Annotated in this window: 48 protein-coding genes and 2 tRNA genes (1 of these 50 running past the window's edge); 13 read left to right on the top strand and 37 right to left on the bottom strand. The window is 70.6% G+C overall.

The window, feature by feature from the left end; genetic code table 11:
- From HCJ94_RS22310 to HCJ94_RS22335, 6 genes are all read right to left on the bottom strand, one after another.
- On the bottom strand, positions 1–1,115 hold a 1,115-nt coding region (locus tag HCJ94_RS22310; protein ID WP_205801720.1), incomplete at its 3' end, for an ATP-binding protein.
- A 253-nt stretch (positions 1,116–1,368) separates the two neighbouring features.
- Positions 1,369–1,869, bottom strand: coding sequence for a hypothetical protein (locus HCJ94_RS22315; protein WP_168002996.1), 501 nt, complete (start codon positions 1,867–1,869; stop codon positions 1,369–1,371).
- A 451-nt stretch (positions 1,870–2,320) separates the two neighbouring features.
- Positions 2,321–2,557: a hypothetical protein gene (locus HCJ94_RS22320; protein ID WP_168002997.1), complete on the bottom strand. Its 237-nt coding sequence runs from the start codon at positions 2,555–2,557 to the stop codon at positions 2,321–2,323.
- Positions 2,558–2,830: 273 nt separating this feature from the next.
- A complete protein-coding gene (locus HCJ94_RS22325) occupies positions 2,831–3,163 on the bottom strand; it encodes a hypothetical protein (RefSeq protein WP_205801721.1) in 333 nt (110 codons plus the stop codon).
- Positions 3,160–3,441: a hypothetical protein gene (locus tag HCJ94_RS22330; RefSeq protein WP_309227383.1), complete on the bottom strand. Its 282-nt coding sequence runs from the start codon at positions 3,439–3,441 to the stop codon at positions 3,160–3,162. The genes HCJ94_RS22325 and HCJ94_RS22330 overlap by 4 nt, the downstream gene beginning before the upstream one ends.
- Position 3,442: 1 nt before the next feature.
- On the bottom strand, positions 3,443–3,694 hold the full coding sequence (locus HCJ94_RS22335; RefSeq protein WP_168002998.1) for a hypothetical protein: 252 nt from the start codon (positions 3,692–3,694) through the stop codon (positions 3,443–3,445).
- Between the two features lie 471 nt (positions 3,695–4,165).
- On the opposite strand from HCJ94_RS22335, the gene HCJ94_RS22340 reads away from it, so the two are divergent.
- Both HCJ94_RS22340 and HCJ94_RS22345 read left to right on the top strand, forming a co-directional pair.
- Positions 4,166–5,053 carry a helix-turn-helix domain-containing protein gene (locus HCJ94_RS22340; protein ID WP_168002999.1) on the top strand — a complete coding sequence of 296 codons (888 nt, stop codon included), beginning with the start codon at positions 4,166–4,168 and terminating at the stop codon, positions 5,051–5,053.
- On the top strand, positions 5,050–5,253 hold the full coding sequence (locus HCJ94_RS22345; protein ID WP_168003000.1) for a DUF397 domain-containing protein: 204 nt from the start codon (positions 5,050–5,052) through the stop codon (positions 5,251–5,253). The genes HCJ94_RS22340 and HCJ94_RS22345 overlap by 4 nt, the downstream gene beginning before the upstream one ends.
- Before the next feature lie 43 nt (positions 5,254–5,296).
- Here HCJ94_RS22345 and HCJ94_RS22350 read toward each other — a convergent pair whose 3' ends face one another.
- Entirely contained in the window at positions 5,297–6,868 is a 1,572-nt protein-coding gene (locus tag HCJ94_RS22350) for a hypothetical protein (protein WP_168003001.1), read from the bottom strand.
- A gap of 634 nt (positions 6,869–7,502) precedes the next feature.
- On the opposite strand from HCJ94_RS22350, the gene HCJ94_RS22355 reads away from it, so the two are divergent.
- Positions 7,503–8,378 carry a replication-relaxation family protein gene (locus HCJ94_RS22355; protein ID WP_168003002.1) on the top strand — a complete coding sequence of 292 codons (876 nt, stop codon included), beginning with the start codon at positions 7,503–7,505 and terminating at the stop codon, positions 8,376–8,378.
- An 849-nt stretch (positions 8,379–9,227) separates the two neighbouring features.
- Positions 9,228–10,784, top strand: a complete 1,557-nt coding sequence (locus HCJ94_RS22365) for a recombinase family protein (RefSeq protein ID WP_309227384.1) — start codon at positions 9,228–9,230, stop codon at positions 10,782–10,784.
- Positions 10,785–11,019: 235 nt separating this feature from the next.
- Here the strand turns inward: HCJ94_RS22365 and HCJ94_RS22370 are convergent, their stop codons facing one another.
- Genes HCJ94_RS22370 through HCJ94_RS22385 form a run of 4 tightly spaced genes read right to left on the bottom strand, consistent with a single transcriptional unit; the run spans position 11,020 to position 14,115 of the window.
- The gene (locus HCJ94_RS22370; RefSeq protein WP_168003005.1) at positions 11,020–11,508 is read right to left on the bottom strand and encodes a hypothetical protein; all 489 of its coding nucleotides are present in this window, start codon (positions 11,506–11,508) and stop codon (positions 11,020–11,022) included.
- A 58-nt stretch (positions 11,509–11,566) separates the two neighbouring features.
- Positions 11,567–12,226, bottom strand: a complete 660-nt coding sequence (locus HCJ94_RS22375) for a hypothetical protein (protein ID WP_168003006.1) — start codon at positions 12,224–12,226, stop codon at positions 11,567–11,569.
- Between the two features lie 13 nt (positions 12,227–12,239).
- On the bottom strand, positions 12,240–12,725 hold the full coding sequence (locus HCJ94_RS22380; RefSeq protein ID WP_168003007.1) for an SAM-dependent methyltransferase: 486 nt from the start codon (positions 12,723–12,725) through the stop codon (positions 12,240–12,242).
- A gap of 34 nt (positions 12,726–12,759) precedes the next feature.
- Complete coding sequence (locus HCJ94_RS22385) at positions 12,760–14,115, bottom strand: NsdA family TPR-like regulatory protein (protein WP_309227385.1); 1,356 nt, start codon at positions 14,113–14,115, stop codon at positions 12,760–12,762.
- 914 nt (positions 14,116–15,029) lie between these two features.
- Here HCJ94_RS22385 and murC point away from each other — a divergent pair.
- Positions 15,030–16,475, top strand: a complete 1,446-nt coding sequence (murC, locus tag HCJ94_RS22390) for a UDP-N-acetylmuramate--L-alanine ligase (protein ID WP_168003009.1) — start codon at positions 15,030–15,032, stop codon at positions 16,473–16,475.
- Positions 16,476–16,487: 12 nt separating this feature from the next.
- Here murC and HCJ94_RS22395 read toward each other — a convergent pair whose 3' ends face one another.
- Entirely contained in the window at positions 16,488–17,879 is a 1,392-nt protein-coding gene (locus HCJ94_RS22395) for a UDP-N-acetylmuramoyl-tripeptide--D-alanyl-D-alanine ligase (RefSeq protein ID WP_205801722.1), read from the bottom strand.
- Positions 17,880–18,125: 246 nt separating this feature from the next.
- On the opposite strand from HCJ94_RS22395, the gene HCJ94_RS30440 reads away from it, so the two are divergent.
- From HCJ94_RS30440 to HCJ94_RS22410, 3 genes are all read left to right on the top strand, one after another.
- The gene (locus HCJ94_RS30440; protein ID WP_240944431.1) at positions 18,126–18,776 is read left to right on the top strand and encodes a hypothetical protein; all 651 of its coding nucleotides are present in this window, start codon (positions 18,126–18,128) and stop codon (positions 18,774–18,776) included.
- Between the two features lie 101 nt (positions 18,777–18,877).
- Complete coding sequence (locus HCJ94_RS22405) at positions 18,878–19,396, top strand: hypothetical protein (protein WP_168003011.1); 519 nt, start codon at positions 18,878–18,880, stop codon at positions 19,394–19,396.
- A 315-nt stretch (positions 19,397–19,711) separates the two neighbouring features.
- Positions 19,712–20,062 carry a tyrosine-type recombinase/integrase gene (locus HCJ94_RS22410; RefSeq protein WP_373684409.1) on the top strand — a complete coding sequence of 117 codons (351 nt, stop codon included), beginning with the start codon at positions 19,712–19,714 and terminating at the stop codon, positions 20,060–20,062.
- Here the strand turns inward: HCJ94_RS22410 and HCJ94_RS22415 are convergent.
- The 4 genes from HCJ94_RS22415 to HCJ94_RS22430 all read right to left on the bottom strand — a co-directional run bounded on the left by HCJ94_RS22415 (position 20,063) and on the right by HCJ94_RS22430 (position 23,954).
- Positions 20,063–20,139, bottom strand: a tRNA-Ile gene (locus tag HCJ94_RS22415).
- A 142-nt stretch (positions 20,140–20,281) separates the two neighbouring features.
- A complete protein-coding gene (locus HCJ94_RS22420; RefSeq protein ID WP_168003012.1) occupies positions 20,282–21,523 on the bottom strand; it encodes an NAD(P)/FAD-dependent oxidoreductase in 1,242 nt (413 codons plus the stop codon).
- Entirely contained in the window at positions 21,513–23,624 is a 2,112-nt protein-coding gene (locus HCJ94_RS22425; protein WP_168003013.1) for an MMPL family transporter, read from the bottom strand. The genes HCJ94_RS22420 and HCJ94_RS22425 overlap by 11 nt, the downstream gene beginning before the upstream one ends.
- A gap of 257 nt (positions 23,625–23,881) precedes the next feature.
- Positions 23,882–23,954: transfer RNA gene (locus HCJ94_RS22430), tRNA-Asn, on the bottom strand.
- 271 nt (positions 23,955–24,225) lie between these two features.
- Between HCJ94_RS22430 and HCJ94_RS22435 the strand changes: the two genes are divergently transcribed.
- From HCJ94_RS22435 to HCJ94_RS22450, 4 genes are all read left to right on the top strand, one after another.
- Positions 24,226–24,615: a hypothetical protein gene (locus HCJ94_RS22435; protein WP_168003014.1), complete on the top strand. Its 390-nt coding sequence runs from the start codon at positions 24,226–24,228 to the stop codon at positions 24,613–24,615.
- A gap of 252 nt (positions 24,616–24,867) precedes the next feature.
- Positions 24,868–28,203: a ThuA domain-containing protein gene (locus HCJ94_RS22440; protein ID WP_168003015.1), complete on the top strand. Its 3,336-nt coding sequence runs from the start codon at positions 24,868–24,870 to the stop codon at positions 28,201–28,203.
- A gap of 141 nt (positions 28,204–28,344) precedes the next feature.
- Positions 28,345–29,400 (top strand): sugar phosphate isomerase/epimerase family protein, encoded by a 1,056-nt coding sequence (locus HCJ94_RS22445; RefSeq protein ID WP_168003016.1) that lies wholly within the window; start codon positions 28,345–28,347, stop codon positions 29,398–29,400.
- Positions 29,401–29,535: 135 nt separating this feature from the next.
- Positions 29,536–30,720 carry an ROK family transcriptional regulator gene (locus tag HCJ94_RS22450; protein ID WP_168003065.1) on the top strand — a complete coding sequence of 395 codons (1,185 nt, stop codon included), beginning with the start codon at positions 29,536–29,538 and terminating at the stop codon, positions 30,718–30,720.
- A 147-nt stretch (positions 30,721–30,867) separates the two neighbouring features.
- Here the strand turns inward: HCJ94_RS22450 and HCJ94_RS22455 are convergent, their stop codons facing one another.
- The 21 genes from HCJ94_RS22455 to HCJ94_RS22555 all read right to left on the bottom strand — a co-directional run bounded on the left by HCJ94_RS22455 (position 30,868) and on the right by HCJ94_RS22555 (position 57,366).
- On the bottom strand, positions 30,868–31,875 hold the full coding sequence (locus HCJ94_RS22455) for a sugar phosphate isomerase/epimerase family protein (RefSeq protein ID WP_168003017.1): 1,008 nt from the start codon (positions 31,873–31,875) through the stop codon (positions 30,868–30,870).
- Positions 31,876–32,187: 312 nt separating this feature from the next.
- On the bottom strand, positions 32,188–34,299 hold the full coding sequence (locus HCJ94_RS22460) for a ThuA domain-containing protein (protein ID WP_168003018.1): 2,112 nt from the start codon (positions 34,297–34,299) through the stop codon (positions 32,188–32,190).
- Positions 34,300–34,375: 76 nt separating this feature from the next.
- Positions 34,376–37,234, bottom strand: coding sequence for a PQQ-dependent sugar dehydrogenase (locus HCJ94_RS22465; RefSeq protein ID WP_168003019.1), 2,859 nt, complete (start codon positions 37,232–37,234; stop codon positions 34,376–34,378).
- 390 nt (positions 37,235–37,624) lie between these two features.
- A complete protein-coding gene (locus tag HCJ94_RS22470) occupies positions 37,625–38,692 on the bottom strand; it encodes a polyprenyl synthetase family protein (RefSeq protein WP_168003020.1) in 1,068 nt (355 codons plus the stop codon).
- Positions 38,689–40,152: an alkaline phosphatase family protein gene (locus tag HCJ94_RS22475; protein ID WP_240944432.1), complete on the bottom strand. Its 1,464-nt coding sequence runs from the start codon at positions 40,150–40,152 to the stop codon at positions 38,689–38,691. The genes HCJ94_RS22470 and HCJ94_RS22475 overlap by 4 nt, the downstream gene beginning before the upstream one ends.
- Entirely contained in the window at positions 40,149–41,468 is a 1,320-nt protein-coding gene (gene eboE / locus HCJ94_RS22480) for a metabolite traffic protein EboE (RefSeq protein ID WP_168003021.1), read from the bottom strand. Before eboE ends, HCJ94_RS22475 begins: the two co-directional genes overlap by 4 nt.
- On the bottom strand, positions 41,468–42,319 hold the full coding sequence (locus HCJ94_RS22485) for a TatD family hydrolase (RefSeq protein WP_168003022.1): 852 nt from the start codon (positions 42,317–42,319) through the stop codon (positions 41,468–41,470). Before HCJ94_RS22485 ends, eboE begins: the two co-directional genes overlap by 1 nt.
- Positions 42,319–42,936, bottom strand: coding sequence for an EboA domain-containing protein (locus HCJ94_RS22490; protein ID WP_168003023.1), 618 nt, complete (start codon positions 42,934–42,936; stop codon positions 42,319–42,321). The genes HCJ94_RS22485 and HCJ94_RS22490 overlap by 1 nt, the downstream gene beginning before the upstream one ends.
- 56 nt (positions 42,937–42,992) lie before the next feature.
- Positions 42,993–44,102, bottom strand: a complete 1,110-nt coding sequence (locus tag HCJ94_RS22495; RefSeq protein ID WP_240944433.1) for a sugar phosphate isomerase/epimerase family protein — start codon at positions 44,100–44,102, stop codon at positions 42,993–42,995.
- Positions 44,099–45,106, bottom strand: coding sequence for an SCO3242 family prenyltransferase (locus HCJ94_RS22500; RefSeq protein ID WP_168003024.1), 1,008 nt, complete (start codon positions 45,104–45,106; stop codon positions 44,099–44,101). The genes HCJ94_RS22495 and HCJ94_RS22500 overlap by 4 nt, the downstream gene beginning before the upstream one ends.
- On the bottom strand, positions 45,090–46,250 hold the full coding sequence (locus HCJ94_RS22505; RefSeq protein ID WP_168003025.1) for an inositol-3-phosphate synthase: 1,161 nt from the start codon (positions 46,248–46,250) through the stop codon (positions 45,090–45,092). The genes HCJ94_RS22500 and HCJ94_RS22505 overlap by 17 nt, the downstream gene beginning before the upstream one ends.
- 509 nt (positions 46,251–46,759) lie before the next feature.
- Positions 46,760–47,941: a Gfo/Idh/MocA family protein gene (locus tag HCJ94_RS22510; RefSeq protein WP_373684411.1), complete on the bottom strand. Its 1,182-nt coding sequence runs from the start codon at positions 47,939–47,941 to the stop codon at positions 46,760–46,762.
- Between the two features lie 53 nt (positions 47,942–47,994).
- Positions 47,995–49,047, bottom strand: a complete 1,053-nt coding sequence (locus HCJ94_RS22515; RefSeq protein ID WP_168003027.1) for a substrate-binding domain-containing protein — start codon at positions 49,045–49,047, stop codon at positions 47,995–47,997.
- Positions 49,048–49,141: 94 nt separating this feature from the next.
- Complete coding sequence (locus tag HCJ94_RS22520) at positions 49,142–50,266, bottom strand: ABC transporter permease (protein ID WP_168003028.1); 1,125 nt, start codon at positions 50,264–50,266, stop codon at positions 49,142–49,144.
- Positions 50,267–50,342: 76 nt separating this feature from the next.
- Positions 50,343–51,935 carry a sugar ABC transporter ATP-binding protein gene (locus HCJ94_RS22525; protein ID WP_168003029.1) on the bottom strand — a complete coding sequence of 531 codons (1,593 nt, stop codon included), beginning with the start codon at positions 51,933–51,935 and terminating at the stop codon, positions 50,343–50,345.
- Positions 51,932–53,110: an ROK family protein gene (locus HCJ94_RS22530; protein ID WP_168003030.1), complete on the bottom strand. Its 1,179-nt coding sequence runs from the start codon at positions 53,108–53,110 to the stop codon at positions 51,932–51,934. Before HCJ94_RS22530 ends, HCJ94_RS22525 begins: the two co-directional genes overlap by 4 nt.
- A gap of 322 nt (positions 53,111–53,432) precedes the next feature.
- Entirely contained in the window at positions 53,433–54,449 is a 1,017-nt protein-coding gene (locus HCJ94_RS22535; protein WP_168003031.1) for a YihY/virulence factor BrkB family protein, read from the bottom strand.
- 64 nt (positions 54,450–54,513) lie between these two features.
- On the bottom strand, positions 54,514–55,323 hold the full coding sequence (locus HCJ94_RS22540) for an ABC transporter permease (protein WP_168003032.1): 810 nt from the start codon (positions 55,321–55,323) through the stop codon (positions 54,514–54,516).
- Between the two features lie 11 nt (positions 55,324–55,334).
- Positions 55,335–56,135, bottom strand: a complete 801-nt coding sequence (locus HCJ94_RS22545) for an ABC transporter permease (protein WP_168003033.1) — start codon at positions 56,133–56,135, stop codon at positions 55,335–55,337.
- A gap of 260 nt (positions 56,136–56,395) precedes the next feature.
- Complete coding sequence (locus tag HCJ94_RS22550) at positions 56,396–56,587, bottom strand: DUF397 domain-containing protein (protein WP_168003034.1); 192 nt, start codon at positions 56,585–56,587, stop codon at positions 56,396–56,398.
- Positions 56,578–57,366 carry a helix-turn-helix domain-containing protein gene (locus tag HCJ94_RS22555; protein ID WP_168003066.1) on the bottom strand — a complete coding sequence of 263 codons (789 nt, stop codon included), beginning with the start codon at positions 57,364–57,366 and terminating at the stop codon, positions 56,578–56,580. The genes HCJ94_RS22550 and HCJ94_RS22555 overlap by 10 nt, the downstream gene beginning before the upstream one ends.
- Before the next feature lie 225 nt (positions 57,367–57,591).
- Between HCJ94_RS22555 and HCJ94_RS22560 the strand changes: the two genes are divergently transcribed.
- Positions 57,592–57,671, top strand: partial view of a hypothetical protein gene (locus HCJ94_RS22560; protein ID WP_168003035.1) — the 5' end (the start) only. Its footprint extends 148 nt past the window's final position; only the first 80 of its 228 coding nucleotides appear in the window; the start codon lies at positions 57,592–57,594; its stop codon lies beyond the right edge, outside the window.

Consider the following 57,671-nt stretch of genomic DNA (forward strand, 5'->3'; position numbering starts at 1 on the left):
TTAATAAGCGCGAGAGTGACCTTCTGCTGCCTCTTAGGACGAGGCATGTGGCGATGTACGGTGGTCGCGACGAGGTCGAAGGTTTCCCGCTCAAGTCGCTCGACGTCATCCTCCGGCTCATCCTTGTATGGGTATGAGCCGTCAGCCTTCCACTTTTCGATGACCTCACGTCGCCGCTCCGTCGAGCGCTCCCGGAAGTGTTCTCGGAGCTGCGAGCGAGCGGCCCCAATTAGCGCGAAGATCTCAGAGTCTTCGCTCTCCATCAGCAGGAATTGCCCCTGGTGTTCTCTCATCTCCTCCCAGAGCACGTAGGCTGTGAAGTCGAAATCAGGAGCTTGGATTCCCGCGTTGGTGATGTCTATCGTCATTCCGTCTGCATCACACAGGTGCAGCTCTCTAGGAGTCCGCATGGTCCACTCGACTACTCGGAGAACAGCGTGCATCTCCGGTCCGTCCGCGCTTGAGAACGTCAGCGGATAGCGCTCATCGCGATGGATCGAGGATTGGGGATCGATCTGTTGGCCGTTATAGATGATTTCAATGTCTGAGTAGACGGTTAGGTATGTGGCAAACTCGGCCGTGAGGCGAGCCACAGCAGCATCGCTCGCCAACTGGTCAAGCTTTTTGCTCTGCTTGCCCCAGGCTTCAAAGACACAGCCCGTATCTTCAGTGCTCTGCTCTGGCTCTGAGATATCGAAGTCGTTGGGGCTAGCCGCGCTAGCGCTGATGACGGTTCGCATTCGACCGTCGATTCCGTCCGCGACAGTAGACCACCTAATCCTTTCACCGAGAGCGAATCCCCGGAGCCGGCCCTGGCCCGCGTAGCCGTGAAGCAAGCGGCCAAGCTTGAGGGTGCGCTCGGTCCGCTTCTTCCAAGACCCTCCTACCCTGTCGAAGGCCCTATCCGCAGCCTCCGGCGTGATGCCAGTGCCGTTATCTCGGATCGTTATCTTCTCGACGGCGTCTAGAGGCGACAGGTCAAGCAAGACGTCAACCCGCGTCGCATCGGCATCGAGCGAGTTCCAAACCAGCTCTTTGATTGCACCTAGGGGATCGTGTTCCTTCGCCAGAGCTTGGACATGGTCCGGAGCTGCTTCTAGGTGAACACGCCTCATAGTTACACCCCGTCATGGCTAGCTTGCGGGCCGCAATCTTGACTTGGGTAAGAGGGTATGTCAGACACTCGACGTGTGCTGCCCCAAGGCGAGCCAGGCTGGATTCGTTTCGAGTGACTCAGCACTGTGACTCAGCACCAACTGCCGAATCTGCCTCTTAAGGATCAAGCGGCCCGCGAAGCGGGCCGCGCCACCCGGCCCCGGCCTGCTGGCGACCTCCGGCCGGCATCGGCCGGGCCGGCCGGCCTCTGGATCAGGCATAGGCCCGTAGCATCAGGTACACGACCACGCTCAGCGCCAAGAGCGCAACGACCTGGGCGACAAGCCCCAACGACAGGCACGTCGCCTTCCAGTTGTTGCCCTTACGAAGGCCGCCGATGGTCAGCACCTGCATCGTGCCGACAAAGTTGCGGGCAGCTATTTCGCTGTCGACTGCCCAGCGATCGTTAAGCAGCTTGGCAAGCGTGGCAGGCTTTGGGACCTCATAAAGCCTGTTCCAGCTAGCCAAGATGCCGGCCACGGCCGCCGCCGTGAGGGCGACGAGGGCGAACACTAAGGGGCCCGTCGCGCTCCTCGGAAACTCAAAGTCCGTACCGACGCGGAAGAACGCCACGACTGCTGTCAGGAGCGTAACGAGGCTACCTGAGGTAGTGACCAGAGCGACTCCACGGGCATCGAACGCCGTACGACGATCCCGTTCTGCCTTCAACTCGGCCTCAATGAAGGCCGCGTAGGTCTTCCCTTGGTCGCTCAACGAGTCTCTCGTTCAGGGTGTCGTTCAGGGTCGAACACCCGGTCCGGCCGGTTGTCGCCGCGAACGCCCTCCATCTCGATCCAAGACTTGTCCTCCGGCGGTGGCTCCGGCTGGCCGGCCTGGGTTGGCTGCGGCGTCTGCTCGCTCCCGCTGGCGCTAGAGTCACCGGCGTTGTCGCTGCTGGCCATACGTAAGCTCCTGACCTCGGCGTCGATGATGCAAATATCGATGGACGACCTCTGCGGAGTCAAGCGACGCGCCACCCCGCATGCCAGGACTGAGGCGGACCAAAGGTGACCGAGCCACCCCGGGTCAATACCTCGGGGCTCTGCCCCGAGGTATTGACCTCCTCGGGGATCAGCCGCCGATCTCCTCGCCGGGCACCCAGGGGCTACCAGCCTCCCCGGACGGGGAGGCTGGACGGTCTACGACTGCCCGACGGGAAGATCCTTCACCGCGCCCTACGCTTCGCCTTGTTTCTCTTCACCATCTCGCGCACCATCGCCAACGTCTCTTCTGGCAGCGCTTCACACTCGTCCGCCGTCTTGTGCTCCTCTGCCGTTTCGCGCGCCACAGCCAGCGCTCGCCGGTGCCTCAGCTGCTCCCGCGTGAGATAGATGGCCCGCCAGGTCGCTACCGCAAACAAGACCAGCAGGTACAGCAGGCAGGGCAAGAGCAGCAACTCCATAGCGTGGAGCGTAGGGCGTAGGTAGCCCGCCGCCGGTCCTACAAACAGTCTCCATGGACACCCGATGGATATCCGGACCCCCGCTGGTGGTTGCAGGCGCAGGTGCGTCTACGGCCAGGGAACACTCCGTGCGATCCCCGTGCGAAAGGGGCGAGTATCAGGGGGATTCCGAGGTCAACGAGGGTCAGACCGGACAGCCGGGATCCCAGGGCGGAAACAGAGCGCCGACCGAGCGTTTCCGCTGGTCGGCGCTGCTGTGGCCCCGGCGAAAGGCTATGTGGCCAGGGGCGGGGTCGAACCGCCGACCTTCCGCTTTTCCTCGGAGGGCTGCTGCGGTGGAAGGTCGATGCCGATTGCTCGGGCGTACTCGGCGAGGATGCCGCCGGCTTCGGCGAGCAGCCATGAGCCGTCTCGGAGCTTGACGATCCCTTGGGCGTAGTTGCCCAGTGCTCGGTTGACGAGTGGGTTGGTGGCTCCGGCGGTGACGGTACGGAACTCGGCTCGGGTGTTCTCGGCGTCCTGGATGACGACCTTGGTCAGGTCCTGCTGTTGGCTGATGGAGACGTGCAGGTCTCGTAGCGCGGCGGCGATGTCGGGCAGGGTCACGGTTGGTACCTCCGGTTGGGGTCGGCTGCGGGATCGGGGCTGACGGTGAGTCGGCGGGCGTTGATGAGCTGGGGTCGGGTGGCTCCGGGGGTTCTGCGGGGTAGGCGGCCGTAGCGGGTGAAGGTGTCGGCGGCCTGCTCGTTGGTGGGGCAGGGGCCGACGAGGTGGCAGCGCAGGCAGTAGCCGGTGGCGCTGGAGGTGACGTGCTCGTCGAGCGCTCGTTGGGCGGCGGTGAGTTGATCGGTGGCCGCTGCGGACAGGTAGACGGTGGCGGCCACGTCATGCCTCGGCCTGCGGGAGGGCGGCGACGCGGGCGAGTACTTGCCGGAAGCGGCCGGCTCGGCCGTCGGTGTTGATTTCGATGCCTTCGAGCCACACCCACTGGCCGTCGTACCAGGTGCTGAGGTCGAGGCGGACGTGGATGATCCGGAGCCGGAGCGGGCCGCAGCCGTGTTGGTAGTCGTGCTCGCGTAGGTGTATGACGTCGCCGGGTACGACGGCGACCTCGGGCGTGATCGGCAAGTAGGTCACAGCCCGCTCGTCCAGCGTGTTCGGCCCGGATGCGGGCGGGACCTGCGGCTGCCGCAGTCGGGGCAGTTCAGTGCCGACCCGCACCGTCGGCACCATCGGGACTTGACCTTGAAGAGGAACAGTCCGGCAGCGAAGCCGACCATCGCGACCGCCACCAGAACGAGGGATGGGACCACTGCGTTTGCCTCCCTGACTCGGCCCCTCGAGGGACGCAGCCCGTTTCGGGTGACGGGCTGCGTCCCGCCGAGAGGCGTCCGAGGCCGGACGGACGGCGGGCTCCTGGGAGCGCGAACCCGCCGTCAGATCGCGCGGCTTTCGCGGGCCGCACCGGCCTGAGATGCTCATGCATATAGTGCCGATGCACTAGTGATAATGCAAGGTTTGCATTCGCATATGGTTCACTTGCTCGGCCTGCCTGGAGGTTGCATCCGCATGGCGGGCACACTCTGACTACGACAGGAGCGAAGGGACATGGAGTTGTCAGCTCGGCGGCAGCCACCCACCGTGCGCCTCCGGCGGCTCGCGGCGGAGCTGCGTGGACTGCGTACCGCGGCCGGCCTCACCCGCGAAGAGGTCAGCGAGCAGACCGGCATCAACCCCGCCACGCTCTACCGGATCGAGACGGCAAGGGTTCGCCCGCAACGGCGCACGCTGATGGCGATGCTCGACAAGTACGGCGTCACCGACGAGGACAAGCGCAGTGAGCTGATTGCCCTGTCGCGCCAGGCCGCGCAGCTGGGCTGGCTACAGGCGTACGAGTCGGAGCTGCCCGAGCTGTACACCACGTACATCAGCTTCGAGGCCGAGGCCCGCTCGGTCCGCAACTACGAGTCCCTCTTCGTCCCGGGCCTCCTTCAGACCGAGAACTACGCCCACGCGGTGATCCGCGGCGTTCTGCCGTTGGCGACCGACCTTGACGTGCAGGCCCGGGTCGACGCGCGGATGCAGCGGCAGGAGTCGCTGCGCAAGACGGAGCCGCTGCGTGTCTGGGCAATCCTCGACGAGGCCGTCCTGCACCGGCAAACCGGTGGCGCGGAGGTCATGGCCGAGCAGCTGGAAGCCCTGGCGAGGGCAGCCGACCAGCCGCACGTGACCCTCCAGGTCATCCCATTCACCGCCGGGGCCCACGCCGGCATGCCGGGCTCGTTCGTTGTCATGGACTTCCCCGACCCGGCCGACCCCGCGCTGGTGTACGTCGACAGCATGGCTGGTGACCTGTTCCTCGAACGCGAGGCGGACGTGCGCCGCTACGCCACCACGTTCGAACACCTCCGCGCCACCGCGCTGGACCCCATCAACTCGATCAAGCTGATCAAGCAGCGAGCTGCCATGATCGGCCAAGAAGGAGGTACGGGATGAACCGAGTCGACCTGTCCCGCGCCCGCTGGAAGAAGAGCAGCCGATCGAGTGGGAACGGCCAGTGCGTCGAGGTCGCCGACCTCCACATAACCGTCGCGCTGCGGGACAGCAAGGACCCTTCGGGGCCGGTGCTCCTCTTCGAGCGGGACGCGTGGACGAGGTTCTTGGCGGGCGCGAAGAACGGCATCACGACGTCATAGCAAGGCATCCGGGTTGGCCGCCGGGGCAGTTGGGGACCTCTGGCTACTTGCGCCACCAGGTTGGTCGTCCGCGCATCCCATGGTGCCAGCCGTCGACCTGGAGCCGGGCCGCATCGACAGCCTGCTGGGTGCGCTCGGAGCGGTATTCGCGGTGGGGCTCGTGCGGGCTCCAGTCGCCGATGAAGGGGCGTAGGTCGTCCGGCTTGGGTTCGATGTCGAAGTCGACCTCGGGCAGGCTCTTGTCGCCTCGGGTGGGATCGAGGCGGTCCGCCGCGGCGCGGCCCCAAGCGATCCAGCGATTCCGGTTCTCCAGGTCGGTCCCGTCCTCAGCGGCGGCCTGTTCGAGGGCGTCGCAGAAGGCGCGGATCTCCGTCGCCGCGGCCCACGAGTCGTAGGCGCGGCGGAAGGCCTTCTTCCTGAGCAAGTCCACGGCCTGCGGCCGGGCCTCGTCGAGCGCGGCCCGCCAGCGACGTCGTTCCTCCTTACGCTGCCTCTCCTGCTCGGCTACGTACTCGTCGTGGGCGCGCTGGCGGGCCAGCTGAGCTTCTTGATCGGCGGCGATCCCGGCCTCGGCGTCCCGGATGATCCGGGGAAGGCGTTTTTCCAGGGTGGTGCGTTTGTCGTCAGTCCAGGTGTCGTGCTTGTCCCAGCCGTCGCGGGCGATCTCCAGGCGCAGGCGCCCGGAGGGCACCTTGTCGGTCTTCGGCAGCACCATCCACGGCTTGCGCCGCAGATCCCGCGCCTCTTGAGCGGTCGGCACGTGCGGCACCTCGTCGTACTCCTCGTACAGCTTGACCCGGCGGCGAGTCTTGTTGATCTGCAGGTAGACCGAGGGGTGCTTGGTCTTGGTGTTCACTCCGACGCGGTGGCCTCGGCGGCGAGCTTCGGCGGCCAAGGCCCGGACCAGGTCCAGGGCTCGCGGGATGGATGCCTGGGTGACCTCGAGACCGGCGGGTTCCTTCTCAAGGGCGGCGAAGACGAGGTCGGGGTCGGTGGTGACGCGACGGGTGTTGAGGCGGATCCGGTTCCAGTCCGTGTCGTTGGGCTTCTCATCGCTGGACAGGCGAATGACGAGGTCGCCGGCCGCGCGGCCGGTGTGCCTGAGGTGGAAACCGGCGGGAACGAGGTGGTGCTGCTTGGCGGCGTGGATGACTCTGCGGTAGAGGGCGCGTTCCTCGGGGTCGGGGCTCTCGATCGTCACCGTTCCGCCCTCGCGTTGCAGCCGCTCGATGAGCTGACGAGCGCTCTCCACCGTTGTCGCAGTTGGCGCCGAACCCGCGGCCGGTGTGTCGCGGGTTCGTGGCGCCGTTGCCGGCACGCGCGAGGGGGCGGCTTCGCTCGTAGCCCGCCGCTGGGGGCGCGGCCGGGGTACGCCGTCGCGGAGCCGGTCGGGATGGTCGGGGTGGACTCCGTGTTCGAGGTAGAACCGTCCGGCCTCGGTGATCTGGGCTCGCCACACTCCGCCGCGGCGGCTGACGTCGACGAGGCGACGAGTCTGCAGGGCCCGTGCCGACTGCCGCTGGTCCACTCCATCGGGCCCGCTCAGGTCGTCACCATCAGCGATTCGACGTAGGAGCAGCAGCTGATGTTCCTTGAGCGGATCCCACCTCTGCACCCCACCGACCTTCGACCTCTCCATCGCGGTTGGCAAGGAGAAACGCCTGCCAGTTCCGGTGGACGGAGCAGGAAGGACAGCGCACTCGCCGGCTCGGGACGAGACGGTGCTCGACTCCGCCCGCTCAGCCCCACCCGTCATCCGCGTTCCTTCCTTCCAAGTCCCGCCTGAACCTGCCATTACCCCTTGAGCTGCCCCCAATCGGCGGGCCGACCTTGCCCGTTGCTTCCGTCCACAGTGGGCTTCGATTCTCCGCCTCTCGCATGGATTCGCCTTGCCTGGCGTCGCCCGGCTCGGCACTGATCCACCGTCTGCCCATCACCGGGCCGCTGAATAAGTGGCCCCACCTCCAGTCTGATTTCACTCATGGAGTTCACCTTGACCACGCATCACGTCTCTTCCGTGCGAAGCGCATCGACCCTTGCGCTCGCGAACCCCGAACCTGACGGATTCGGCCTTGACCTCCAGGTAGGGGTCCCGGCGGGTCTCCCGCTTGGCGTCCCGCTTGAACAGGACCCCCAACCGGACCCTCTGATCCGGCTCACAGCCCAGGTCAGGGCCGCTGTCAGCGTCGTCTGTCGTGCTGCGACTGACCCTCCGACTGGGTCTCTCCCTATAGGGAAGGTGGTGGCTTATGCCTGATCCGTTGCTTCGGGTGCAGTCCCAGCTCACCGACCGCGATCTCGTGTTGCTCGGCTGGTTGGCCGACCACGGGGTGCTCACCTCTTTCCAGATCGCCCACGCCCTGTTCCCGTCGGTTGACTACGCGCAGGAGCGCCTGCGGGCCTTGACGCGGAAGTTGGGGGTGGTGGATCGGTTCCGGCCGCAGAAGCCCGACGGCGGTTCCTACCCCTACCACTACGTGCTGGCGCAGCTTGGCGTCGAGGTCGTCGCCGCGCAGCGGGGCGAGGACCTGCCGCGTAAGGACCAGGCCCGCCGCAGGCGTTGGCACCTGACGAGGCGGGCGAACCTGCCGCACCTGCTGGGGATCAACGGCTTCTTCACCGTCCTCGCCGGCCACGCCCGTACCCATCCGGGCAGCGAGTTGGTGCGCTGGTGGCCGCCGGCGCGCTGCCAGCAGGTGGGTGCCTTTGCCGAGCCCGACGATGACATCTCGGTCCGCGTGTATGCGCCGAGGTCGCGGCCGGACGGGCACGGCATCTGGGTCGAGGGTGACCGGAGGGTGCCGTTCTTCCTGGAGTACGACCTGGGCACCGAACGGCCGCTGTCCCGGCTGGTCGACAAGATCCACGGCTACCGGGAACTCGCCCACGTCACGGGCCGGATCTGGCCGGTGCTGTTCTGGCTGCCGTCCCCGGCGCGGGAGCGGCACCTGCACCAGGAACTCGCCGCTGCCGGGGTCCGCTACCCGGTGGCCACCGCCGTACACGCCGAGGTTACCGGCATCAATCCTGCCGAGGCGGTGTGGTGGCAGTACCGCTCCGATCGGGCGCCGGTGCGCCTGGCCGACCTCCCCGCCGCCGACAGCGGCACCCGACGGGCCGCCTGAGCGGGGTCAGTACCGACCGCCCCGGTTGCGCGGCTGTGTGCCCCACACGGGCGGGAACAGGGCCGGCTACCCATCGTGCGAGGCGGCCCGTGGTCGGGCCGGGCGGTGACGGCACCGCACCAGACGGAGCAGGTGAGGGCGCGGGCGATACCTCGCTGCCCGCCGTGACAGCAAGGCTCGGCGTCTGTCAGCCGCTCTCCGGCGCCCCTTGGTGAGTTCCCGTGAGTTGCTGACAGTTCGGATCCCTTCCTGGTGACAGCCCGCAGAGCTATCATCCGCGCCCCATCAGGTCAGGAGGCCAATGGCATTAAACAGCTTTTCCGCATTAATCGGATCGATCGCGCGATTGCGCGCAAGAGAGGAAACCGCATGAACGAAGGACTCCGACCCCAGCAGCTTCACACGCTTTTCGGAGGACCGTGGCCACCGCGCCCCATCACGACGAAAACATTGTCCGGAGCTATCCTGACGACCCGCATCCCGGTACCGCCCCAAATTGTGGCGGTGCGAAAACCACCTCGACCGGCGGAAAGGAAACGACGATCCCGATGCGTATCGCACGCGTCGACACCATTCCCATGACCGCCGAGGACCTCGACAACGCCGCCGAAGCCCTCGCCGTCCTGCTCAACCACTTCCGGCGCGAGCACCCCGACCTCGCAGCCTGAACCCCTCGCCCAACGCCGCGCGGCGGCCCACCCGCGTGGGCCGCCCCCGGCCAACCCACCCCGACCGTTATGGAGGATTCGCCTGATGACAGGCAAGCCCACCCCCACCAGCCCACCGAAGCGGCGCGGCCGGCGCGCCCCCACCCCCACCCAGCCGGACACGCCGGCCGGGCCGTGCCGGGTGTGCATCTACGTCCGCCGCTCCACCGACGACGAGCACCAACCCTTCTCCCTGCTCGCCCAACGCGCCGCCCTACAGAAGTACGTCAAGAACCACCCCGGGTGGGTCATCGTCTGCGAATTCGAAGACGACGCCTCCGGCGCCACCACCGACCGCCCCGGGCTGAAGAAAGCACTCGACGCGGCGAAAGCCGGAATGTACGACGTCCTGCTCGTCTACCGACTCGACCGATTCAGCCGCAGCGTCGCCGACCTCCTCGATCTCATCGGAACGCTCGAAGCCGCGGGCGTGCGATTCTCCTCCGCCACCGAACCCGTCGACACCGGCGGCCCCTTCGGCCGCATGATGCTGCAACTCCTCGCCGTGTTCGCCGAATTCGAACGCAACATCATCATCGACCGAGTAAAGAGTGGCATGACCGCGAAAGCCAGCAAAGGCCAATGGGCCGGCGGCACCCGCCCCTACGGCTACCTCGTCGACCCCGACACCCAGCGCCTCGTACCCCATCCCGACGAGGCGCCCGTCCTCCGCGACATCTTCCGCCTGTACACCCGCGACCGACACGGCACCCGCGCCATCGCCACCGAGTTGAACGCCCGCGGCGTGCCCAACCGCACCGGCAAGAAGTGGTCCGGACACACCATCAACCGGATCCTGGACAACCCCGCCTACGTCGGGGACATCGCCTACCGCGACATCCTCGTCCCCGACGCCCACCCGGCGCTCATCGACCGGGACACCTTCCGCCGCGCCCAGGACATCGCCAACGCCCGCGGTGACGTCCAAACCCAGCGGGCCATGTCCGACTCGGACTACTACCTCACCGGCCTCCTGACATGTCCGCAGTGCGGACAGCGCTACATCGGCACGTCCGCCAAAGGCCGCACCCGCCGCTACCGCTACTACACCTGCTTCACCCGCACCCGCTACGGCAAACACGCCACCTGCACCGCACCCAGACTCCCCGCGGACGACCTCGACCGCATGATCCTCAAGGCCCTCCACGACTTCTACACCACCGCCGAACCCGTCCTGGCCGCCATGATCGAACGCGCCCAAGCCCAACGCGACAGCACCAGCAATGACCGGCGCGCCGAACTCACCGCCATCGCCCACCAGATCACCAGCACCGAGAACGCGATCGACCGGTATCACACGGCGTTCGAAAACGGCACCATGGACGACGCCACCGCCGGCCCACGTATCCGGGAACTCCGCCAACGGCTGGCCCAACTCCAGGCCCGGCACACCGAACTCGAAACCGACCTGACCTCCCAGCCCACGCCCCCGCCGCCCGGCACCGTCGCCCGGATCCGCGACCACCTCAGCACCATCATGGCCAGCGGCAGCGCCACCGAACGCAAAGCCGCCATCGAAGCCCTCATCGCCGAAGTCCAACTCACCGACCAGGGACTCGTACCCGTGTTCAAGATCCCCAACGACACGACAATGCCCCCGCCCGAAACGGACGGGGGCAACCCGAAAGAGCCACCGGTTCGCACAATGGTGCGGTCGGTGGGGCGGGCGGGACTCGAACCCGCGACCGAGGGATTATGAGTTGAATCCCCGTCGTGATTCGGGGTTGCTGACAGCCCATAGGGGTGTCTATCTGTCCAGGCAGATGCCCCTACGGATGTCATCGGATGCCGGCCTATGATCTTCGGTCCTGGGGCATCCGGGCTCACAACGGGCCCACCAGCAACGGCAACCCTTTAGCTTGGACCGCGGCTGTCGACGGTCGGGGGCGTAGTAACCCTTACGCATCTTGTCTACGGCCATCGAAGGCTAAGCGCTAGCTCGTCACTGGTGGAAGAATGACGGTCGATGAGCCTTCGGCTCGTAGTGCAGCCGTACCGCCATACACCCTGTCCATCAATCTGATGAGGTGGCTCAGTGCCTGTTCGATTGTGGCCGGCTGCTCCCCCGGATAGTGACGGCTCATCCATGTGCTCAGAGCGACAGCCGCGAAGGTGGAGAGTTGTGCCAGGAAACCCAGCGGGTGATCTCCGATTTTGCCCGGCGCAGAACCCGCTGAAAATGATTCCGCTAGGCCTTGCATTACCGTAAATCGAGTCACGAAGCCTGGGTGCGTTCCGGCGGAATCGGATTCCACCCATTCGCCGGTGACGTGCGCTAAAGTTACGAGGGCAAGCGACGAGCCGGCGACAGCTCGGTATAGGTCAGCGAATGTTGGTTCCCGTTCTATTGCCTGCGCGACGATTAGGTACGCGAGTAGATCGGCCTGAAGCTCCTCGCGCTGAGAGTTGTTCAGTGCTGCCATAGCCGGGAATATTCCGAGCTTTTCGACTGTCTGGTCGACAATTAGTTTGGCCCGTCGCCTATCTCTTCTGCTGACTGTGTGGCCAAGGAGGTGATGCGAGGAGCTCGTGGGCTATCACGAAGGACTCCGCCGCGTCAACCATATCCTCTTGCAGGTTCTCACGCCCCACGGTTAGGCGACGCTGAACCGGGTTGCTGGTGGCTACAAGGTGTCGGTCTAGCCATGCATCACGTTCATTCTCTAACTGGTCCCAGGGCTCTAGGAAGCGCTTGTTGATTGAAGCACTCAATTCCTCCGACTTGATGGCGCCCTGCATTACGTGGAGGGAAAAATCCTTTAGGTGATGAAAGAACTCGTCATAGGCTGCGGCATAAGCGCTCAATGTGAACGAGTACTGTACGTTAATCTCTAGTATGCCCGCTTTGCGCTCGGTCCAAGCGGCTGCATTCACGTCTCCCTGAAGCACTCTGCCTGCGAACAGATTTGCAGCTAACGCGCGCCATTCGGCAGGAACGGCATCGATAAGGTCATCCAAGAGGAATGTCAAGCGGGGGCAGTTCGAGCGCTCGGGCTGCCAATCCTGGGCGCGCCGCACCAGTGCTGGATCTAGATCTGCCTCTCGTCCGGCGTGTCGAAAAAAGAACAGCCAGAAGCTTAGATCTGGGGGCATCCTGTGAACGTGGAAGAACTTTCCTCTGGAATTCTTAAGTGTGGCCATGCCGGCGTGTCTATTACTCGGCGCGCTTGGCGAAGTATGGCCTCAACATCTGGGTGGTCCATTCGGCTTGACGGACTTCGCCTCTCGGGCCGAACTCCGAGAACCATGGCTTGATGTCCAGAATGGGGGTGCCGTCCACCGCGTCTAATTCCTCGACGTAAAGGTCAAGCCCGTCAACTTTGGTCAGGCGGCATCGAGATACACCCAACCAGTTGATGCGCCGCATGTTTCGATGGCCAAAAATGCCTACCTCTGGCCACTGTGGGTTGTCTCTGGGGCGACGCGCGCCTAGGTTGAGATCAGTCGGATCGGTGAGGTGGAACCGAAAGATGACCTCAAGATGGGAGAACTCTTCTAGCCCCTTCGTGGCTTCCGGGGTGAAGCGTTCTCCATCAATTCGGATAATTGCCTGGCTTCCGCCCCAATAATCGTCGGTCGGCTCACTTCTTCCGCCTACCACGTGCGCGACGGGTTCTACTGTGAACTTGTCGGCTGCCACTCCGGCCTCCCGCTACTAGGATCAGCTGCTCATATTATGCGAAGGATGAGAGGTAATTCTTGGCCCGCGTGTCCACGTCTTGGACCGCTCGGATACTGCGGCGCTTGTAGGGGGCGAGGAGAGAGCGCATCTCGGCTGCTACCTGACGGGTGCGGCCTGACCGGACACCGTCCATCGCGTCGAGGGCGCGCGACCATGTAGCGCAAGCCTCCTCAATCTCGCCTTGCCTGGCTTGAATGGCTCCCATGTAGCCGAGGGTGACGGCATGGGTTCGAGTAAAGGATGATGCTTTGCGGGTCTTGACGCTCCGGCGGAATTGCTTCGCTGCGCCGGCCAGGTCGCCGGTGTCGCGCAGCGCACATGCTGTCTCGTGCGCCAGGCTGGCCTCTCCGAAGAAGAACACGCGACCGGGCTCATCGTCGCCATCGGAGGCGGCGGCAAGGTCGTCCTCGGCGTGCAGAAGCGCACGAGCGGCCTGTTGGGTCTCCCCGTTCACCGCGAGTGCGCGAGCGTAGACGACGCCGAGCAGTGCCCGCTCTCGTGGGGCTGCGGCCTTGTAACGCTGAGTGTCCATCGACGCTGATGCGAGATTCAAAGAGTGCTTGTGGTGTCCCAGGTCGATCGCCTGGTGAGCCATTGCGCGCAGTACGTGGCCTGCCATCGCCGGATTCTCGGCTTCGGCAGCCAACTTAACTGACACGTTGAAATAGTGCTGAGCAACGTTGTGCTCGCCGTTGTCGAAAGCCATCCAGCCGGCGAGGTAGGAAAGTTCGCTGGCGGCCGTAAACATGTCTCGCCTGAGTGCGTCGTCGGCGTAGCGTCCGCATAGGAAGCTCGCCACGTCAGAGGTGAGGTACTGCACCACCGCTAAACGAGCGTGGCCACCGCCCCGGCGTTGGTCGACTCGGGAGAACAACGACGCCATGTCGCGTACGGCGTCGACGTCGCCTCGGCCCACCATCTTGCCGCCTGCTGCGCCGCGTGCTTGGCCGCGCGCGGCCATCTGCTCCCACCAGCGTCCGCCGGGCAGAGTCAGCGCGGCGAGCGAATAGGCGGCCGTGCTGAGTACGCGTCTGCGTTCAGCGTCCACGTCGACTCTCCCGAGTTCGGTTAGCGCAGCCAGCGTATCGACCCGCCACCCGAGCATGTCTCTGGAGGACAGCGGCGGAGCTGGTAACCCGATCTCATCGAGCGTGACCACCCGGCCAAGCTTTCGTGACAGTGCCTCGCACAACAGGCCGGGTGCTCGTCCGGAGGGCTTGGAGCCGGCGACCCAGTGCGACACGTGGGAGCGGCCGACGCCGCTGAACTCCATTGCGTTCATCTCCTGCGCAACGCGGACGAACGCCCGTGCCACCTCGGCGTGTGACATGCCGGCCTCGGCTATCACGGCTGCGAGCTTGGCGTTGCCCGCTCCTATGTGCGGCACGGTTACCCCCGCCTGAAAGTCGATCTTTCACCACGTTCACCGCTTCGACGTGCGTCACAGCGTACATACCGCCCGTGGTTTGCGGTTCGCTACAGGTAGCCGGGCCGGCGACCGATGCGGCGGACGGAATCGCCTTATCTGACGCCGGTCTTGCGTACGGAGAACTGTTGACGGCTCCCCACTTCTACGAGCGGTGTGCGCCGTGGTGGTGGGTGACGGGCAGGGCCGCCGTGTGGAGGCCCACGATGCGTCCATGCGGCGTGCCCTGCCCCCTGTGGAGGTCGATCGCGTGGCGACTTATTCCGGCGGCGAACAGGTCGACGCCGCGCAGGTCGCGTTGGAGCGACATGCGGTGTCGAGTGCGGACGGCCGGTGCATCGGCTGCGGAACGCTGGGACCATGCGCCGAGCGGGAGCACGCCGTACGAGTGTTTCGCCGCTCGCTTCGTCTGCCTCGGCGCATTCCCGGGGCGACACGCCCTGAGCTAGTCAACGCGCGCCGCGTCGGTGGTCCGGGCTTCCTGGCTGCTCCGCGATCCGTTGCCGCTGACGAGGCATGCACGTTGCCTGACTCGGCCCCGGCGCGCGCCGCTGCGGAGCGCGCGCCGGGTCGGCCGCGGGCTCATCCCGGGCCATGGGTCGGTGCTGCGTCGTGAGTGCTGATGTCGTCGGGCGGCCCTGGATCGGATGTCAGGCGCGCTGCGGCGGTGCGGCCGGCGGATGGGCGACGCAGATCGATTGGACTCGCGCGGCCGAGCTGGTGACCCGAGGCCAGCTCGGCCGCGCAAGGAATCGCATCGATCGGAAGGAGTGGACTCCCTAGCACGTCAGCTCTTGAAACCACCCTGTCAGCTCTACCGAAGGAGACACGGCACCATGACCGACACGGTCACCGGTAACCCGACGATCGAGGCCTACACCGGCCCGATCAACCTGTCCCGTCCGCACTTCGTGGGCATCGGCGGTTGCGCGATGTCCGGCCTGGCGCGGCTGCTGGCCGAGCTGGGCCATCAGGTCAGCGGCAGCGACCTGCACGATTCGGCCACCCTGGCGGCGCTGCGTGCGGCCGGTGTGCAGGTGCAGGTGGGGCACGACCCGGCGCATATCGACGGGGCGAGCTGCGTCGTCTACACGACTGTGGCGCAGCACGCGCCGGAGGTCCGCGCGGCCCGCGTCGCCGGTATCCCGGTGGTGCACCGGGCACAGGTTCTCGACTCGCTGGCCGCTTCGCGCCGGCTGGTGGCGGTATCCGGCTCGCATGGCAAGTCCACCACGGCGGCGATGCTGGCCCACATCCTTTGCGCTCTCGGGGAGGACCCGACGCACCTGATCGGGGCCGACCTGACCGTCCCGGGGTCGGGCGCCCGTCTCGGGCGGTCCCGGCTGCTGGTCGCGGAGGCGGACGAGTCGGATCGCTCGTTTCACTTCCTCACCCCGTCGATCGCGGTCATGACGAACGTGACCGACGACCACCCGGAGAACTTCCTAAGCCACGCCGACGTGATGCGCGCCTATGTCGGGTTCGGCGGCCGGATCGCCCCGGACGGGTTCCTGATCGTCAACGCGGACTGTGTGGGTGCGACGGTGGCCGCTGACGTGATCACCGACGAGCGACCCGATCTGACGGTGCTGCGCTACGGCCGGGACCGCACGGCGGACGTTCGGCTCTTGGACGTGCACGCCGAGGGCTGGTCGGCGTCGGCCACGGTGCGGCTGCCCAACGGCACGCAGGTCCGGTTGACCCTGCCGACCCCGGCGGCGCACCATCTGGACGACATGGCGGCGGCGGTGGCGTGCGCGGTGGTGCTGGGTCTGGACCCGGCCGACGTGGCCGGCGGGGCGTGCACCTTCGCCGGGTTGCGCCGCCGGTTCGAGCACATCGACACCCGGGCCGGGGTGACGGTGATTGACTCCTACGCCGACCACCCCAACGAGATCGCCGCCGACCTGGACGCCGCGCGCACCCTGGCGCGGGGGCGAGTCATCGTGGTGTTCCAGCCGTCCGGACACGCCCGCGTCCTGGCCTTCGGGGACCGCATCGGCGGAGTCCTGGCGGAGAAGGCCGATCACGTCCTGCTCTTGGACGTGCACGGCACCGTGCCGGCTGGCCGTCCGGAGGCAGACACGACCGCGATCGTGGCGCGGCTACGCGACGGCCGGTACTGCCTGCCGCTCGGCCCGGACCACGCGGCGCGGGTCATTGCCCGGATGGCCGGCAGTGGTGATGTGGTACTGACGATGGGCACCGGCGACGTGACCGGCTACGGCCGGGCGATCTTGGACAGCCTGGGTAGCCGATCCGAGGTCGCTCTGTCCGCCTGATCCCTTCCCTCGTCAGGCGGTGACAGCGCCGGGTTCCTCGATCAGCTTGTCCGCAAGCGCGAGAAGCCCGGCGCTGTTGGCTGCCTTAACCAACACCACATCGCCCGCCCGTAGCCCGTCGCGCAGTAGCTCCCACGCCTCGGCCACGTTCGCCGCCCGATCCACCACCGTGCCGCTGCCGGCAGCCCCGTCCGCGTACTGTGCGGCGTCGGTGCCGCCGATGGCGACCAGCCAGCCCGCGCCGATCTCGGCTACCTGCTGCCCGATCTCGCGGTGTACCTGCCCGGCGTGGTCGCCCAGCTCGGCCATCTCACCCAACACCGCCACCGCCCGCCGGCCGTCGCCGGCCATGGCGTGTAGCGCCCGCAAAGCGGCGCGCATCGCGTCCGGGGCGGCGTTGTAGGCGTCGTTGATGACCGTCACCCCATCCGCGCGGGTGCTGACCTGCATCCGGCCCGGCGACACCGCCTTCGCGTGCGACACCGCCTCGGCTACCGCCTCGATCGGGTGCCCCAGACCGAGGGCGACGGTGGCGGCGGCAAGGGCGTTGGACGCCTGGTGCAACCCGTAGAGGCACAACCGCACTTCGGCGGCCTGGCCGTCGTGCACGAGCCGGAAGCAGGCACGGCCCAGCTCGTCCACCGTCACGCTCTCGGCGCGCACGTCGGCTGGCTGCTCGATGCCGTAGCGGAGCACCCGGGCGGCCGTGCGGGAAGCCATGGCGGTCACCAACGGGTCGTCGCCGTTGAGCACGGCTAGGCCACCGTCGCTCGCGTCGGGAAGGGCTTCCACGATCTCGCCTTTGGCCTGGGCGATGTTCTCCACCGACCCGAACTCGCCAAGGTGCGCGTGACCGACGCGCGTGACAACGCTGACGGTGGGCGGGGCGATCCGGGTCAGGTAGGCCACGTGCCCGATCCCGCGCGCGCCCATCTCCAACACGAGATAGCGGGTGTCCGCGGTGGCGCGGCTGACCGTGTACGGCAACCCAAGCTCGTTGTTGTTCGACGCCCGGTTAGCCACCGTCTCACCCCATGCCGGCAGCACCTGGGCGAGGATGTCCTTGGTCGATGTCTTGCCCACCGAGCCAGTCACGCCGATCACGGTGGTCTGCGGCAACCGGTCCACGACCGCGCGGGCGAGCCGCCCGTACGCGGTCGGCACGTCGTCGACGACCACCGCCGGCACCCCGACCGGCCGCGACGCGAGCACCGCCACTGCGCCGGCCTCCACGGCGTGGGCGGCGTAGTCGTGCCCGTCGACCCGCTCACCGGGCAGCGCCACGAACATCCCACCGGGCTCAACACGCCGGCTGTCGAACACCACCGGGGCGGTCACCGTCACCGTGTCGGCAGCGTCGTAGACGGTTCCACCGACAACGGCCGTGATCTCTCGCAGAGTCATCGGAAGCACGTGATGAACCTACCGTGTGCAGTGAGCGGGGTGGGCGGTCACCGATGGGTGTAGCCGGATCGTGGGGGCCTGCCCGTCGACTGCTGCTGGCACGTTGCCCACTGGCACGAGGTCAACTGTCGCGGTGCCAACTGGCACTGTGCCAAGCTGTTGTTTATGTACCGCATATCGCCTGCCCGTAGCCGGAGCGTGTGGGCTCGGCGGTCGGCGCGTCGGCGGTTGCGTTCGGATCGGTGGATGTTGCCGAAGCCGCGTACGCGGGTGGCGTGGGCGTCGTGGGCTGATGATCTGTACAACAGGCGGTCTGCGGTTGGTCACGAGGAGGTGTGGCGCGCTCAGGCGGCCGGTGCGGACACGCCGATGATGGTGCTGCCGGTGGGTGATCCGGCCGTGCCGTTCGGCAAGCGTGCTGTGGAGCCTCGGGGGTTGTCGGAGGCGGCGCGGCGGCGTCGGGCGCTGGCCGATCAGGTGGCTAACGCTCTTGCGAATCAGCCGACGATTGACCCGTGGCGCGGTGGGACGGATGTGATCGTGCAACAACTGATGCCGGCGCGGTTGGGCGATGATCCGGCAATGCGGCAACCTTTCGTGGAGGCTGCCGCTGTGGTGGAGCGGGGCGGGCCGGGTGTGCTGCGGGTCGTTCCCGGCGACGGCGGGGTGGCGCTGCGGGTGCACGGGCCGCCGTGGTCGCTGGTGTTCCGGGTCAGTCCCGTGGTGAACGCGATTGTGGTGTTTCTGGACGCGACGTCCCGCTACGGGTGGCGGGTTGAGGACGACACGGAGTCGCGGGCGCTGATCGAGGAAGCGGTGACGCGGGTGGTGGTGGAAGCGGCCCGGTACGGGTGGGGCGGGGACAAGCACCCCTCGACGGTTGCTCCGGTCGCCTGATGGCCGTCCGGCCGCCTCGTGGGTGCGGTGCGCGTTCACGGGGGCGGCCGGACTTCGGCGTCTAGCTGTCGTGTGGTCGCTGTTGGGGTATGCGGCGGGCGATGAGTCGTCGGAGTTGCCGGGCCGGCACTCGCTGGCGGCTGGACATCGACCGGCCCAACGTCTACTCCCGGCTACTCGGCGGCGCGTACGACCACGCCAGCGGACGCACCGAGCACCGCCGCAAACAGCTCACCCGCCGCCCCGACGAAACCGCCGCCGAGCACCAAGCCCGCATCAACCGCCTCCGCGAGGAAGAACCCCGAGAAGTGCCCGTGGGCGGCGACGACGAACTCAGCGCCCACCACGCCAAGCACCACAACGGACCCGACCCCCGAGGCGCGGACGCCGTCATCGCCCGCCTACAAGAATTCGTTGCCCAGTCCGCGCAGATGCCGCCCGGCGACCGCATCGACCCCACCAGCGCCGAACTTCTACGACGCACCTACCTCGACGGCGAACCCCTCGGCCAGGTCGCCACCGAGCTGAACCTGTCCCAAAGCAACGCATCCAAACGCCGCGCCACCGCCGCCCCGCGGTGGTCACGGTGGCTTGCATCCGGTCGAGGAAGGCGTGAATGAGCCTGTACGGAGCTTCGATCACGCGCTTGGCGGGGTCGTCTGGCATGGCGAGGCGGGCGGAGCGGCTGAGGAGTCCACCGGCGGCGACGCCGAGGGCGTAGAGGTTCCAGTCTTCGCGGTTGTCGGGGTCGTCGCGGACCTGGCCGACGATGTGCCGCCATACCTGGTCTTTGGTCTCGCGGGTGGCGTCGTCGGCGAGCAGGCGGCGCAGCACTTGATCGGCAGCAGAAGGCCCGGGAGGAAGCCGGCGCGGCGTGGGTCGAGAGCGGCCGTCTGTTCACCCGCCCGACCGGTGAGTGGGTCGAGCCCAACTGGCTGTCGGACTACTTCGATCGACTGGTACGCAAGGCGGGCTTGCCGCCGATCCGCCTGCATGACCTCCGCCACGGCGCGGCCACGATCGCTCTCGCGGCAGGCACCGAAATGAAGGTGGTTCAGGACATGCTCGGCCACTCGTCGATCTCGCTGACCTCCGACACCTACACCTCGGTTCTGCCGGAGCTGGCACGCGAAGCGGCCGAAGCAGCCGCCCGCCTGGTCCCGCACCAGCGCTCCAAGCGCACCGCCGGGCTCACCTCGGGCTCACAGCGCCCTTCTCCATCGACGCCGAACAGTGGAAAAGATCACAAAGCCAGCAAGAAACAGCAGGTCAAGCGCGCTTCCTGATGGTGGGGCGGGCGGGACTCGAACCCGCGACCGAGGGATTATGAGTCCCCTGCTCTAACCGGCTGAGCTACCGCCCCGGCACCGCGCCGGATCGTAACCCGCCCGGTTGATCAGCGGCCAGCACGAACCGGCTCCCGTCGCTCACGGCGCCTGGCGCAGCAGCACGATGGGCAACGCGAGGATAACAGCGCGCAGCCACGCCACCGCCGCGAGGAGGTGTCAGGCGGGCGGGCGCAGGTGTGCCAGGACCGCGCCGGCCGTACGCCAGCCGCTGGCCAGCGCGCCCTGGATGGAGGGGCTGTCCCGGTGGTCGCCGGCCACGAAGAGCCCCTCGCCCAGAGCCACCGGTTTGCGCAGCAGGCCCTGCGGCGGCGGTGCGGCGGGCAGCGCGTCGGGGACCGACACGGTGGTGAGGTGGGTCCAGTCCGCCGTGGACCGTCCGTAGAGGCGGGTCAGCTCCTCCCGGATCACCGGTTCGGGTGGGGCGGACGGCCCGACCACCGAGGTGGCGACGAGGTGCCGCCCCTCCGGGGCGTACGTCGGCACGGTCTTGCTGACGACGACGGTGTTGGCGACCAGTTCCCGCCGGTCGCCGTCGACGAGCAGGATCGGCTCCTCCAGGGGCGGTGTGTCGGTCGCGTGGTAGTAGGTCGTGTAGCTGTGCATGCGTACCCGTGCCAGCATCGGCAGCAGCGTCCCCGCCGCCGGCGGGTCGACCGCGACCACGACGGCGCGGGCGGCGATGTCGCCGGCCTGGGTGCGGACCCGGCCGGGTGCCACCTCGGCGACCGGGGTGTCCAGGTGGATCAGGTCGGCGGGGAGCGGGGCGGCCACGGCGCGGGGCAGCGCGGCCATCCCCTCGGCCGGGAGGCCGATGCGCCCGCGCGCGAAGGAGCGCAGCACCATGGCGAACACGCGGCTGGAGGTCTCCAGCTGGCGGTCGATGAACACGCCGGAGAGGAACGGTCGCAGCAGCTCCTCGGTGATCGCGTCGGAGAGGCCGGCGCGGCGCAGCGCCGCCTCGGTGGTGGTCTCGGGGGCGTCCAGCAGCCGCCGGGCGGGCAGCGTGGCGCAGCCGGTGGCGAGTGCGGCGAACCGTAGCCGGTCCCGCAGCGAGCCGACACCGGCCAGGGCGGTGCCGGGGGCGCCGGCCGGTTCCCGCAGCGGGTTGACCAGCCGCGTGAGGGCGCCGCCCCGGCGGACCAGCACGCCGGAGGTGAAGTACCCGAGGTGGAGCCGGTCGACGTCCAGCAGCGTGCCGAGCCGTGGGTAGGCGGTGTTGAGCACCTGGAAGCCGCGGTCGAGCAGGAAGCCGTCGACCGCGTCGGTGGCGACGCGCCCGCCGAGGCGGCCGCTCGCCTCCAGCAGGCGCCAGGGCACGCCGGCCCGGTGCAGTCGCCGGGCCGCCGCCAGGCCGGCCAGGCCGCCGCCGACGATCACCACGTCGGTATCAGCCAGCACGCTGCGCCTCCCGCTCACCGTCGGCCCGCGACATCCGGCCCGGCCACCAGATCTTCGGGCCGATGTCGTACGACAGGGCGGGCACCAGCAGGGAGCGCACCACGATGGTGTCGATCAGTACGCCGACGGCGACCGCCACGCCCAGCTCGACGAGCACGACCAGCGGGAGCACGGCGAGGGCGCTGAACGTGGCGGCGAGCACGATGCCGGCGGACGTGATGACACCACCCGTGACCGCGAGACCGGTGAGCACGCCGGCGCGGGTGCCGCGCCGGACCGACTCCTCCCGGACCCGGCTCATCAGGAAGATGTTGTAGTCGATGCCGAGGGCCACCAGGAAGACGAAGGCGAACAGCGGGAACGAGGCGTCCACGCCGGGGAAGTCCAGGACGTACTTGAAGATCAGCGCGCAGAGGCCGAGTGTGGCCGCGAAGCTGAGCAGCACGGTGGCGATCAGCAGGACCGGGGCGAGGACCGCCCGCAGCAGCAGCGCCAGGATGATCGCGATGACGAGCAGGACGACCGGGATGATGACGTTCTGGTCGCGTCGGGAGGCGTCGGCGGTGTCCACGTTGATGGCGGTGAAGCCGCCGACCACCGACCGCGAGTTCGGTACCGCGTGCACGGCGACGCGCAGATCCCGGATGGCGCGCTCGGCGCCGTCGGAGTCGGGCGGGTCGGCGAGGGTGGCCTCCAGTTGGACGATGCCGTCGACGACCTTCGGCGGCGCGGTCGGGGCCGGGGGCCCGGTCGGGGCGTCGGTGACCGGGCGTACCGCCGCGACGCCGGGGACGCCCTGCGCCACCTCGGCGACCTGCCGCGCGGTCTCCTGCGTCGTGAAGATGGTGGCGGGGCTGCCGGTGCCGGCCGGGTAGTGCCGGGCGATGGCCTCCTGCCCGGCGACCGACTCGGTCCGCTCGGTGAAGAGGTCGCTCTGGCCGAGGGTGGTCACGCCGAGCTGCGTGAGGCCGATCGCCGAGGCGGCCAGCACGACGCTCGTGACCAGCCAGACCACGCGGGCCCGCCGCGCCACGAACCGGGCCACCCGGCTCCAGATGCCGTCGGTGCGGGGATCGGCGCGGCCGACGAGCGGCCGGCGGGGCCAGAACGCCCACCGCCCGCCGAGCAGCAGCAGGGCCGGCAGGAAGGTGAGCATCACCAGCAGCGTGGCGGCGATGCCGATGGCCGAGACCGGCCCGAGTGCGCGGTTGGAGTTGAGGCTGGACAGCAGCAGGCAGAGCAGGCTGACGATGACGGTGCCGGCGGAGGCGACGATGGCCGGGGCCGCGCCGCGCCAGGCCGCCTTCATCGCGTCCCAGGGGCGCTCGAGCCGGTGCAGCTCCTCCCGGTAGCGGGCGACCAGCAGCAGCGCGTAGTCGGTGCCGGCGCCGAAGACCAGCACGGTGAGGATGCCCTGGGCCTGCCCGTTGAGGGTGATCGCGCCGGCGTCGGCGAGCAGGTAGACGAAGACCGACGCCAGGCCGAAGGACATGCCGGCGGCCAGCAGCGGGAAGATCCACAACACCGGGCTGCGGTAGACGACCAGCAGGATGACCAGCACCACGCAGAGGGTGACGAGCAGCAGCGTCCCGTCGATCGCGGAGAACACCTCGATCAGGTCGGCGAGCAGGCCGGCGGGCCCGGCCACGTCGACGGCGAGCCCGTCCCGGTCGGCGCCGGCGACGTCGCGCAGCTCCTCGACGACCGTTCCGATCTCCTCACCCCGGTCGTCGTCGATCGGCACGACCACCTGCACCGCCTGCCCGTCCTCGCTGGGGATCGGGGGCGGCAGCGGGCCGACCACGCCGGGGATCTCGGCGAATCGGGCGACGTCGGCGGCGATCCGCTGCCGGTCCGCGTCGGTGACGCCGGCGGTGCGTTCGTAGACGACGAGCGCCGGCACGATGGGGTCGTCGACGAACCGCTTGGACAGCTCCTGGGCGCGGGTCGCCTCGGCGTCGGCGGGGAGGAAGGACGCGTTGTCGTTGGTGGCGACCTCACCGAGCCGCCCGGAGTACGGCCCGGCCACACCACCGATCACCAGCCAGGCGAGGACGACCAGCAGCGCGACCAGCGTGACCCGACCGCCTCGTCCGGACATCCGCACCACCCAAAGTGATTCGACGCACCATTCGACGCATCAGGAAGCCTAGGCCGACATCACCCATCCTGCCCGCCGAAGCCGCGCGCCGGAGCCGAAACCACCCCACCTCCACTCCGTCGATCTTGCACTTCTGGCCCTCGAGATGGGCTGTTTGCGCGGTTCGTCGGGGCAGAAAGTGCAAGATCGGCGAGAGTGGGGCCGGGAACGACGAAAACGCCCGCCGGCTTGCCGGCGGGCGTCGTGGTGAAGAGGAGCTCCCCCGTTTGGACTCGAACCAAAAACCTGCCGGTTAACAGCCGGCTGCTCTGCCAATTGAGCTACGGGGGATCGTGCCGTCGCCCGGCTTCCGGATCTCTCCGGCTCCGTGCGACGGGACAAGAGTACAGGACTCCCCGGGGTGTTGGTCCAGGGGGTTACCTCGCGTCCGCCGGCCGCTTGCCACGGGATATAACTGGACAAATCGCCATCGCGGCACAAGCAGGTATGAGCGGAGAGGAGGATGGGTAGTTAGCTGCCGACGACAAGACGCAGGCGCATCGGTCTGTCCCGACGGGGTATGTGGCGGGACGACGGCGCGTCAGGTACGGAAGGAGCCGCCATGCGCGGAAAGATCATGTTTCTTGGCGGGCTGGCTGCGGGATTCGTCCTGGGCGCCCGTGCCGGCCGGGAGAAGTACGAGGAGTTGGTGATCCGGGGCCGCAAGGTCCTCGACCACCCGACCGTCCAGGAGGCGGCCGGCGTCGCGCAGGCCCAGGCGACCCGGCTCTACAGCGAGGGCAAGGACAAGCTCGGCCAGTCGAAGCTGGGCGAGAAGCTGAGCGGCAACGGCCACAAGCAGGAGCTGACCGCCGCCGACGACGCCTTCGCCGGCACGCCGGCCACCATCGGCGCCAAGTCCGGCTCCGCCGGTAGCGGTTCGACCTCCGGGTCGTCGGCCACCAGCGCGTCCCGCACCAAGCCGTCGGGCTCGGGCAGCAGCACCCTGTAACACGTACGCCTCAGTGGGCCGGTCGTCTCGGACGACCGGCCCACTGGCGTATGGACGACCGGCAGCCCGAGACCAACTTTCTCCTTTTCGGAACGAAAGTTCGCACGATCTGACGGAAACTTCTGCCGCTAGCCTCTTCTCTTTGCTCCCGTACGCAAATATCGTCTCGCGTAGAACCTGGCCAGGCTCTTTGTCCCGCGACCTCCTCAGCGATCGCGCTGAGGCGGACCCGCCCGACCAGAGCGAGGTTCGATGCGCAGACCGACCGGCCGAAGGGCCACCACCTACCTCAGTCTCCTCACCCTCGTCGGCGCGACACTCGTCGCGACCGCCACACCGCAGCCGGAACCGGCGTCCGCCGCTCCGGTCCTGACCACGCCCGCCCCCGACAGCAACGGCATCGAGTACAAGGTGCTGGTGTTCACCCGTTCCGCCGGTGGCAGCCATGCCGCCACCGCGGCCGGGGTCGACGCCATCCGGCAGCTCGGCAACGAGCGACGGTTCACCGTGGAGGTCACCGACGACCCCCGCAAGTTCGACGGGCCGCACCTGAAGCAGTTCCGGGCGGTCGTATTCCTCAACACCGCCGGTGACGTGCTCACCGACACGCAGCAGGCCGCGTTCGAGCGGTACTACCGCAACGGCGGCGGGTTCGTCGGGGTCCACTCGGCGATCGAGGCCGAACCGGGCTGGTCCTTCCTGGACAACGTGCTCGGAACCCGGGCCGCCGGAGCGGCCACGGCGGCCGGCCCGGCCACGGTCACCGTCGCCGACCGGGTCCACCCGGCGTCCGCGTCGCTGCCGGAACGCTGGACCCACACCGACCGGTGGTACAACTTCGCGGCCAACGTCCGGGGCGTCTCGCACGTCCTGGCCACCGTGGACGAGAAGTCGTACGCCGGTGGGTCGATGGGCTTCGACCACCCGATCACCTGGTGCAAGGACCACCAGGGCGGCCGGTCGTTCTACACCGGACTCGGTGCCACGCCGGAGAGCTTCGGCGGCACCGACCTGCGGGCCCACCTGGGCGGCGCCATCCAGTGGGCGGCCGGGGTGACCGACGGTGACTGCGGTGCGACCGTGCTCGCCAACTACCAGATGACCGTGATCGGGGCACAGCCCAACGTCAACGAGCCCATCGGCTTCGACGTGCTCCCCGACGGCCGGGTGATCCAGACCGACCGGCGTGGCGGCGTACGCCTGCACGACCCGGAGCGCAACTCGACGACGGTGCTGGCGCAGATCCCCGTCTACACCCACAGCGAGGACGGGATGTACGGCCCGGCGATCGACAACGACTTCGCGACGAACCGCTGGGTCTACCTGTTCTACGCGCCCCCGCTGGACACCCCCGCCGGAGGCGCACCGACCACCAGCACGGACCCGACGGCCTGGGACCGGTGGAAGGGCTACTTCCAGCTGTCCCGCTTCAAGTTCGTCGACGGCGAGAACCCGTCGCTCGACCTGGCCACCGAGCAGAAGATCCTCCAGGTCCCGGTGGACCGGGGTGCCTGCTGCCACGTGGCCGGCGACATCGCCTTCGACTCGAAGAACAACCTGTGGCTGGTCACCGGCGACGACACCCCCGCCGGTGGCGGCGGCTCGGGCGGCTTCTCGCCGCACAACGACTCGGTGAGCGCCACCGGCGTGTACCAGGCGCCCTTCGTGGACGCCCGGCGCAGCTCCGCCAACACCAACGACCTGCGCGGCAAGATCCTGCGCATCACCGTCCAGCAGGACGGCAGCTACACCGTGCCGGCGGGCAACCTGTTCCCGGCCGGCACGGAGAAGACCCGGCCGGAGATCTACGCGATGGGCTTCCGGAACCCGTTCCGGATCACCCTCGACAAGGACGACGTCGCCTACATCACCGACTACTCCCCCGACTCCTCCACCGCCGCGGTGGGCCGGGGTCCGGCGGGCACCGGCCGGATGATGGTGGTCGACAAGCCGGCCAACTACGGCTGGCCGATGTGCGTGCAGCCGAACCTGCCGTACATCGAGATGAACTGGACCACCAGTCCCATCTCGCCGGTGGCGCCGTTCGACTGCGCGGCGCCGAAGAACACCTCGCGGCACAACACCGGCCTGACCGACCTGCCGACGGTGGAGAAGTCCGAGCTCTGGTACTCCTTCCAGGCGCCCACCCCCTGCCCGGAGTCGTACCTGTCGACACCGACGCAGACCTGCCCGGTGCTCTTCCCGGAGCTCGGCACCGGCGGGGTGGGCCCGCACGGCGCGGCGAAGTACGACTACGACCCGGAGCTGAGGTCGGAGACGAAGTTCCCCGCGTACTTCGACGACGCGATCTTCTTCGGCGAGTTCACCCGGGACACCCTGAAGGAGGTCCGGCTCGACTCGCAGGGCGACATCCTGAAGATCAACAACGTGTTGAACTGCGGGCAGGCGCCCACCACGCCCACCCGGCCGTTCCTCTGCGACAACCCGATGGACATGAAGTGGGGTGCGGACGGCAACTTCTACCTGCTGACGTACGGGGACGGCTTCTTCAACGTCAACCCGGACGCGGCGATGCTGAAGTTCAGCTACGTCAAGGGGCTGCGGGCGCCGATCGCGACGGTCACCGCCACGCCGACCAACGGGATCGCGCCGCTGACCGTGGCGTTCTCCAGCGAAGGGTCGAGGGATCCGGACCCGGCGGACTCCATCTCGTTCGCGTGGGACTTCGACGGGAACGGCACCACCGACTCCATCGACCCCAACCCGACGTACACGTACACGGCCAACGGCGTCTACACCGCCCGCCTGACGGTGACCGACTCCAGCGGTAAGTCCTCGTCGGCCAACACCACCATCACGGTGGGCAACACCGCGCCGACGGTGACCGTCACGACGCCGGCCGAGGGCGGCTTCTTCAGCTGGGGCGACAGCATCCCGTGGTCGGTGACGGTCACCGACCCGGAGGACGGCCCGATCGACTGCGCCAAGGTCGAGGTGACCTTCGTCCTCGGGCACGACCAGCACGGGCACGGTGAGGCCAACCAGTTCGGCTGCTCCGGCGTCCTGCCCACACTGGCCGACGACGCATCCCACGGCGGCTACATCTACGGCGTGGTCAGCGCGTCGTACACCGACAAGGGAGCGAACGGGCAGCCGGCGCTGACCACGGTCGACCAGCAGATCATCCAGGACAAGCGGCAGCAGGTGGAGTTCGCCCGGGACGAGTCCGGTACGACCGTCGGCAACAGCGCCGACACCGGCGGCGGGCAGCAACGCGGCAGCCTCGACCCGGGTGACTGGATCGCGATCAACAACACGGTCGACCTGCGCAACATGCAGTCGGTCACGCTGCGTACGTCGGGCGGCAGCGCCGCGACGGCCGGGCAGCCCCGGTTCGCCGTCCAGCTCCGGCTGGACTCGCCGACCGGCCCGCTGCTGACCACGGCCACGGTCAACGCGACCACCGGCAACAACGCGTTCACCAGCACCACCGTGCCGATCACCGACCCGGGCGGCCCACACCGCCTCTACCTGGTCTTCGCCACCGTCCCCGGTGGGCCGACCGGCGGCTTCGGAAACCTCAACTGGGTCGAGTTCACCGGCACGGGCATCGGCGTCAGCCCGTAACCCGGTCCGGGTCCGGGGCCGCCCCGCACCAGCGGCCCCGGACCCACCCCCCTGACCAACCCGGGTCACCACCGGTGACCCGGACACCGGAACCACCGCACCGAGGAAAGGCAGCAGCAGATGAACCACAGTCAGCACGGAATGAGCCGTCGTCGGATGCTCGGCGCCCTGGCCGGCGTCGCCGGCGCGGCGGCCGTCGGCGCCACCGGCCTGGCCTCCGCCGCCGGCGCCGACGGCAACGGCCTGCTCGTCCCCGCCGGCAAGCGGGGCATCATCCTGTACAGCGTCCGGGACCGGATCAGCGCCGCCCCGACCAACGCCCCGGAGGTGCCGTACGGGTTCGAGCGGGTGCTCGCCCGGCTCGCCGAGATCGGCTACAAGGAGGTCGAGTTCGCCGGCTACAACCAGAGCACGGCGATCCTCGGCCGGCAGATCACCCCGGAGGAGATCCGCAAGATCCTCGACGACAACGGGCTGCGCGCCAACGGCTCGCACGCCTCGATCCCGGGCAGCGTCACCCCGGACACCATCGCCGCGTTCGAGCGGACGCTGGACACCGCCGAGATCCTCGGCATGAGCCACATCGGCACCGGCAGCGACCCGACCGGCAGCAACTACAAGGCCGACTGGGACGCCGCGATCGACCGCTGGAACCTCTTCGGGGAGATGGCGGCCGCCCGGGGGCTGAAGCTCTACACCCACAACCACGACGCCGCGTACAACTTCCTGCTGGACAGCGGGCCGCTGGACGCCCTGGGCCGGCCGACCCGCTCGTCCGGCGTCCGGAAGCTGGAGTACTTCATCGCCCGCACCAACCCGGAGTGGGTCTGGTTCGAGATGGACATCTACTGGGCGCACGTGGCCCAGCACCGGTTCAGGACCTACACCGACCCGGACGGCGTGGTGCAGACCAGCGTCTTCGACCCGCTGGCCGTCGTGGCGGCGCAGCCGATCCGGTTCCCGCTGTTCCACGCCAAGGACGGCGCGTTCAACCCGGCCAGCAGCGCCGGGTACGACATGGTGCCGCTCGGCCAGGGCGACATCGACTACGGCAACTTCTTCGCGAACATGGGCGCGAAGGGTTACCACAACCCGATGTGGGAGCAGGACAACGCTCCGGGCGGCACCGCCGACCCGGGTCGGTCCCTGCGCTACGCCGAGGTGAGCTTCCAGCACATGGCGGGTCTGCGGGGCTGACGGACCCGATACAGGGGGGCCGCGCCCGGTCGTCGGGCGCGGGCCGAGGCCGCGTCCGGTTTCACCGGGCGCGGCCCCGGCGCGCTACGGGGTGGTAACAAGACCGTGGCAGACTCCGGCCGGGAGGTGGTGGAGATGGTCTCCGTCCGGCCGGAGAACGCGGACCAGGCACGCCTGGTCACGCTGCTGCGCGACCAGGGCCCCCGGTCCCGGGTGGAGCTGGGCGACGCGCTGGGCCTGGCCCGTGCGCGGCTCGTCGCCGAGATCGAGCGGTTGACCGAGGTGGGGCTGGTGGAGAGCGCCGGGCCGGCCGCCTCCCGCGGCGGCCGGCGCTCGTCGTTGCTGCGCCTCGGGCGCGGGGTACGCTTCGCCGCCGTCGTCGTCGGTACGCGGGAGCTGACGGTCACCGTCACCGACGGGGAGCTGACGCCGCTCGCCGACCTCGCCGAGCCCGTGGACGTCCGGCAGGGACCGGAAGCCGTGGTCGGTCGCGCGGTGGAGCTGATCGGCAAGCTCCGGGCGGACCTCGGCCTGGGCCGGCTCACCGGGGTCGGCGTGGCCCTGCCCGGGCCGGTCGACCTGCGGGAGGGCGTGCCGGTCTCGGCACCGTTGCTGCCGGGCTGGCACCGCTTCCCGGTACGCGACACGATCGCCGCCGAACTGGGCTGCCCCACCGTGGTCGACAACGACGCCACCGTCAGCGCCCTGGGCGAGCGGCATGCCGGCGTGGGGCGCACCTTCGACGACTTCCTCCGCGTCACGCTCGGCTCCGGCGTCGGCTGCGGCCTGGTCCTCGGCGGCAGCCTGCACCGGGGTGCCACCGGCAGCGCCGGGGACATCGCCCACCTGCGGCTCACCGAGGACGGTCCGACCTGCGTGTGCGGCGAGGTCGGCTGCCTCGAGGCGTACTGCGGCGACAGCGGGCTGGTCGGGGCGGCGCTGGCGGCGGCGCGCGGTGGCCGCTCGCCCGTCCTGGCCGCCCGGCTCGCCGAGGCCGGCGACCTCACCGTGGCCGACCTGGCGGCCGCCGCCGGTGCCGGTGACCGGGCCGCGCACGGGGTGGTACGCGAGGCGGGGCGCCGGCTGGGTCAGGTGCTGGTCGGGCTGGTCAGCTTCGTGAACCCGGCCATCGTCATCATCGGCGGGGCCCCCGCCGGCCTGGGACACACGCTCCTGGCCGAGATCCGGGCACTCGTCTACCGCCGGTCGGCACCCCTGGCCACCGGCACGATGCCCATCGTGCTGTCGGACCTCGACGACCGGGCCGCCGTGATCGGTGCCGCCCGCCTGATCAGCGACCACGCCCTCACCCCAGGCTGACCACCCGCGCGCCGGCCCGTGCGCCCGCGCCTAGTTGATCATGAGGTTAGCGGGGTGACACGCCGACGACAGCCCCGCTAACCTCATGATCAACGCGGGCTGGGGACCCGGCCGGCGGGGCAGAGCCCGAGCCGGCCGGGTCTGCCGTCAGTCCTTGCTGCTGAAGGCGGCGTCGAAGGCCGCCGCTGGGGCGTCGAAGGCGAGCCGGCGGACGAACTGCAACGCCTCGGGAGCACCGACCAGGCGGTCCATGCCGGCGTCCTCCCACTCGATCGAGATCGGGCCGTCGTAGCCGATCGCGTTCAACGCGCGGAAGCAGTCCTCCCACGGCACGTCCCCGTGGCCGGTCGAGACGAAGTCCCAACCGCGGCGCATGTCCGCCCAGGGCAGGTGCGAGGCGAGCCGGCCGCGCCGGCCGTCGCCGGTACGCACCTTCGCGTCCTTGCAGTCGACGTGGTAGATCCGGTCGGCGAAGTCGAAGATGAAGTTCACCGGGTCCAGTTCCTGCCAGACGAAGTGCGACGGGTCCCAGTTGAGCCCGAACGCGGGCCGGTGCCCGATCGCTTCGAGGGTCCGCTTCGTCGTCCAGTAGTCGTACGCGATCTCGCTCGGGTGCACCTCGTGGGCGAAGCGCACCCCGACCTCGTCGAGGACGTCGAGGATCGGGTTCCAGCGGTCGGCGAAGTCCTGGTAGCCGCGCTCCAGCATCGCCGGCGGCACCGGCGGGAACATGGCGAGCGTGTGCCAGATCGACGAGCCGGTGAAACCGACGACGGTCTTGACGCCGAGCTTCGCCGCCGCGCGGGCGGTGTCCTTGATCTCCTGCGCGGCGCGCTGGCGTACGCCCTCGGGCTCACCGTCGCCCCAGATCCGTGCCGGCAGGATCCCCTGGTGCCGCTCGTCGATCGGGTGGTCGCAGACCGCCTGGCCGACCAGGTGGTTGGAGATCGCGAAGACCTGGAGGTTGTGCTTGGCGAGGGTTTCCTTCTTCCGGTCGACGTACGACTCGTCGGCGACGGCCTTGTCGACCTCGAAGTGGTCACCCCAGCAGGCGATCTCCAGGCCGTCGTAGCCCCACTCGGAGGCGAGCCGGCAGACCTCGTCGAACGGCAGATCGGCCCACTGGCCGGTGAAGAGCGTGATGGGTCGCGCCATGGTCCTGTTTCCCCTGTCGTGATGGGGATTCCGTACGTGCGTGACCGGGGCGAGGGAGTGCCGGGTGCCGGCGGCCCCGACGGTGCACCGGTGGGCGCGTTCGCGCCTGGGGCCGACGGGTTGCGCCTCCCGTCGGCTCACCGGCCACCTCGCGGTCGCCGCCCTCACTCTATTTCCGACGGGCACGTCGCGAAAGACCCCACCTCCCTGTCCCCGCGATCTTGCACTTTCGGCCCCTCGTTCGCGGCTTTCATCACGAATGCCGGGGCACGAACTGCAAGATCGCGGGGAGTCCCGGGGGTGGGGGTCAGGTCAGGGCAGGGTCCACTTCTGGTTGGCGCCGGTGTGGCAGGTCCACAGGTGCACCGCCGTGCCGTCGGCCGAGTTGTTGCCCGAGACGTCCAGGCACTTGCCCGACTGCGGGTTACGCACCGTGCCGTCGGCCTGCGCCGACCAGTTCTGCGCACCCGTGCCGTTACACGTCCACAACTGGATCTTCGTGCCGTCCGCCGACCCGCCACCCGAGACGTCCAGGCACTTGCCCAGCGCCCTGATGGTCGAGTTCGGCGTCACCGTCCACGTCTGCGCCGCCGTGCCGTTACAGGTCCAGATCTGGATCTGCGTACCGTCGGCCGTGGCGGCGTTCCGGACGTCCAGGCACTTGCCGGCCAGGCCCTTGATCGGGCCGGTGCCGGGGGTGCCGCCGCTCCCCTTCACCAGGGTGAAGTCGTCCACGTCGTAGAGCCCCGAGCCCGAGCCGGTGAAGGTCAGGTAGAGGTTCTGCGTTCCGGACGGGACGCCGGACAGGGTCGTCGTGACGTCGGCGAAGGTGGTCCAGCTGCCGGTGTTCGGCACCGCGACCGAGCCGAGCAGGGTGCCGGTGGCCGAGCCGGTCCGCACCTGGAGCGTGCCGCCCGGCCCGCCGGAGACCACCCGGGCCCGGAACGAGGTGACGCCGGTCAGGTCCACCCCGTTGTACGCGGCCCAGTCGCCCGGGTCGATGTAGCCGAGGGTCTGGCCGCCGTTGGCGCCCGCCTTGGTGAACGGTGAGACCCCGCTGGCCGAGCTGTACGCCTCGGCCTGGATCGTGGTGTTCCCGCCGGGCGGGGTGGAGCCCAGCTCCTTGATCCGGATGTTGCGGAACGAGGCGTCGTCGCCCGTACCGTGGTTCTGGAGTCCGATGTGGCCGGCGAGCGACCGGGCCGGGTCGGTGTTGGTGAAGTCGTTGATCTTCACGCCGTTCAGGAAGACCTGGAGGCGCTCGCCCTCCACCAGCAGTTCGTAGGTGTTCCACTCCCCCGGCGGGTTCAGCGCGGCGTCCCGGGCGGCGATGTCCGCGGACTTGAAGGTGTAGACCGCGCCGGTGGTGCGGTCCGCCGCGTCGGTGGCGTCGATCTGGACCTCGTAGCCGTTGTTCACCGCCGACCAGGGGTCGCTCGACGGCGGGAATCCGATGAAGACGCCGGAGTTGTCGTCACCGGCGAGCCGCCAGTCGAGCTTGAGCGAGTAGTTGGTGAACTGCTTCGCGCTGTACCAGTAGAGACCCATGCCGCCGACCGAGGTGAGCGTGGCGTCGGCGTTGGTGAAGCTGCCCGGCCCCGCCTGCGACCAGCCGGTGGTCGAGCCGTTGTAGAGGGTGGTGTAGCCCGTCTCCGGACGGCAGTCGGCCTTGGTGCGGCCGGCCGCGTACCGGATGCCGCCGAGCAGGTGGGCACGGAAGGCGGGCTCGGCGTACGAGGCCTGCGTGTGCCCGCCGCCGGTGTAGAAGGCCCGGCCGCCGCTGTAGGTCTTGCACCACGAGTGTGGGTGGTCGGCGCCCATCGAGCCGCCCGAGTACGACGACTCGTCGAGGGTGGCCAGCACCCGCGCGGTGGAGCGGGCGTTGGTCTGGTAGTTGTACCACTCGTCGGTGCGCGTCCAGGTCTGCGGCAGGTGGGCCGTGGCCGCGTGGGCACGGTTCTCGGCCTTGACGGTGGCCTGCTGGATGGCCGGGTGCGAGGCGAAGTACGCGCCGACGAGGTTGCCGTAGAAGGACCAGCCGTACTCGGTGTCGGCTGCGGCATGCACGCCGACGAACCCGCCGCCGGCGCCGATGTACGACTCGAAGGCGGTCTGCTGGCTGGCGTTGAGCACGTCACCGGTGGTGTTGAGGAAGACCACGGCCTCGTACTGGGCGAGGTTGCCGGTGGTGAAGGCGGCGGCGTCCTCGGTGGCGGTGACGGTGAAGTTGTTGGCCGCGCCCAGGTCCCGGATGGCCTGGGTGCCGACGGCGATGGAGTCGTGACGGAAGCCGGCCGTCTTGGAGAAGACCAGCACGTCGTACGCGGCGTCGGCGGCGCTGACCGGGCCGGCCTGGGAGGTGCAGGCGAGGACGGCGAGGACGGCGGTGGCCGCGCCGAGGACGGGTCGAAGGAGTCTGCGCATGTCGCTCTCCCAACGGGGTGTCAGGAGGGGCCCCTCGTACAACACTAGGCGTCGACAAGGGGCCCTTCCGATCAACTCAGGGCAGGGTCCACTTCTGGTTGGCGCCGGTGTGGCAGGTCCACAGGTGCACCGCCGTGCCGTCGGCCGAGTTGTTGCCCGAGACGTCCAGGCACTTGCCCGACTGCGGGTTGCGCACCGTGCCGTCGGCCTGCGCCGACCAGTTCTGCGCACCCGTGCCGTTACACGTCCACAACTGGATCTTCGTGCCGTCCGCCGACCCGCCACCCGAGACGTCCAGGCACTTGCCCAGCGCCCTGATGGTCGAGTTCGGCGTCACCGTCCACGTCTGCGCCGCCGTGCCGTTACAGGTCCAGATCTGGATCTGCGTACCGTCGGCCGTGGCGGCGTTCCGGACGTCCAGGCACTTGCCGGCCAGGCCGGTGATCGGGCCGACCCCGCCGCCACCGCCGGTGGTGAAGGTGAACGAGTCGACGTCGTAGAGCGCGCCCGTGCCCGACCCGGCGAAGGTCAGGTAGAGGGTCGTGGTGCCGGCCGGCGGGTTGCTGATCGTCCCGTTGACCGTGGTGAACGTGTCCCAGGCTCCGGTGACCGGGACCGTGGCCGAGCCGAGCACCGTGCCGGTGGCCGAGCCGGCGCGGACCTGGAGGGTGCCGCCGGAGCCGGCCGAGGAGACGCGGGCGCTGAACGACGTCACGTTGTTGATCCGGTACGGCTCGAACGCGATCCAGTCGCCGTTGTTGATGTTGCCGACGGTCTTGCCGCCTTCCGCGGTGGCCTTGTCGAAGGTCGCGATGCCCGACGAGGTCTTGTAGTGCTCCGCTTGCCGCTTGCGCGGCTGGAGGATGTGCTGGGTGTGCGTGGTGAGCCCGCCCGCGTCGGTGTACTCGGCGTCGAAGACCGCGAAGATGTTCGCCGCGTCGTCGTGCTCACCGTCGACCGGGATGGTGATCGAGCCGGTGCAGCCGGTCGCCGAGGTGATCTGGTGGCCGTGGCTGTCGTGGCCCAGCACGTACGTCATCTTGACCTTGGCGCAGTCGATCGTCCCGTCCTCCGGATCGGTGACAGAGATGCTGAACGGCACGGTGTCACCGAAGGAGAAGAGCGATCCGTTGCCCGGGGCGTTGATGACGACTGTCGGCGCGGTGTTGCCGACACCGATCTGCACGCTCGCGGTGCCGGTGGCGCCCTGCGGGTCGCGGACCGTCAGCGTGGCCGTGTACGTGCCGTTCGCGGTGTACGTCTTCGCCGGGTTGGCAGCCGTGGAGGTGGTCCCGTCGCCGAAGGCCCACGAGTAGGTGAGCGCCCCGCCCTCCGGGTCCGACGACCCGGCCGAGGAGAAGTTCACGGTCAACGGGGCCGTGCCGGACGTCTTGTCCGCCGACGCCACCGCCGTCGGGGCGCGGTTGCCGCCGCCGATGTAGTCGTATCGGTAGAGGGCCGAGTTGGCGTCGCCGTTGAAGTAGCCGGTGCCGTAGTCCAGGACGTAGAGCGCGCCGTCCGGGCCGAACGCCATGTCCATGACCTGTTTGCCGTTCCACGGGAACGTGTCGATGGCGCCGACCGAGCCGTCGGCGTTGACGTGGATCGGCTTCACCCAGCCCCGGCCGAACTCGCCGGCGAAGAACTGCCCGTCGAAGCTCTGCGGCCACTTGGTGGTGGAGGTCGACGAGGCGTTGTACCGGTAGACCGGGCCGCCCATCGGCGACTCGGAGCCGCCACCGAACTCCGGCGGGGTGCCGGCGTCGCCCGCGTACCGGATCCAGGCCGGCTTGGCGCCGGGCAGCGTGGGCAGGCCGGTGTTGCGGAACGAGTTGTTCGTCGGGCCGCCGGTGCAGTTGTACTTCGCACCGGCGGTGCCGGCGGCGAAGTCCCACTCGGCGTACGTCTCGGTGGCGGTGTTGGTGCCGGTGCAGTACGGCCAGCCGTAGAAGCCCGGACCGGTGACCCGGTTGAACTCGACCTGCCCGCTCGGGCCGCGGGCGGAGGTGGTGCCCGCGTCCGGCCCGTAGTCGCCGACGTAGACGATGCCGGTGGCCTTGTCGACGCTCATCCGGAAGGGGTTGCGGAAGCCCATGGCGTAGATCTCGGGGCGGGTCCTCGCGTCCGAGTCGACGAACATGTTGCCGGCCGGGATCGAGTACGTCCCGTTCGCGTTGACCTTGATCCGCAGGATCTTGCCGCGCAGGTCGTTGGTGTTGGCCGCGCTGCGCTGCGCGTCGTACGCGGGGTTGCGGTTGGTGCGCTCGTCGATCGGCGCGTACCCGGCGGAGTCGAACGGGTTCGTGTCGTCGCCGGTGGACAGGTACAGGTTGCCGGCGGCGTCGAAGTCGATGTCACCGCCGACGTGGCAGCACATGCCCCGGTCGGCGGGGACGTCGAGGATGTCGACCTTGCTGCCGGTGTTGATGGTGAAGTCGGCGTTGAGGGTGAACCGGGAGAGCCGGTTGACGCCCTGCCAGGCCGAGAAGTCGCTGCCGGTCGCCGGGGCGTCCCCGGCCGGCGTGGACAGCGGGGGCGCGTAGTACAGGTAGATGTGCCGGTTGCTGGCGAAGTTCGGGTCGACCCCGACGCCCTGCAACCCCTCCTCGTCGTGGGTGTAGACGGCGACGGTGCCGATCACCGCCGTGGTGCCGGCCGCGTCGGTGCGGCGGACGGTGCCGTTGCGGGCGGTGTGCAGGACCGAGCGGTCCGGCAGCACCGCGATGGTCATCGGCTCGCCGACCTCGGCGACGCCCTTGGCGAGGGTGACCTGCTGGAAGTCGGTGGCGACGATGGGGTGGGCCTGGGCCGGGGTGGGGCCGCCCAGGGCGGCCGGTCCGGCGCCGAGGGCGGCGGTACCGGCGGCGGCGACCAGGAGCAGGGTCGCGCCGCCGGCGGACCAGGGGCGGTGGTGGGGGGTGTGCCTCGTGGACATCGCTGTGCTGTCCCTTCCTGACGAGTGACTGCCAGGGCGGGGCGCGCGCCGTCGCGCCGGATGCCGTAGCGGGGTGCCGTCGGCCCGCCGGGTGCCGTCCCGGCCGGCCGTGACCACCGATGGCTGGCGGGCCACGTGCCCGGTGGTCACCAGTGAACCTTCTCGGCCTCCCCGTGCGGCCCAGGACGGGCGCGGACGCCGCGCGGTGCAGGCTGAAGAGGTTCAGTCGATGGGTTCCCGCGCCGCCGGTTCACCTCGACGAAACAATCCGGTGTTGGCGACGACATTAAATGGCGCACGTCGATGTGTCCATACCTTCTGACGATCCAGCATGGACTTTCGCTCATTCGGTCGAAAGTTGCCTGCGGCTAACGACGGGCGGCCGGCAGGTCAGCGATGGCGGTCGATCGCCTGGCCGGCCAGGGCCGCGAGTGCCGACCGGCACTCGGCCGACACCGGGGCCCGGTCCAGGGCGACCAGGGCGGCGTCGGCGCGGACCCGGATCATCTGCTCGATCTTCTCGCGGGCGCCGGTGCTCTCGATGATCTTCCGGAGCTCGGCGGCGCCGTCCGCGTCCAGCTCGGGGTTGCCGAACAGCTCCCGCAGCCGCGCGCTCTGCGCCCGGTCGGCGGCGTCGCGGGCCAGCGCCATCATCACCGTGGGCTTCCCCTCGCGCAGGTCGTCCAGGACGGACTTGCCGGTGACCGCCGGGTCGCCGAAGACGCCGAGCACGTCGTCGCGGAGCTGGAAGGCGTCGCCGAGGGGGTCGCCGAACTCGGCCAGCGCGGCCACCAGGTCGGGCCCCGCGTCGGCCAGCGTCGCACCGATCTGCAACGGCCGGGTGACCGTGTAGCGGGCCGCCTTCATCCGGATCACGGTCAGTGCGCTGGCGACCGAGCCGTCGCCCACCCCGGACACCAGGTCCAGGTACTCCCCCGCGATCACCTCGGTACGCATCAGCGCGAAGACGGCGTACCCCCGGTGCACCGCGTCGCTGCTCAGCCCGCACTCGTGGAACATCTGGTCCGACCAGGCGGCGCAGAGGTCGCCGCAGAGCAGGGCGGTGTTGCGCCCGTACGCCTCGGGGTCGCCCCGCCAGGACGAGCGGGCGTGCAGGTCGGCGAAGATCCGGTGCACCGAGGGCTCGCCCCGGCGGCGGTCGCTGCCGTCGAGGATGTCGTCGTGGATCAGCGCGAACGCGTGGAACAGCTCCAGCGCGGCGGCGGCGATCACGATCGGCGTGCCGTCCGGCCCGCCCGCGCTCCGCCAGCCCCAGTAGCAGAAGAGCGGGCGCAGCCGCTTGCCGCCGGCCAGCACGAACCGGTGCAGCGCGGTGAACACGCCGCGCGGCGCGCCGTCCGGCCAGTCCGGACCCTGCCGGTCGAGGAACGCGGCCAGCTCGGCGTCGAACCGGGCCCGCAGCCCGCTCGCGTCGGTGGGCGCGACGGTGATGGTCACGACGCCTCCCCCGGCCGCCCGCCGTCACCCGGCGGGGACGCGGCAGCCGGCGGGGACCCGGCCGCCGGCGGGCCGGGCGGGGCGAGCCCGGCCAGCTCCAGCAGCAGCCCCTTCACCTCGGTCGCGGCCAGCCGCTCCCGCGCCGCCGACGGGTCGGAGCAGAGCAGCACGGGCCCGTCGGCCGGGTCGGCGGGCAGCCGCCCGTGCGAACCCCGGACCGCCCGCGCGCCCGCGTCCAGCCCTACCACGCTCATCAGGTACCGCATCCCCAGCTTCTTGCGGGCCAGCGCGACCGCCGCCCGTCGCTTCGCCGCGCCCGGGGCCGCCGGATCGAAGAACAGCTCCGCCGGGTCGTACCCGGGCTTGCGGTGGATCTCCACCAGCCGGGCGAAGTCCGGCGCGTGGGCGTCGTCCAGCCAGTAGTAGTACGTGAACCAGGCGTCCGGCTCGGCCACCAGGACGAGGTCGCCGGCGCGCGGGTGGTCCAGCCCGTACGCCGCCTTGCCGTCGGCGTCCAGCACCTCGGCCACCCCGGGGAGCCCCGCGCACAGCTTCGCCACCGCCGGCACGTCGGCCGGGTCGCGCACGTACACGTGGGCGATCTGGTGGTCGGCGACCGCGAACGCCCGCGAGGTCCACGGGTCGAGGTACTCCATCCCCGCCTGCGTGTACACCCGCAGCAGCCCCTCGCCGCGCAGCAGCCGGTTGACGTCGACCGGCCGGGACACGTCGGTGATGCCGTACTCGGAGAGCACCACCACGGTGGCGTCCCGGGCGCGCGCGGCGTCCAGCAGCGGCGCGAGGGCGCCGTCCAGCTCGGCCGCCGCCGCGGCGGCCCGCGGCGAGGACGGGCCGAAGCGTTGCAGGTCGTAGTCCAGGTGCGGGACGTAGACCAGGGTCAGGTCCGGGGACTGGTCGGCGAGGATCCGCTCGGCGGCCCGGCAGATCCACCGGGACGACGGCAGCCCGGCGCCCGGCCCCCAGTACGTGAGCAGCGGGAAGGTGCCGAGCGCGCCGGTGAGGGTGTCGTGCAGCTCCGGCGGGTCGGTGTAGCAGTCCGGGTCCTTGCGCCCGTCGGCGTGGTACACGGGCCGGGGCGTGACCGTCCAGTCGACGTCCGCGCCCATCGCGTACCACCAGCACACGTTCGCCACCGTCCACCCGGGCTCGACCCGCCGGGCGGCCTGCCACAGCTTCTCGCCGCCGACCAGGGCGTTGTGCTGCCGCCAGAGCAGCACCTCGCCGAGGTCCCGGAAGTACCACCCGTTGCCGACGATCCCGTGCCCGGCCGGCGGAACCCCGGTGAGGAACGTCGACTGCACCGAGCAGGTCACCGCCGGCAGCACCGTCCCCAGCTCGGCACGGAAGCCCTCGTCCGCCACCGCCCGCAGCCGGGGCATGTGCGCCAGCAGGCGCGGGGTCAGGCCCACCACGTCCAGCACGACCAACCGCCTGCTCATACCGTCACCTCGCGTCGCTCGGGTCCGGCCGGAGGCTCCACCTGATTCGCTCGCCTGCGCTCGCTCATGCCGTCACCGCCGGGTTGGTCGGGGGCCAGGCCGAGCGCGACCAGCTCGTCGCGGGCGAAGGCCAGCTCGGCGGCGATCCCGGCGGCCAGCTCCGCGTCGGTGCGCGGCCGCCGCGCCGCCGGCAGCACCCCCCAGGTGTACGTCTCGACGTCGAGGTGGTCGCAGCCGGCGTCCGGGCCGGCGAAGAGCGCGGCCAGCGCGGCGCGTAGCACCGGCAGTGTCGATGCCAGCGGCGGCTCGGGCGGGGCGTGCAGCGGCACGTGGTAGTGCACGCGCCACGGGCCGGGCAGCGCCGCGTCGAGGGCCGCGTCCAGGTCGTCGGCCGACCAGGCGGGGTCCGCCGGGTCGGCCGTCCCGTCGCCGCCGGCCGGGCTGCCGGCCGCCGCGGGGGCGGCCCGGCGCGTGCCGGTCGCGGTGGCGCAGCCGGCCGCGCGGGTCTGGTGCAGGAAGCGCGGCTCCACCCAGCGGCGCAGGGCGTCCGCGTCGGCGGCCGGGTCGGCGGCCTCCAGCGCGGCGGAGACCTGCACCTTGACGACCGGCAGCCCGGCCGCACGCAGCCGGCCGAGGGCGGCGGCCGGCTGCTCCCACGCGCAGGCGAGGTGGGCGAGGTCCAGGCAGATCCCGAGCCGGTCGGTGTCCATGTCGGACAGCACCGTCGCGGCCTGCCCGGTCGATTCCACCAGACAACCGGGTTCCGGTTCGAAGCCGACCCGGACCGGCCGGCCGGTGTCCCGCTCGACGGCCGCGAGTCCCGCCGCCAGCTCGTCGAGCCGGCGGCGGGCGGCGTCGGCGCGGGCCGCGTCCCAGGGCTCCCGCCAGGCGAGTGGCAGCGTCGACACCGAGCCCCGGGCCGCGTCGTCCGGCAGCAGGTCCGCGAGCACCCGGGCCAGGTCCAGGGTGTACGCGAGCCGGCCCGTGGTGGTCCAGTCCGGGTGGTACACCGCGCCCTTGACGACGGGTGCCTGGAACGCCGCGTACGGGAAGCCGTTGAGGGTGACCACCTCCAGGCCCCGCGCGGCCAGCTCGGTGCGCAACCGGTGGCGGGCGCCGGGGTCGGCGGCCAGCTCGGCGGCGACCGGGGCGGCGAGCCACAGTCCCAGCCCGAGCAGGTCCGCGCCGAGCGTCTCGCGGACCGGCACCGCGTACGTGTCGAGCTGCGCGAGGATGCCGGCGAGGTCCTCGGCGGGGTGCACGTTGGTGCAGTACCCGAGGTGGACGGTGCTCCCGTCGGCGTGCCGCAGCCTCATCAGCTGCCGCCGCGCAGGATCGAGTTGCCGGCGAAGGTCGCGCCCGGCGCGTCCACGTCGCCCAGGTCGAGCCGCCCGGACTGCCCGTAGAACTCGACCGGGTTGCGCCAGAGCACCCGGTCGACGTCGTCGTCGGTGAACCCGGCCAGCAGCATCGCCTCCCCGGTGGCCCGGGTGAGCAACGGGTCGGAGCGCCCCCAGTCGGCGGCCGAGTTGACCAGCACCCGTTCGGTCCCGTACGCCTTCAGCAGCTCCACCATGCGCGGCGGGGACATCTTCGTGTCCGGGTAGATGGAGAAGCCGAGCCAGCAGCCGGTGTGGCGGACCAGCTCGACGGTCACCTCGTTGAGGTGGTCGAGCACGACCCGGCCCGGCTCGATGCCCGACTCGGCGACCACGGCGAGGCTGCGCTCGACGCCGCGCGCCTTGTCCCGGTGCGGGGTGTGCACCAGCGCCGGCAGGTCGTGCGCGACGGCCAGGGCGAGCTGGGCGGCGAAGACGTCGTCCTCCTCGGGCGTCATCGCGTCGTACCCGATCTCGCCGACCGCCACCACGCCGTCCTTCTCCAGGTAGCGCGGCAGCACGTCGAGCACCGGCCGGCAGCGCGGGTCGTTGGCCTCCTTCGGGTTGAGCGCCACGGTGGCGTGGTGGCGCACCCCGAACTGCCCGGCCCGGAACGGCTCCCACCCGACCAGCGAGTCGAAGTAGTCGGTGAAGGAGCCGACGCCGGTGCGCGGCTGGCCCAGCCAGAACGCCGGCTCAACCACGGCGCGGACGCCCGCGGCGGCCATCCGCTCGTAGTCGTCGGTGGTGCGGGACGTCATGTGGATGTGCGGGTCGAAGATGCGCATCACGCCTCCTTGGGGCCGGTGTCGGCACCGGCCCTGAGCCGGTCGAGCAGGTCGGTGGCGTCGGCGGGCATGGTGCGGCCGGCGGCGGCCCGCTCGGCGGCGAGCGCGGCGAGCATCGCCGCCAGCTCCCCGTCGGCGCGGGCGTCGAGGTCGGCCACCACGGCCAGCGGCACGCCCGTGAACACGCACTTGAGCACCGCCTGCCGCCAGGCCGCCGGGTCGAGATGCCGGGCGTACGGGCCGAGGGCCGCGGCGACCAGCCGGGTGTCGTTGGTGCGGATCGCGTCGTGCAGCAGCGGCACCCCGGCCGTGCCGACCGGCAGCAGCGGCAGTGCCTTGAGCACGGCGCGTTTCTCGGCGGCGTCCCCGGTCCGGTAGAGCGCGTCGGCCTGCGCCGCGTGGTCGGTGGGCAGGGCGGCCAGCAGCAGCGCGCGGGCCGCCTCGTCGGCCGTCCAGCCGGGCAGGTCGGGCAACTCGTCCCGGCCGCAGCGCCGGCCGGCGGCCGGGAAGAACCGCGCGATCTCGCCCGGTTCGGCCGCGACGCGGCGCAGTGCCGTCGCCAGCCAGTCGGGATCGGGTACGCCCCGCAGCGCGTCCCGCAGTCGATCCGGTGTCATCGCCGTCTCCTCCCTCTGCTGCCGCCCGAGGTACCGCGCGCCGCCTCTGCTCTGCTTCACCCCACGCAACGGCCGGTGCCCGCACGTCGGACGCCGGGCGGTGCGTCCGTTGAAGAAGAGCAAAGGGCATCCGCGAGGTCTTCTCCCGTCGTCGGGGCACCGGCGGGCGCCGTGCCCCCCGCGCGAGCGACCGTCCGGCCGGTCGGCCCGGCCGTCGTCGCACGCCCGCCGTCGCCCGCGGCCTTCCCGCGTCCGCCGTCGCCCTCGGCCGCGGCTGCCGCTGCGGCGCACAGGAACTCCAGCGAGCGCGCGGCCACCGCGGGCGCGGCGTGCGAGTGGCGGGGCAGCTCGACCGCGACCAGCCCCCGGTAGTCGACCTCGCGCAGCGCGGCCAGCACCGGCGGAAAGTCGATCTCGCCGGTGCCGAACTCCAGGTGCTCGTGCACGCCCCGCCGCATGTCGTCGATCTGGACGTTGACCAGGTGAGCGGCGACGTCGCGGACGCAGTCGGGCACCGGCTGCGGCTCCAGGCAGCGGCAGTGCCCGATGTCGAGGGTGACCCCGAGCCGAGCGGGCGCCCCCAGGGCCGCGTGCAGCCGGCGCCAGCCCGCGATGTCCTCGACCAGCATCCCCGGCTCGGGTTCGAAGCCCAGCGTCACGCCGGCGGCGTCGGCCGCCTCGACCACGGTGGCGCACCCGGCGAGCAGGCGGTCCCAGGCCAAGGCAGGCGGGACGGCCTCCGGCCGGACGCCGGCCCAGAAGGAGACCGCCTCGGCGCCGAGGTCCGCGCCGACCGCCACCGCCCGGCGCAGGAACTCGATCCGGCGGGCGGATTCGTCGTGCAGCAGCGTCGGGGCGTGCTTGTGCCAGGGGTCGAGCAGGTACCGGGCGCCGGTCTCGACCACCACGCCGAGGCCGAGGGCCGCCAGCCGGCGGCCGACCGCCTCGACCCGCCGGGCCAGCGCGGGCGCGAACGGGTCCAGGTGGTCGTGGTCCAGCGTGAGCGCCACCCCGGCGTAGCCGAGGTCCGCGATGACCGCGAGCGCGTCGTCGAGGCGGTGGTTGGCGAAGCCGTTGGTGCCGTACCCGAACCGCAGCCCGCCGCCGGCGCCACCGGGCACGGACGCCGTGGGGTGGTCGGGAGCCGGCGGGCGGGCGGCGGTCATGTCGGGGAGACCTTCCGGGCCAGGCGCCGGCCCAGCGGCGCGGCCGCCGCCACCGCCAGCCCCAGCAGGCCGGCGCCGGCTCGGGCGGTCAGCGCGCCCTGCAACGCGGGCAGGCCGGTGATGCCGGCGCCGACCGCCGCGCGGACCCGACCGGCGGTCGGTTCGGCGACCACCCGGGCCTGGGCGGCGCCGTAGCGGGCGGCGTACGCGGCGGCGAGCAGGGCCGGCAGGGCCGCCGCCACGGCGGCCACACCGCTCCGGCCGACGGCGGACCGGCGGACGGACCGCGCGGGTGGCGCGGCGGCATCCCCCGGTGGCGTGACCGGCCCGCCGGCACCGGCTCCCGCCACACCGGCACCACGGCCGGCGGGGACGCTCCGGGCCGCATGCCGGCCGCCGGCCGGACGGTACGCGGCGCTCGCGGCGACCAGGGCGGTACCGGCGAGGGTGCCCAGTGGCAGCGTGGTGTCGGTGCCGCTGACCTCGCGGCGGGAGAGCGCGGTGACGGTCCAGGTGTGGGCGGCGACGGTGACCGCCGCGGGGACCGCGTTCCGCAGCCGGCCGCCGGACGCGCCGAGCAGGACGTCCAGCCCCCGGCACGCCGCCATCGCGGCCGGCCCGGCGGCGGTGTTCTTGGCCGCGAGGTCGTACGCCCAGACGGCGGCGGCGAGCGGAACCGCGACGGCGGCGGCGCGTCGGCCTCCCGCGGCGGCGGCGAGCCCGACCCCGGCGGCGGTGAGGCCCGCGGCGAGCCCGACCGCGAGACCGGGGTCGACCCGGCCGCTGGGAATCGGCCGCTCGGGGCGCTCGACGGCGTCCAGCCGCCGGTCGGCCCAGTCGTTGGCGGCCATGCCGGCCCAGTACAGCAGCACCGACGCGGCGGCGAGGGCCGGTGTACGCGGGCCGAGCGCGCCGGCCGCGGCGGCGCCGGCGACGACGTCCCCGGGCACCGAGAGCGCGGCCGGGGCGCGGACCAGCTCGGCGAGGTCAGCGGCGCGGGGCATCGGCGCCTCCCTCGTGCAGCCGGCGGGCGAGGTCGCACAGCCGGGTCCACTGGTCGGCCAGGGAGTGCGTGGTGGTGCCGAGCGGGTCCTTGAAGAAGAAGGCGAGGTCGGTCAGGGGGCCGGTGTGCCCGGCGGCGTGCGCTGCGGCGGTGAGCCGGGCCAGGTCGAGTACGAGGGGCGCGGCGAGCGCCGAGTCGCAGCCGTGCCAGGTGAACTCCAGGCGCATGCCGGCGCCGAGGAAGCCGGCGAAGGTGACCAGGTCCCAGGCGGTCTTGAAGTCGCCCAGCTCCTCGACGTACTCGATCCGGGTGCCGCCCTGCGGCAGGTAACCGAGGGTCTCGCCGAGCACCCGCTGCTTGCTGCGCACCTTGGCGGCGTTGGCGTCCGGGTCGGCGAGATTGGCACCGTCGCCCCCGCCGAGCAGGTTGATCCCGGACCAGGACCGGACGTCGAGGTGCCGCATCGCGAACATCGGGGCGAGCACCGACTTGAGCAGCGTCTCCCCGGTCTTGCCGTCGTGGCCCGCGTACGGCACACGGTGCTCGTCAGCCAGCGCTGTCAGGGCCGGCAGCCGCAGGCCGGTGGACGGGGTGAAGTCGACGTACGGGCAGCCCGCCGTCACGGCCGCGTACGCGTACAGCGAGCTGGGTGGCAGCACCTCGTCGGGGCCGGTGATGGCGGCCCGCAGCGCGGCCGGGTCGGCGTGCGCGGGGTGCGGGCGGGGTGCCGGTTCGGTGGCCGACACGTTGACCACCACGACCCGGGCCAGCCCGTGCCGCTCCCGGAAGTCGGTGAGGTCGCGGACGACCGCGGCGGCCCGGTCGGCCTGCGTCCCGCCGGTGGGCGCGGGGCGCAGCTCCCGCTCGACCGCGGCGAGTTCCTCGGGCAGCGCGGCGACCAGTCGGCCCGGCAGCACGCCGGCGGCGGCCAGCGCCTCGGCGCGCTTCGCGAGCGGGGTGGTGACGACGTCGTGCCCGCCGAGGACCAGGTCGGTGAAGGCCGGCAGGGCGGGACCGCGCACCTCGGGCAGCTCGGTGACGCACCCGGTCGGTCCGGTCAACCCTGCCTTCAGGGCGAGCGCCCCGACGATGCTGGTGGTCGCGACCGAGCCGCGCGCCCCCACCAGCCAGACACCCGTACGCATGGCGCTCCTTCCCGGTCGGGGAAACCGGCCTGCATAGAACTACATAGATATCAGAAGATCGTTCCGAAAGATACTCTTTGTGCGGGATGGGCCCCGCCCGCCGTCCGCCCCGGGGAAGTTCACCGGCCGGCACCGAAGTCGGCGGCGACGATGCCGGACCGGCGCCCGGTGCGGGTGCGGACGGGCGGGGCTGGCAGGCAGGGACGGTCGGCGTCTCGCCCCTGCCTCCCCCGCATCCGCCGGTCGGACGGCGGCGCGCCCGACCGGACGACTTCGTCAGGCGCCCAGCGCCTGGAGGTAGGAGGGGTCGGCGGGTGGCGGCGACCGGGCCGGTCGCCGTCGGGGTGGCGGTCCTCCGGTGCGGCCGGGGAATCCCGGTCCGGCCGCACCGGACGACCTGCTCGTGCCACCGGACCGGTCGACCCGGTGGCACGTCCTCCGGTCCCGACCCGAACCCGGCCGCGGGGCGCAACCGTGGCCGGCCCTCGCCGGTCGGTCCCGGAGGTGGCTCAGGCGGCGACCGTCGCCAGTGCCGGCTCCACGTCGGTCCACGAGGAACCGAGCTCGGCCGACCGGCCCACCGCGTCCAGCACCAGTTGGACCTGCAACGCGTCGGCGAACGAGGGCGCCGGGTCGACGCCGGTCGCCACCGCCTCGATAAAGTCCCGCATCTGGTGGGTGAAGGAGTGCTCGTACCCGATGATGTGGCCCGGCGGCCACCAGGCCGACATGTACGGGTGCTCGCCCTCGGTCACCAGGATGCGGCTGAAGCCCTGCTCGGCGGCGGGTCGCGTCGCGTCGTAGAACTCCAGTTCGTTGAGGCGTTCCAGGTCGAAGACCACCGAGCCGAGCGACCCGTTGATCTCCACCCGGAGGGCGTTCTTCCGGCCGGTGGCGAACCGGCTCGCCTCGTACGTCGCCAGCGCGCCGCCGTCCAGCCGGGCGACGAACACGGCGGCGTCGTCGACGGTCACCGGGCCGGTGGCGGGCCGGTGACCGTCACCGTCCACCGTGGCCGCCAGGCCGCTCGACCCGGCGGGCAGCGGCCGTTCCTTGACGAACGTCTCGGTGACGGCGCTGACCCCGGTGATGAGCTGGCCGGTGACGTACTGGGTCAGGTCGATGATGTGCGCGCCGATGTCGCCCAGCGCGCCGGAGCCCGCCTTGTCCTTCTGGAGGCGCCAGACCAGCGGGAACTGCGGATCCACGATCCAGTCCTGCAGGTAGGTCGCCCGGACGTGCCGGATGACCCCGAGCCGCCCGTCGGCGACCAACTGCCGCATCATCGTGACCGCGGGCACCCGGCGGTAGTTGAACCCGCACATCGACCGCACCCCGGCGGCCTGGGCGGTCGCCGCCGCGGCGGCCATCGCCCGGGCCTCGGACACCGTGTTGGCCAACGGCTTCTCGCACAGTACGTGCTTGCCGGCGGCCAGCGCGGCCAGTGCGATCTCGGCGTGACTGTCCCCCGGTGTGCAGACGTCGACCACGTCGACGTCGTCCCGGGCGATCAGGTCACGCCAGTCGGTGGTGTACGCCTCCCAGCCGAGCCGGTCGGCGGCCTCGGCCACCTTCCCGGTGTCCCGGCCGCAGATCAGCGCCATCCGGGCCCGCGCCGGCAGGTCGTACACGCGGTTCACGGTGCGCCACGCCTGTGAGTGCGCGGCACCCATGAACGCGTAGCCGACCATGCCGACCCGCAGTTGCTTGTCTGTCGTGGACAAGGTGGGTCTCCCCCCGTGTGTCAGAACCCGAGCTTCAGGTAGTTGCTCGCGTTCTCCTTCGTGATCGTCTCGGAGGCGAGGATGATCTCCTTGGGCACCTGGAGCTCCACCAGGTCGGACATGCCCTTGCCCTGCCCGATGAGACGGGCCAGGGAGATGGCCGAGGAGGCCATCGACGGGCTGTAGGTGACGGTGGCCTTCAGCACGGTGTTGTCGGCCTGGATGTCCTCGATGGCCTTCTTCGAGCCGGCGCCGCCGACCATGAAGAACTCGCTGCGGTTGGCCTGCTTGATCGCGGCCTGCACGCCGATGCCCTGGTCGTCGTCGTGGTTCCAGAGGGCGTCGATCTTGGGCAGGGCCTGGAGGAGCTGGGCGGCCTCCTGCTGGCCCGAGTCGGCGGTGAACCGGGCCGCGCGGCGGTTCTGGACCTTGAAGCCGGCCTGGGCCAGCGTGTCCGCGAAGCCCTTCGACCGCTCCTGGGTCAGCTCCAGCTCGTCCATGCCGGCGATCTCACCGATCACCGGGTTGGCGACGTTCTTGGCCTTGAGCTGGGCGATGATGTACGTGGCGGCGGCCACGCCCATGCCGTAGTTGTCGCCCTTGATCTGGAGCCGGTAGGCCTTGGCGTCCGGGAACGCCCGGTCGAGGTTGACCACCGGGATGCCGGCCTGCATCGCCTCCAGGCCGAACGCGTTGAGCTCCTTGCCGTCGTGCGGCAGCAGCACGATCACGTCCGGCTTCTGCGAGATCAGTGTGGACAGCGCCGCCCGCTGCGCCGCCGCGTCCGCGCCGGCCTCGACCGCCTTGAACTCCACGTCGGAGTACGCGGCGGCCTGCGCCTTGGCGTTGTTGGTGATGGCGGCGATCCAGCCGTGGTCGGCGGCGGGGGCGGAGAAACCGATGACGACGCGCTTGCCCGGCTCGGCGTTGCCGCCCGTCGCCGCCGCCTTGGTCTGCGCCTCGGTCGGCTGCTCCTCGTTGCTGGTGCAGCCGGCGAGCAGGACGCCGGCGCCGACGGCGGCCCCGCCGAAGAGCAGCCGGCGGCGCGACAGGTCGCGGCTGTGCTGGGTCATGACGACCTCCTGGTTTGCGGTGGTGGAGGGAATTTGGGGTGTGCGAGGTCCGGCCACCGTCGTCGAGTTCGGGTGGCCCAGGTGCGGGTGTCGATCAGGTGGTGGTGAGCCGGTTCCGGTTGAGGAACTGGGTGAGGCTGCGGAACTGGACCTGCTGGACCAGGACGGCCGCGACGATGATGCCGCCCTTGACCATGTTCTGGGCCTCGGTGGAGAGGCCGTTGATGGCGAAGAGGTTGGTGATGGTGGCGAAGATGACCACCCCGAGCAGGGAGCCGATGATGGTGCCCCGCCCGCCGCTGAGCAGCGTGCCGCCGATGATCGCGGCGGCGATCGCGTCCAGCTCGTAGAGGTTGGCCATCGCCGCCTGCGCCGAGTTGGCCTGGGCGGTCAGCATGATGGCCGCGATGCCGCAGCACAGGCCGGACAGCGCGTACAGCAGCAGGGTGTGCCGCTTGACGTTGATGCCGGCCAGCCGGGCCGCTTCCGGGTTGCCGCCGACCGCGACGGTCCGCCGGCCGAAGGTGGTGCGGTTGAGCAGCACCCAGCCGGCGGCGACCACCGCGGCGAGGATGTAGACCAGCAGCGGAACGCCCAGCAGGCTGTTGCTGGCGAGACCGTTGATGAAGTTGTTGTCGGACACCTGGGTCTGCTTGTCGGAGATCTCCGCGGCGAGGCCCCGGGCCGCCACCAGCATCGCCAGGGTCGCGATGAACGGGACCAGCCGCCCGTACGAGATGAGCAGGCCGTTCACCAGTCCCACCGCGAGCCCGACGGTCAGCGCGCTGAAGATCATCCCCCCGGCGCCGTAGCTCTGGGTGGCGACCGTGGTGCACCAGACCCCGGCAAGCGCGACGATCGCGCCGACGGAGAGGTCGATGCCGCCGCCGATGATCACGAACGTCATGCCGACCGTGACCACGCCGACCACCGACGCGAGCTTGAGGATGCTGAGCACGTTGTCCCAGACCCAGTCCGGGTTGGAGTACAGGTCGGAGCGGGTCAGGGCACCGATCACGATCAGCGCGACGAGCACCCCGATCAGGGCGAGGTTGCGTCGGGCGCCCTCGCCGGCGTCGCCGTGCCACCAGGAGAGCCGGCCACCGGCCGCCGCCTTCTCGCCGGCCGCGGCGGTCTCCGCCGGGTCGACCGGCGGCGACTGCGCCGGCAGCGCCGCCCCGCGCTCCGCCGCGGTGGAGGTGTCCTTGACGTCACTCATGCCGGCACCTCGCTTCGCTCGGTGCCGCCATGAGCCACCGAGACGCTGTGTCGATGATTCGCTCGCTGACGCTCGCTCATGCCGGTGCGCCTTCCATCAGGGACCCCGCCATGACGAGGTCAAGCACGGTGTTCTCGTCGAGTTCGGTGGCCGGCGCCTCGCGGACGACCCGGCCCTCCCGCATGACCAGCACGCGGTCGGCCAGTCCGAGCACCTCGGGCACCTCGCTGGACACCAGCAGCACCCCGACACCGCGGGCGGCCAGGGCACGGATGACCTGGTACAGCTCGGCCCGGGCGCCGACGTCCACGCCCCGGGTCGGCTCGTCGAGCAGCAACAGCTTCGTGTCGCCGAGCAGCCACCGCCCGACCACGACCTTCTGCTGGTTGCCGCCGGAGAGGGTCCGCACCGGCCGGCGGACGTCGCGGGGCCGCAGGTCCAGGCTCTCCGCGATCCGGTCCGCCTCGGCCCGCTCCTTCGCGGCGTCGGTGAAACCCGCCCGGGAGTACCGGCCGAAGGTGGCGAGCGTGACGTTGCGGTAGATCGGCTCGCCCAGCAGCAGCGCCTGGCTCTTGCGCTCCTCGGGGGCCATGCCCAGGCCGGCCCGTACGGCCGACCCGACGCTGCCCGGGCGCAGCGCCCGGCCGGCGACCCGCACCGTGCCGGCGTCGGCCCGCCGGGCGCCGTAGATGGTCTCCAGCAGCTCCGAACGGCCGGAGCCGACCAGCCCGGCGATGCCGACGATCTCGCCGGCCCGGACGCTGAGCGAGACGTCGGCGAACTCGCCGGCCCGGGTCAGCCCGTCGACGCGGAGCAGCTCGTCACCGGCCGGCGGCTCGGCGGGCCGGTCCGGGAAGACGTACTCGATGGTCCGGCCGGTCATCTTCGAGACCAGCTCGCGGGTCGGTGTGTCGCGGGCCGGCAGGTTCGCCGCGGTGGTCCGGCCGTCCTTGAGTACGGTGACCCGGTCGCCGATCTCGCGGATCTCCTCCAGCCGGTGGGAGATGTAGATGACGGCGATGCCCTGCGCGGTCAGCTCGCGGATGATCCGGAAGAGGTTGCCGACCTCGTCGTGGGCGAGGACGGCGCTCGGCTCGTCCATGATGATCAGTCGGGCCTCGTGCGACAGCGCGCGGGCCATGCTAACGACCTGCTTGCCAGCGGCCGGCAGCGACCGGACCATCCGGTTCGGGGGGATCTCGGCGTGCCCGAGCCGGCCGAGGATCTGCCGCGTCCGCCGGGCCATGTGGCCACGCCGGACGAACCCGAGGCGGCGCGGCTCGTGGCCCAGGAATGCGTTCTCCCCCACCGACAGGTCCTCGACCAGGTCCAGTTCCTGGTAGATGGTGGCGATGCCGGCGCGCATGGCGGCCTGCGGGTTCGCGAACGTGACCGGCTCGCCGCGCCACTCGACGGTCCCCGAGTCCGGGCGGTGCACACCCGCCAGGACCTTGATGAGGGTGGACTTGCCGGCGCCGTTCTGCCCGAGCAGGCAGTGCACCTCCCCGGCGCGGACCTCCAGCCGCACGCCGTCGAGGGCACGCACGCCCGGGAAGGTCTTCACCACGTCGGTGAGGCGCAGGACCACTTCACCGGCGACGGTGTCGGCGGGCGCTTCGACCAGCGGAGCATCGGTCACGACGGTCTCCTCGGGTTGCTCGTCGCTCATGACGCCTCCACGAAGGCCAGGTCACTGGCGAGGACGGCGGCGCCCGCGACGCCGGCCCGCGGTCCCAGCTCGGACAGGACGACCGGGAGGTTGCCGGTGGCCAGCGGCAGCGACCGGCGGTACACCACGCTGCGGATCTCGGCGAGCAGGATGTGGCCGAGCTGGGCCAGCCCGCCACCGATCACGATCATCGACGGGTTGGTGAAGCTGACCAGCCCGGCCAGGACCCCACCGACCCGCCGGCCGCCGTCGCGGATCAGCTGGATGCAGGTGACGTCACCCTCGACGGCGCCCTCGGCGACGTCCACCGCGGTGACGGCGCCCCGGGCGGCGAGCCGTTCGGCGAGGGCCGGCGACGCGCCGCTGCGCGCGGCCGTCAACGCGTCCTTGGCCAGCGCCGCGCCGCTGAACAGCGCCTCCAGGCAGCCGACGTTGCCGCAGGAGCACATCGGACCGTGCGAGTCGACCTGGATGTGGCCGATGTCGCCGGCGCAGCCGTCGGTGCCCCGGTAGACCTCGCCGCTGAGGTAGATCCCGCACCCGATACCGGTGCCGATCTTGACGAACAGGAAGTCGTCGACCGAGTGGGCCACCCCGCCGTGCCGCTCCCCGATCGCCATGATGTTGACGTCGTTGTCGACCACCGCCGGGCAGCCGTGCTCGCGGGTGAGCAGCTCCCGCACCGGGAAGCGGTCCCACCCCGGCATGATCGGCGGAGAGACCGGGACGCCGTCGCGGAAGCTGACCGGCCCCGGCACGCCGACGCCGACGGCGTCGAGCCGCTCGTACGCGCCGTCCACGCGTGCCTTGTGCAGCAACTCGTTGACCCGCTGGAGCGTCACCTTCGGACCGTTGCGGATGTCGGCCGGCTCCGCGTACGCGGCCACCGGCTCCAACCGGCCGTTGACCACCTCGACGTCGATCGAGCTGGCGCCCAGGTCGACGGCGGCGAAGCGCAGGTGCGGGCTCAGCTCGACGAGGGTGGAGCGCCGGCCGCCCCGGGAGGCCGCGAGGCCCGCCTCGGCGACGTAGCCGAGGCCGACGAGGCGCTCCAGCTCGGCCAGCAGTCTCGGGCGCGGCATCTGGAGCCGATCGGCCAACTCGGCCCGGGAGACCGCCCCCTCGTCCCGGAGCAGCCGCAGCAGTCGCACGTGCAGGGGATCGATGGTCCGCACGGGACTCACCTCTTCGTCCGCGTCGTTCACATCGGCGCAATGCCGATGTGTCGTGTCCGACACAGTAGGAGTCTTCCGCGCCGCCTGTCCAGAGCTTCAGCCCATCTGATTCCAACTTTTGTCTGTACGAGCAAAAGCAATGAGTGGATCTAGAAAAGAACCCCCACCCACCTCTCCGCGATCTTGCACTTTCTGCCCAGACATAAGCCGCGAAAGCCACATAAGAGGGGCCACAAGTGCATGATCGACGGAGCCGTGCGGGGTAACGGGTATATGGGGCCGCGCCGCCGTCCGGGTGGACGGCGGCGCGGGGTCCGGTGGGTCAGGGTCGGCGGGCGTTGCGCTTCTTGCGGAGCTTGCGGTCGTCCCGCAACTCGACGTACGGCTCCTCGTGGGCCGAGTGGCCCGCCGCGATGGCGCGGCTGCGCTCCAGTTCGGCGTCGAACTCGGCGCCGAGCAAGATGGCGATGTTGCTCAGCCACAGCCAGATCAGGAAGATGATCACGCCGGCGAGCGCCCCGTACGTCTTGTTGTACGAGCCGAAGTTGCTGACGTAGAGCGCGAAGAGACCGGAGATCACCAGCCAGATCACCACGGCCAGCACACCGCCCGGGCTGACCCAGCGGAAGCCGCCGTGCCGCGCGTTGGGCGAGGCCCAGTAGAGGATCGCGAACATCAGGCTGACCAGGAGCAGCAGCACCGGCCACTTGGCGATGTTCCAGACCGTCACCGCCGTGCCACCGAGGCCCACCGCGTCCCCCACGGCCTCGGCGAGACCGCCGGTGAAGACCACGATCACGGCACAGGCCAGCAGCATGATGCCGATCACCGCGGTCACGCCGACCCGGATCGGCAGGGTCTTCCAGATCGGCCGGCCCTCCGGCACGTCGTAGATGGTGTTCGACGCCCGCATGAAGGCGGCGATGTAGCCGGAGGCGGACCAGAACGCGGCCAGCAGACCGACGATCGCGCCGATGCTCGCCAGCCCGCCGCTCGCCTGGGCCTGGCTGATCGCCGTTTCGATGATCTGCTGGATGTTCTCCTGCGGCACCGCCTGGTCGACGGTGTCCTTGACGCCCTGGGTCGCCCGGGGCCCGAGCAGGCCGAGGACCGAGATCAGCACCAGCATCCCGGGGAAGATGGACAGGATCCCGTAGTAGGTGAGGGCCGCCGCCCAGTCGGTGAGGCTGTCGTCCTGGAACTCGCGGACGGTGCGCTTCAGAGCCGCCTTCCAGCCGGTGCCGGGCAGCTCGGCCGGGCTCTCCGGCCCCTCGTCCGGACCGACCGGCCGGTTCCGGAACTCGCGCCCGTTCCGGGCGGAAGACTCGTCGGAGGCCATCGCCCCTCCCTCACGTCGGCTGTGTGCTCCTCGGTGATGCCCGACAGTGAGAGGGGTTAACCACCTACTTGTAGAGCAACCTGCCCATCCGGCGCGACGCGATCAGCAGGCCGACCGCCAGCACCACCACCAGGTAGAGGACGTCGAGCACCCAGCCCCAGCCCGCCGCGCCGACCGTGACGCCCCGGATCAGGTGCACGGCCCGGTAGAGCGGGGTCACCTCGACCAGCCAGCGCAGCACCGCCGGGTACGCCTCGGCGGGAACGAACGTGCCGGAGAACAGGAACAGGACGAACTGCGCCGAGCCCATCAGGTCGAAATCCTGCCAGCTGCGCATGAACGTGGAGATCGCCATGCCGAGCGCGCCGAACGTGAACCCGACCAGCACCGCCGCCGGGAAGGCCACCAGGGCGCGGCTGACGGTGGTCAGGTCCATCACGGCCATCACGGCCAGGAAGGCGGCCGAGTACGCGCTGCCCCGCAGCATCGCCCACGCCAACTCGCCGAGGGCGATCTCGAACGGCTGCACCGGGGTGGCGATCACCCCGTCGTACAGCTTCATGTACTTCATCTTGCCGAAGAAGTTGAACGTGGTTTCCGCGAGCGCACCGGTCATGGCCGACGAGGCGAGCATGGCCGGCGCGACGAACGCCGCGTACGTCACGACCTCGCCGCCGGGCAGCGCGAGGTCGCCGACCAGCGCGCCCACGCCGACGCCGATCGAGAGCAGGTAGAGCAGCGGCTCGACGAAGCCGGAGACCAGCAGCAGCCAGTAGACGGACTTGAGGGCCGCGACGTTGCGCTCGGTCACCGAGGCCGACCGCCGCGAGGCGGCGGAGACGTCGACCAGCCGGGGCAGGATCAGACTGACCATGACCACCCTTCCTAGACGACGAGCTTGCGGCCGAAGGTGCGGCGGGCCAGCAGCCAGCCGCCGACCGCCCAGGCGGTCAGGTAGAGCAGGTGGCCGAGGACGGACCACTGCGGGGCGACACCGAGCGTCGCCGCCCGGCACAGGTCGACGGCGTGCCACAGCGGCGTGGCGTACGCGAGCCAGCGCAGCCCCAACGGCAGCGACTCGACCGGGAAGAACACCCCGGCGAAGAGCGTCATCGGGATCACCGCGAACCGGAACAGCATGGCCAGCCAACTGTCCGTGTCGACCGCCGCCGCGTACGCGAACGTGGGCGCCGCGACGGCCAGGCCGAGCAGCGCCGCCACCGGCAGCGCCAGCCCCGCCCACGGCGACCGGAGCGCCCCCAGCAGCCCGGTCACCAGGAGGAACGCCGCGATCGCGGTGAGCACCCGGAACAGCACGAACGACAGGTGGCCGGCGAGGATGTCACCGACCCGCAGCGGCGCCGCGGTCTGCGCCGAGTAGAGCTTGACCCACTGGAAGTTGCTGAACACCGGCCAGGTCGACTCGCCGATCGCCACCTGCAACGCCGTCGACGCGAGCAGGCCACCGACGATCCACTCCAGGTAGGAGACGCCGCCGACGCCCTGGTCGATGTACGCCCCGACGCCCACCCCGAACCCGAGCACGGTCAGCGCGGGTAGCAGGAACGACGAGAACACACCCGCCCGCCAGGTGCGCCGGTAACCCACCAGGTAGTGCGCGAGCACCGCCAGCGCCGGCACCCGCGGCAGGGCCGGCCGGGCCCGCTCCCGCGCCAGTTGTGTCATGCCACTCCGCTCCCCGTCCACCCGACCTTCCTACCGCAGCGGTACGACAGGCCGCGGCCACCCTACGGCGACCCGCCCGCCCTGTCGCCCCGATTTGCCCGCCCCGGCCCGCCGAAGGCCGACCGCGGCCGCCGACGGCACGGAGGATCCACTCGGGTTCCGTGAAGTCGGGCTGTCCGGCTGCTTACGACACCCCGCCTTCAGTGAAGCCGAGTCGATCAGGTCGCGTCGGGCCCGGACACCCGGGGAGTCGGCCTCCGCTACCGCCGCTCGGGGGTGCGCGCGACGAACGCGCGCCAGACCTCGGGGGCGAAGGCCAGGACGGGGCCGCCCGGGTCCTTGGAGTCGCGTACGGCGACCAGGCCGGGGAGGTTGTCGGCGACCTCCACGCAGTTGCCGCCGCTGCCGTTACTGCGGGTGCTCTTGCGCCACCGGGCGCCGGTCAGGTCCATGTCTCCGCCACTTCCGCCATCAGGTCGAGGGACTGCTGCTGCGATAGTGCCTCACCACGGATGGACTCCCAAACCTCGACCATCTGCTGTACGTAGTCGGCCCGGTCGATCACCTGCCCGTGGCGTTGCCCGTCGAGGTAGACGACATCCTCCCCGGTTGGCGAGGTGGCGATCACGAAGGGGCCGTCGAGCCCAGCGTAGGCCCCGGCGGAGAGCGGCACGACCTGGATTCGGACCCGCGGCAACGCCGAGCCCAGCTTCACCAGGTGCTGCACCTGCTCGCGCATCACCTCCGGCCCGCCGACGCGGCGGCGCAGCACGTACTCGTCGATGACCACACTGAGCAGGGGCGGCCGGTCTCGGGTGAGGATCCCTTGCCGATCCAGCCGGGCAGTCACCTGCTGCTCGATCTCGTCCTTCGCGAACAGCCCGGCACCGGCCAGGACGCCGCGCGCATACCCCTCGGTCTGCAGCAGGCCTGGCACATAGAGCGGCTCAAACGTGCGCAGCGCTGTCGCGTCCTGTTCGATGCCGGCCCAGTCGCGGAACCACGGCACCACGGTCTCCCGGCTGATCCGCCGCTGGATGCGTTCGAACCGGCCGTCCGACCCGAACACCGCGTCGCACCGCCGGGCGAAGTCGAGGCTCGGCCGGCGCTCGCAGGTCTCCACCTTCGCCACCAGTGCGCCCCAGTAGCTCAGCGCCTCGGCGAGGGCGGTCTGGGACATGCCGCTCGTGGCGCGGGCGAGACGCAACTCCTCGGCGAAGTGGTCCAACATGGACGAACGTTCCACGGACAGCCTCCGTACATCTTCGGACCGCCTGGGGGTCGGCCGCCGTACGCGCTGGTCGTCGGCGCGCGGGACCTCCCACCGTAGTGGCGTCGCCAACAGACTGTCACGCAGCGGAACCGCTCACGGGATCGGACGGCGGGCGGAACCAGGCCGGGAGCGCCCCGGCCCGGCAGCTCCGGGGCGCTCCCCTCCCACCTCGACGGAGGCTCCATGCGACTCAGGTTCTGGCGCTGCGCGCGCCCGACGCCACCCACCCCGGTCTCGACGCCACCCGGCCAGCTCCCCCGGCG

The organism is Micromonospora thermarum (genome assembly GCF_012034245.1).
Classification (GTDB): Bacteria; Actinomycetota; Actinomycetes; order Mycobacteriales; family Micromonosporaceae; genus Micromonospora; species Micromonospora thermarum.

What these genes read in the sequence shown, in the direction of transcription:
- HCJ94_RS22320 (WP_168002997.1), bottom strand. Translation starts at nt 2,557, where the DNA reads ATGGAGTTGCTGCTCTTGCCCTGCCTGCTGTACCTGCTGGTCTTGTTT.
- HCJ94_RS22340 (WP_168002999.1), top strand. Translation starts at nt 4,166, where the DNA reads ATGGAGTTGTCAGCTCGGCGGCAGCCACCCACCGTGCGCCTCCGGCGG.
- HCJ94_RS22345 (WP_168003000.1), top strand. Translation starts at nt 5,050, where the DNA reads ATGAACCGAGTCGACCTGTCCCGCGCCCGCTGGAAGAAGAGCAGCCGA.
- HCJ94_RS22355 (WP_168003002.1), top strand. Translation starts at nt 7,503, where the DNA reads ATGCCTGATCCGTTGCTTCGGGTGCAGTCCCAGCTCACCGACCGCGAT.
- HCJ94_RS22370 (WP_168003005.1), bottom strand. Translation starts at nt 11,508, where the DNA reads ATGGCAGCACTGAACAACTCTCAGCGCGAGGAGCTTCAGGCCGATCTA.
- HCJ94_RS22375 (WP_168003006.1), bottom strand. Translation starts at nt 12,226, where the DNA reads ATGGCCACACTTAAGAATTCCAGAGGAAAGTTCTTCCACGTTCACAGG.
- murC (WP_168003009.1), top strand. Translation starts at nt 15,030, where the DNA reads ATGACCGACACGGTCACCGGTAACCCGACGATCGAGGCCTACACCGGC.
- HCJ94_RS22395 (WP_205801722.1), bottom strand. Translation starts at nt 17,879, where the DNA reads ATGACTCTGCGAGAGATCACGGCCGTTGTCGGTGGAACCGTCTACGAC.
- HCJ94_RS30440 (WP_240944431.1), top strand. Translation starts at nt 18,126, where the DNA reads ATGTTGCCGAAGCCGCGTACGCGGGTGGCGTGGGCGTCGTGGGCTGAT.
- HCJ94_RS22405 (WP_168003011.1), top strand. Translation starts at nt 18,878, where the DNA reads ATGAGTCGTCGGAGTTGCCGGGCCGGCACTCGCTGGCGGCTGGACATC.
- HCJ94_RS22425 (WP_168003013.1), bottom strand. Translation starts at nt 23,624, where the DNA reads ATGTCCGGACGAGGCGGTCGGGTCACGCTGGTCGCGCTGCTGGTCGTC.
- HCJ94_RS22435 (WP_168003014.1), top strand. Translation starts at nt 24,226, where the DNA reads ATGCGCGGAAAGATCATGTTTCTTGGCGGGCTGGCTGCGGGATTCGTC.
- HCJ94_RS22440 (WP_168003015.1), top strand. Translation starts at nt 24,868, where the DNA reads ATGCGCAGACCGACCGGCCGAAGGGCCACCACCTACCTCAGTCTCCTC.
- HCJ94_RS22445 (WP_168003016.1), top strand. Translation starts at nt 28,345, where the DNA reads ATGAGCCGTCGTCGGATGCTCGGCGCCCTGGCCGGCGTCGCCGGCGCG.
- HCJ94_RS22450 (WP_168003065.1), top strand. Translation starts at nt 29,536, where the DNA reads ATGGTCTCCGTCCGGCCGGAGAACGCGGACCAGGCACGCCTGGTCACG.
- HCJ94_RS22455 (WP_168003017.1), bottom strand. Translation starts at nt 31,875, where the DNA reads ATGGCGCGACCCATCACGCTCTTCACCGGCCAGTGGGCCGATCTGCCG.
- HCJ94_RS22460 (WP_168003018.1), bottom strand. Translation starts at nt 34,299, where the DNA reads ATGCGCAGACTCCTTCGACCCGTCCTCGGCGCGGCCACCGCCGTCCTC.
- HCJ94_RS22465 (WP_168003019.1), bottom strand. Translation starts at nt 37,234, where the DNA reads ATGTCCACGAGGCACACCCCCCACCACCGCCCCTGGTCCGCCGGCGGC.
- HCJ94_RS22475 (WP_240944432.1), bottom strand. Translation starts at nt 40,152, where the DNA reads ATGAGCAGGCGGTTGGTCGTGCTGGACGTGGTGGGCCTGACCCCGCGC.
- eboE (WP_168003021.1), bottom strand. Translation starts at nt 41,468, where the DNA reads ATGAGGCTGCGGCACGCCGACGGGAGCACCGTCCACCTCGGGTACTGC.
- HCJ94_RS22485 (WP_168003022.1), bottom strand. Translation starts at nt 42,319, where the DNA reads ATGCGCATCTTCGACCCGCACATCCACATGACGTCCCGCACCACCGAC.
- HCJ94_RS22490 (WP_168003023.1), bottom strand. Translation starts at nt 42,936, where the DNA reads ATGACACCGGATCGACTGCGGGACGCGCTGCGGGGCGTACCCGATCCC.
- HCJ94_RS22495 (WP_240944433.1), bottom strand. Translation starts at nt 44,102, where the DNA reads ATGACCGCCGCCCGCCCGCCGGCTCCCGACCACCCCACGGCGTCCGTG.
- HCJ94_RS22500 (WP_168003024.1), bottom strand. Translation starts at nt 45,106, where the DNA reads ATGCCCCGCGCCGCTGACCTCGCCGAGCTGGTCCGCGCCCCGGCCGCG.
- HCJ94_RS22505 (WP_168003025.1), bottom strand. Translation starts at nt 46,250, where the DNA reads ATGCGTACGGGTGTCTGGCTGGTGGGGGCGCGCGGCTCGGTCGCGACC.
- HCJ94_RS22510 (WP_373684411.1), bottom strand. Translation starts at nt 47,941, where the DNA reads ATGGTCGGCTACGCGTTCATGGGTGCCGCGCACTCACAGGCGTGGCGC.
- HCJ94_RS22515 (WP_168003027.1), bottom strand. Translation starts at nt 49,047, where the DNA reads ATGACCCAGCACAGCCGCGACCTGTCGCGCCGCCGGCTGCTCTTCGGC.
- HCJ94_RS22520 (WP_168003028.1), bottom strand. Translation starts at nt 50,266, where the DNA reads ATGAGTGACGTCAAGGACACCTCCACCGCGGCGGAGCGCGGGGCGGCG.
- HCJ94_RS22525 (WP_168003029.1), bottom strand. Translation starts at nt 51,935, where the DNA reads ATGAGCGACGAGCAACCCGAGGAGACCGTCGTGACCGATGCTCCGCTG.
- HCJ94_RS22535 (WP_168003031.1), bottom strand. Translation starts at nt 54,449, where the DNA reads ATGGCCTCCGACGAGTCTTCCGCCCGGAACGGGCGCGAGTTCCGGAAC.
- HCJ94_RS22540 (WP_168003032.1), bottom strand. Translation starts at nt 55,323, where the DNA reads ATGGTCAGTCTGATCCTGCCCCGGCTGGTCGACGTCTCCGCCGCCTCG.
- HCJ94_RS22545 (WP_168003033.1), bottom strand. Translation starts at nt 56,135, where the DNA reads ATGACACAACTGGCGCGGGAGCGGGCCCGGCCGGCCCTGCCGCGGGTG.
- HCJ94_RS22550 (WP_168003034.1), bottom strand. Translation starts at nt 56,587, where the DNA reads ATGGACCTGACCGGCGCCCGGTGGCGCAAGAGCACCCGCAGTAACGGC.
- HCJ94_RS22555 (WP_168003066.1), bottom strand. Translation starts at nt 57,366, where the DNA reads ATGTTGGACCACTTCGCCGAGGAGTTGCGTCTCGCCCGCGCCACGAGC.